Source organism: Streptomyces sp. CA-181903 (assembly GCF_050937075.1).
In the GTDB taxonomy this organism is placed as follows: Bacteria; Actinomycetota; Actinomycetes; order Streptomycetales; family Streptomycetaceae; genus Streptomyces.
In genome coordinates, this window is sequence record NZ_JBNJLY010000001.1 from 4,741,170 (window position 1) to 4,798,123 (window position 56,954).

A 56,954-nucleotide genomic window follows, 5' to 3' on the forward strand; every position below is an offset into this window, starting at 1 on the left:
CGGCCACTGCGGACGGCGCGTCGGGAACGGAGCGCGCCCCGTCCGCTGCCGGACGGCCGGTGGGCCGGGCTGTCGGGCGAGCGGGGCGGGGCGCGGATGGAGATGAGCGGGACGTGGACGGAGGGGGCGGGTGGGTCAGGCGTGCGTATAGGCCACCAGGGAGATGCCGACGTAGTGCGCGACGAAGGCCGCCAGCGTCAGTGAGTGGAACACCTCGTGGAAGCCGAACCAGCGAGGCGACGGATTCGGGCGCTTGATGCCGTAGATGACGCCGCCCGCGCTGTAGAGGAGGCCGCCGACGATCACCAGGACGAGCACGGCGACGCCGCCCTTGTGCAGGAAGTCGGGCAGGAAGAAGACGGCCGCCCAGCCCATCGCGATGTAGCAGGGGGTGTAGAGCCAGCGCGGCGCGCCGACCCAGAAGACCCGGAAGGCGATGCCGGCCGCGGCCGCGGCCCAGACCGCCCAGAGCAGCAACTGGCCGCGTCCGCCCGGGACCAGGAGCATGGTCAGCGGTGTGTAGGTGCCGGCGATGATCAGGAAGATGTTGGCGTGGTCGAGGCGGCGGAGCACGGCATTGACCCGTGGGCTCCAGTCGCCGCGGTGGTAGAGGGCGCTGATGCCGAACAGCAGACAGGCGCTGAGGACGTAGACGGCGCAGGCGATCCGGCCGCGGGTGCTGTCCGCGAGCGCGGTCAGGAAGACGCCGGCGATCAGGACGGCGGGGAACATCCCCGCGTGCAGCCAGCCGCGGAGGCGCGGCTTGACGACTGCCGGCAGGGGTTCAGGGCATGAGGTGAGAGGCGCGGCGGTCGCGGCACCGGCGGGAGTTGCGGGCGCGACGGGCGCCGCGTCGGGCGCGGGTGTCATGGCGCCATGCTACCTACGCAACCGTAGGTTACGGGGCGGTATCACGTGGCGATGGTCACGGGAGTGCCCCCTGGACAGAACCGAAACGGAGTCGGATGATCAAATGAGTGCGGGCGGCACCGGATGAGCGGTCACGAAGCGTCTGGGTCGCAGCCCCCAAGGGGCGAATGTGCAGAAACGGGCCAACTGCCGGGTCAGGCAAGCGGATGGTCCGTTCCACCCTCAAGATGCGACGCCGGGCACCTCGCGGGTCCCCGGCGGGACGGAGCGATCGTGGCGCGCGCAAATGCGGCTCCCACCACCCCCACCAACCACCAGGAACTGATCTCCTGGGTCGATCGGATCGCCGCCCTCACCCAGCCGGACCGGGTCGTCTGGTGCGACGGCTCCGAGGCCGAGTACGAGCGCCTGTGCGAGGAGCTCGTCGCCAAGGGCACCTTCCGGAAGCTCGACCCGGTCAAGCGCCCCAACTCGTACTACGCCGCCTCCGACCCCACGGACGTGGCCCGCGTCGAGGACCGTACGTTCATCTGCTCCGCCAAGGAGGAGGACGCCGGCCCGACCAACCACTGGAAGGACCCCGCCGAGATGCGGGAGATCTTCCAGGGCGAGCAGGGGGTCTTCCGCGGCTCCATGCGCGGCCGCACCATGTACGTCGTGCCCTTCTGCATGGGCCCGCTCGGCTCGCCGCTCTCCGCGATCGGCGTCGAGATCACCGACTCCGCGTACGTCGCCGTCTCCATGCGCACCATGACCCGCATGGGACAGCCGGTCCTCGACGAGCTGGGCGACGACGGCTTCTTCGTCAAGGCCGTCCACACGCTCGGAGCCCCGCTGGCCGAGGGCGAGGCCGACGTCCCCTGGCCGTGCAACTCCACCAAGTACATCTCGCACTTCCCCGAGGACCGCGAGATCTGGTCCTACGGCTCCGGCTACGGCGGCAACGCCCTGCTGGGCAAGAAGTGCTACGCCCTCCGCATCGCCTCCGTCATGGCCCGTGACGAGGGCTGGCTCGCCGAGCACATGCTCATCCTCAAGCTCACCCCGCCGCAGGGCGAGGCCAAGTACGTGGCCGCCGCCTTCCCGTCCGCCTGCGGCAAGACCAACCTCGCCATGCTGGAGCCCACCATCTCCGGCTGGACGGTGGAGACCATCGGCGACGACATCGCCTGGATGCGCTTCGGCGAGGACGGCCGGCTCTACGCGATCAACCCCGAGGCGGGCTTCTTCGGCGTGGCCCCCGGCACCGGCGAGCACACCAACGCCAACGCCATGAAGACCCTCTGGGGCAACGCGGTCTTCACCAACGTCGCCCTGACCGACGGCGGCGACGTGTGGTGGGAGGGCATGACCGAGGAGCCGCCCGCCCACCTCACCGACTGGAAGGGCAACGACTGGACGCCGGAGTCCGGCACCCCGGCCGCCCACCCCAACGCCCGCTTCACCGTCCCCGCCGCCCAGTGCCCGATCATCGCGCCCGAGTGGGAGGACCCCAAGGGCGTGCCGATCTCGGCCATCCTCTTCGGCGGCCGCCGGGCCTCGGCCGTGCCGCTGGTCACCGAGTCCTTCAGCTGGCAGCACGGCGTCTTCATCGGCGCCAACGTCGCCTCCGAGAAGACCGCCGCCGCCGAGGGCAAGGTCGGCGAGCTGCGCCGCGACCCCTTCGCCATGCTGCCGTTCTGCGGCTACAACATGGGCGACTACATGGGTCACTGGATCAAGATCGGCCAGGCCGCCGCCGAGCGGGGCGACGAGGCGAAGCTGCCGAAGATCTACTACGTCAACTGGTTCCGCAAGGACGCGGACGGCCGCTTCGTGTGGCCGGGCTTCGGCGAGAACGGCCGGGTGCTCAAGTGGATCGTCGAGCGCCTGGACGGAGCCGCGGAGGGCGTCGAGACGCCGATCGGCGTCCTGCCGACGCGCGAGGCGCTCGACACGAACGGCCTGGACATCGCCGACGCCGACCTCGACCTGCTGCTCTCGGTCGACAAGGAGGTCTGGCGCGAGGAGGCCGGACTGGTGCCGGAGCACCTCAACACCTTTGGCGAGCACACGCCGAAGGAGCTGTGGGACGAGTACCGGGCACTGGTGAAGCGCCTGGGCTGAGGTGACGGGGCGTGGACCGGAAGGTTGTCCGGTCCCGCCCTGCCGTGTTTTACGCGGCGGTTCTCCACGGCGGGTCGGCGCCCCGGTCGGGGCAGCGGCCCGCTCAGCCGCCGTCGGTGATCCCGAGCGCCGCCGCGTGTGCCCGCAGCCGTCCCTCGGCCAGGGCCGCCCCGGCGGCGTCGCCGCGCGAGCCGGCGACCACCAGGGCCTGACCGGCCAGCATGTGCGCCCGCTGGTGCAGGGCGTGCACGCGGGCAGGGCCGCCGTCGGCCACCGTGGGCACCGCCCGCAGCGGGGCGTGCCCGCCGCGCAGCCGCTCGATCCGGGCGGCCAGCCGCCGGGCGGCGTCGTCCAGCTCGGCGGACGGGGTCAGGGCCCGCAGTTCGTCGGTCACCGTGAGCAGTGCGGTCAGGTGCCCCGCGAGCCGGATGTCCAGTTCCTGGCTCCGGGAGCGGCGCGGGCCGTGACCGCCGCGCACGGGTTCGGCCATGGTGTGGACCGACTTGGTGCGGATCGGTTCGTACATGGATGGCCTCCTGTCCTGCTTGGAAGGCCATCCTAACTTAGATCCTGTCTAAAGTTATGTCGTGTACGAGACGGCTGCGCGAGACGGGGTCCGTGCGGGACGGGTTCTCGCAAGAGACGGGCCCGTGAAAGACGACGGTGGCGTCAGGGCTGGCTGTAACCGTCCAGGAAGGTGCCGATCCGGGTGACCGCGTCCGCCATGTCCTTGGCGTTCGGCAGCGTGACCAGGCGGAAGTGGTCCGGCTCCGGCCAGTTGAAGCCCGTGCCGTGGACCACCATGATCTTCTCGGCGCGCAGCAGATCCAGCACCATCTGCCGGTCGTCCTTGATCTTGTAGACCTTGGGATCGAGCCGCGGGAACGCGTACAGCGCACCCTTCGGCTTCACACACGTCACACCCGGGATCTGCGTCAACAGCTCATGCGCCACGTCGCGCTGCTCCAGCAGCCGGCCGCCCGGCAGGACCAGGTCGTTGATCGACTGCCGGCCGCCGAGGGCGGTGGCCACCGCGTGCTGGGCGGGCATGTTGGCGCACAGCCGCATGTTGGCCAGGATCGTCAGGCCCTCGATATAGCTGTCCGCGTGCGCCTTCGGGCCGCACACCGCCATCCAGCCGCTGCGGTAGCCGGCGACCCGGTACGCCTTGGACAGCCCGTTGAAGGTGAGGGTCAGCAGGTCGGGGGCGATGGCGGCGGTGGGGGTGTGGGTGACGCCGTCGTAGAGGATCTTGTCGTAGATCTCGTCGGAGCAGACGATCAGGTTGTGCCGGCGGGCGATCTCCGTGAGGCCGCGCAGCATCTCGTCGTCGTAGACGGCGCCCGTGGGGTTGTTGGGGTTGATGATGACGAGCGCCTTGGTGCGGTCGGTGACCTTGCGCTCGATGTCGGCCAGGTCGGGCATCCAGTCGGACTGCTCGTCGCAGCGGTAGTGCACCGCCGTACCGCCCGCCAGCGAGACCGACGCCGTCCACAGCGGGTAGTCCGGCGCCGGGACCAGCACCTCGTCGCCGTCGTCGAGCAGCGCCTGCATCGACATCTGGATCAGCTCCGAGACGCCGTTGCCCAGGTACACGTCCTCGACGGACAGCTCGATGCCCTTGGTCTCGTAATGCTGCACCACCGCGCGCCGCGCCGAGAGCAGACCCTTGGCGTCGCCGTAGCCGTGCGCGTCGCCGACGTTCCGCAGCATGTCCTCCAGGATCTCCGGAGGGCACTCGAAGCCGAAGATCGCCGGGTTGCCGGTGTTGAGCTTGAGGATGCGATGGCCCGCCGCCTCCAGCCGCATCGCCTCCTCCAGCACCGGACCACGGATCTCGTAGCAGACATTGGCGAGTTTCGTTGACTGGATCACCTGCATGACGGCCACCATACGGGGGCGCGCGACGCCGCGCTCCGGCTTTCCGCGTGAGTCGGGCGCGCGCGATCGGCGCTGTTCAGGGCGGTTCAGGGCGCCGGAGCGCGCCGGACGGCGCGGCCCGCCAGAACGTCCGTCCGGCGTCCGTCTTCCATCACAAAGCGTCCGGCAATCAGGACATAAGGAATGCCGGTTGGAAGCCGCCGAGGATCTTCGAAAGTGGCACCGGCGGCGACTGTGTCCGGATCGAAGAGCACCAGATCGGCCCGGCGGCCGACCCGGACGAGGCCCCGGTCGGACAGCCGGAGACGGGCCGCGGGACGGGACGTGAGATGCGCCACGCACTCCTCCAGGGAGAGGATCCCCAGCTCGCGGACATAGCGCCCGAGGTAGTGCGGAAAGGTGCCGTACGCCCGCGGGTGCGGCTTGGCGCCGTGCAGGATGCCGTCGCTCCCACCGGTGTGCGCCGGATGCCGCATGATCGCCCGGACGTTCTCCTCATGTCCGACGTGCAGCAGGACCGTCGTCCCGAGCCGGTCCTCGACCAGCAGCCGGCGGGCCGCCGCCCAGGGCTCCTCGCCGCGCTCACGGGCCAGCCCGGCGATCGTCCTGCCCGCGCACCCGGGAGCCCGCCGCGTGTCCGCGACGCCCGACACCTCGACCGCCGCCCAGTCGACCGGCAGACCATGGCACCCGTCGGAGCCGGCCACCTCCAGGGCGTACCGGATCCGGTCGGCCGTCTCGTCGTCGCGCAGCCGGGCCAGCACCGCCTCGGGGCCCCCTTCGGCCGCCCAACTCGGCAGCAGTGACGCGAGCGTGGTGCAGCCGGGGGTGTAGGGATAACTGTCGAGTGTGAGGTCCACGCCGCTTGCGCGAGCGGAGCCGGCGCGCGCGGCGTCGAGCAGGCGCAGCAACTCCGGTGCGCGCCCCTCGTTCCCCGCGAAGTTCAGGACGGTGTGCGCGAGATGCAGCGCGCAGCCCGAGTCCCGCGCCACCTCGATCATCTCCGCGTAGGCCCGCAGGGCGTGCGCGCCGTACGAACGGTGGTGCGGGCAGAAGTACCCGCCGTACCGCGCGACCACCCGGCACAGCGCGGTGAGTTCGGTGTCATCCGCGTACAGGCCCGGTGGATAGGTGAGCCCCGCCGACAGGCCCATGGCCCCCTGCTCCAGCCCCTCTGCCACCAGCCGCCGCATCCGTCCCAGCTCGGCGTCCGTGGCGGAACGGTTCTCCCAGCCGACCACCAGCATCCGGACCGTTCCGTGCGGCACGAGGTACGCGGCGTCGACCGCGATGCCCTCGCCGCCGAAGCCGTGGTCGAGCCGGTCCAGGTATTCGCCCGTCGTGCGCCAGGTGAAGTCGACGTCCTGCCCGTCACCGTTCCAGCCGGTGATCTGCGTCCGCACCCCGGCGAGCGTCCGGTCGTCCACGGGCGCGTACGACAGCCCGTCCTGCCCGAGCACCTCCAACGTCACACCCTGCGCGACCTTGGCCTCGTGCCCGGGGTCGCGCAGCAGGGCCAGGTCGCTGTGTGCGTGCATGTCGACGAAGCCGGGGGCGAGGACGAGGCCGTGCGCGTCGACGGTCCGGCGCCCGGACGGGCGGCTCCCCGCGCCCTCGCGGACGATCACGGCGATCCGGCCGCCGTCCACACCGACGTCGGCGCGGAAGGACGGGCCGCCGCCACCGTCCACGAGCCGGACGTCCCGGAAGACCGTGTCCATGGGCAACCGCCTTTCGACGACGCCGGGCCGGGCGGGGGCCGCGGTCAGCGACGGACACCCGGGCCCGCCGCCCACCACGCCCACCACGTCAAACGTCAGAAGAACGTCCGCACGTACTCCGTCACCGTCCCGCCCGCGTCCACCACCGGGATCATCGGCCACTTCTCGAACGCCGTGCACGGGTGCGAGATCCCCAGGCCGACCCAGTCGCCGACCTCCAGCGGGTCGTCCTCGGGCAGGGTGACGAAGGCGTGCTGGTCGGCGAGGCGGGTGACCGTCATACGGTCTGCGGGGCGCTCGGCGCCGTCGCGGCCGGAGCGGACGACCTGCGCCTCGGGGAGGCCGAGGTCGTACGGGGCGTCCCGCTTGCCCGCGTTGAGGTAGGCGTGGCCCGGTTCCGGGCGGGAGACGCACTGGGTCCAGAGCCGGAAGGCCGGCCGCAGGGCGCCCTCCGCGGGGTGGCGGGCGAAGGGGGTCTTGCGGCGGTACTGCCCGTCGTCATGGGTGATGTACGCGCCGGAGCGCAGCAGCTTGAGCACCGGCGCGGACAGCGTCGGAAGCTCTCCGAAGACCTCGGCGACCGCGTCGAACCACGAGCTGCCGCCCGCGCTGACCACGATCTCCTCGACACCCGCGAACCGTCCGGCCGCGTCGAACTCCACAACCAGCGAGGTCAGATCGCGCACCCAGGCGCGGACCCGTGCCTCGTCGGCGTCCGGGATCTCCGCCTCGTACCCGGCGACGCCCACCAGCCGCAACGTTTCCGCACCCGCCACCGCGTCCGCGACCAGCGCGGCGTCCGCCGCCGTCCGCACGCCCGTCCGCCCGCCCGCGGCGCCGAGTTCGACGACGACGTCCAGCGGCCGGCCCGCTCCGGCCCCGCGCAGGGCCGCGTCCATCAGCTCGACGCCGCGCACGGAGTCGACGTAGACGACGACGCGGAAGTCGGGGTCGGCGGCGAGTTCGCCGGCCAGCCAGCGCAGCGCGGCGGCGTCCACCACCTGGTTGGCGAGGAAGATCCGCCGCACGCCGAAGGCCCGGTAGACGCGGGCCTGGGCGGGCATGGCGGCGGTGATGCCCCACGCGCCGTGCGCGAGCTGCCGCGCGAACAGGCGGGGGGCCATCGACGTCTTGCCGTGCGGCGCGAAGGCGAGGCCGTGCTCCGCGGACCAGCGTTCCATCAGCGCGAGGTTGTGGTCCAGCGCCTCGGCCGACAGGGTCAGCACGGGCGTCGTGAAGCCGCCGGTGAACAAGGAGCGCCGCTGGGCCGTGAGGGCGCCGACGGTCAGCCCCTCGGCGTCCGGGGGCAGCCCCTTGAAACGGTGGTCCACCGGCTCGTGGGCGAGCCGGGCCAGGGCGTCGTCGGCGACGGCCATCGAGCCTCCTCGTTCTGCGCGTCCGGTGCGGCATCCGCCGTGCGCACCGCTCGCGGCTGTCTAACACCCGGCGGAACACCTGGTCAACGGCGGTCACCGGCGGCTCGTCGGCGATGGTGCGCACCGATCGGAGCACACCGGGCGGGCGGATCACCGTGGCCCGCCCGCCCGTGCCCCTTCTCCGACGGCTTCCTACCGCTTCGCACAGTACTGCTGCTCCTTGCCGATGGACCGGTACATGCAGTCCGCGTTCTCCAGCAACTGGAGCACCGCGTCCCGGTTGCGGGCCGTCTCCCGGTCGATCACCGAGGCCGGCGGGTAGAAGCCGCCGTCGCCCGCGTCGGTCGGGTACATCTCGAAGGTGTAGGCGAAGACCTTCTGCTCGCCCCACAGCCAGTCGTCGATCGTGCCGTCGGTGATGTAGAGGTCGCTCGACTGCTCGGCCGTGTAGCCGTTGCTGGCCGCCATCGCCTTGCCCACCTTGGCGAACGCGTCGTGGTCGTCCTGCGTCATGCCGGACGCGGTGTCGCTGTAGGTCCAGCCGAACGGCCACATCACCAGTTCGCTGTAGGTGTGGAAGTCGATCGCGGCCTTGATCCGCTGCTTCCCGTTGACGACCCGGCCGCGGACGAAGTCGGCGACGACCTTGACCTCGGGCGCCGACTCGGCGGCCCGGCCGCGGTAGGTCTCCGACCCGGTGCTGCCCGAGGAGCCGCCGCAGCAACCCCATTTGTAACCCCAGTTGCGGTTGAGGTCGGTGCCGACATTCGAGGAACCGGAGTTGGGCTGCCGGTTCTTGCGCCAGTTGCGGTAGGTGCCGGTGGCGATGTCGTATTCGCCACCGTCGGGGTTGACATCAGGGACGATCCAGATCACCCGCTCGTCGATCATCTTGGTGACCCGGGGGTCGGTGCCGTAGCCGTTCCCGAACTCCTTCAGCAGGTAGAGGGCCATCTCGACGGTCAGGTGCTCACGTGCGTGCTGGTGGTGGGTGAACAGGACCTCCGGCTTGGCGTCGTCGGGCTTCACGCCGGAGCTGACCCGGACGGCGACGATGTCGCGCCCTTCCTGGCTCTTGCCGATGATCCGCTTGCTCATGAACGACGGGTGGGCCGCGACGTCCGCGTCGACCTCGGCCATGGCCTCGCGGTAGTTGTGGTACTTGGCGTCGCGGGACGGGAAGTCGTACGGGACGGGCCGTCCGCCGGCCGAGCGGTCCGGCGGGCCGGGCAGCTCGGTCACGCGGTGGCCGAGGCCGCGGACGCGATCGGCCTGGGCCGCGTTCGCGGTGATGACCACGGTGTTCCCGTGGACGGCGTCGACGGACGCGCCGGTCGCGGCGACGGCGGTGCGCTGGGCGGCGGTGCGCGGGCCCGTCACCTCGTACGAGTGAGTCGTCTCGTACGAGTGGGTCGTCCCGGTCGCGGAGTGCGGCGCGGATCCGGCCGCCGAGGAGACGGCGGGCGCGGCCAGAGCGAGGGAGGCGAGGGAGAGGGCGGTGGCGAGGGCGGCTGCCCTGCCGCCGGATGAACGCGGTCGCATGACGGCCTCCTGAGGGGTCCGGTGTGTGCGACGGGTGGGGGGTTGGGCGAGGTCAGTGTCAAGAGAATGGCATGAGCAGGTCAAGGACTCCGGTGCGAGGGGTTCCGGCCAACTTCACCGTCACTCGGGACCGATTGATTGCGCGTGACCTCAAGGCCACCAACAATGCACATGCCAAATCGGAACGCACTTCCGTCCGGAGAGGACCACCCCCCATGAGACGACCTCTCGTCGGCGTACTCACCACGCTGCTGCTCGGCGGCGCGGCCGCGACCGGCATCGCCGCCGCCCCCGCGGGTGCCACGACCCAGACGGCCGACGCGTCGCGGGCATCCGCGCCGCAAGCCAAGGCGAAGGCCAAGCCCAAGGCCGTCGACTTCGCCGGCACCGTCGCCCTCAGCAACTGCTCGGGCTCGCTGATACGCCTCCCCAACTCGGCCGACAGCGACCCCGGCCTCGTGCTCACCAACGGGCACTGCCTGGAGACCGGCATGCCGGGCCCGGGCGACGTCATCGTCGACCAGCCGTCGTCCCGTACGTTCAGCCTGCTCAACTCCACCGCGGGCAGGGCCGCCACGCTCCGCGCGAGCAAGGTCGCCTACGCGACCATGACCGACACCGACGTCACCCTGTACCAGCTGACCACCAGCTACGCGCAGATCAAGAAGAGCTACGGGATCAACGCCCTCAGCCTCTCCGCCGACCACCCCGCCGCCGGCACGCCGATCAAGGTCGTCTCGGGCTACTGGAAGCGGATCTACTCCTGCAACGTGGACGGCTTCGTCCACGAGCTCCGCGAGGGCGACTGGACCTGGAAGGACTCGCTGCGCTACACGCCCTCCTGCAACACCATCGGAGGGACGTCCGGCTCGCCGGTCATCGACGTGAACACCGGCAAGGTGATCGCCGTCAACAACACCGGCAACGAGAACGGCGAGCGGTGCACGGAGAACAACCCGTGCGAGGTGGACGAGAACGGGAACGTCACCGTCCGGCGCGGCATCAACTACGCCGAACAGACGTACGGCATCACCAAGTGTGTGACGGCCGGCAACAGGATCGACCTGAGCCTGCCGGACTGCACGCTGCCCAAGCCGTGACGGCTGTGGTGTGAACGACGTGGTGTGAAGCGAGGGCCCGCCGGGGAAATCCGGTGGGCCCTCGTCGTACGGTTGCGCAGGATCGTTACTGCAGCCCGTGGACGTGCGTGCCGACCGCGTCGGACCAGGCGTTGCCGTTGCTCGCGTCCCAGTTCGTCGACCAGGTCATCGCCCCGCGGATGCCCGGGTAGGTCTTCGCGGGCTTGAAGGAGCCGCAGCCGGTGCCCTTGGCCAGGCAGTCGAGGGCGTTGTTCACCACGGACGGGTCCACGTAGCCGCTGCCGGCGCCGCGCGGGGAGGCGGGCAGGCCCAGGCCGACCTGCGAGGGCGCGAGACCGCCCTCCAACTGGATGCAGGCCAGCGCGGTGAGGAAGTCGGCCGACCCCTGCGAGTACACCTTTCCGTCGCAGCCCAGCATGGAGCCGCTGTTGTAGTACTGCGTGTTGACGACGGTCAGGATGTCCTTGACGTTCAGCGCCGTCTTGAAGTAACTCGCCGACGTCGACTGCATGTCGAGTGTCTGCGGCGCCATGGTGATCACGAGCTTGTCGCCGGCCTTCGCCGACAGGGCGCGCAGGGCCTGCGTCATGTACGTGGGGTCGAGGCCGTTCTCCAGGTCGATGTCGACGCCGTCGAAGCCGTACTTCTGCATCAGCCGGTAGACGCTGTCCGCGAAGTTGGCGGCGGACGCGGCGTCGCTGACGCGTACGCTGCCGCGCTCGCCGCCGACGGATATCACCACCGACTTGCCGGCCGCCCGCTTGGCCGCGATGTCGGCCTTGAAGTCGGCTTCGCTGTAGCGCAGGCCGGGGTCGAGGGTGAAGTCCACGGCACCGGGCGTGGCGGTGGCGTCGGCGAAGGCGACGGCGATGATGTCGTACTGCGCCTGCACGTCGCTGATCCGCTGGACCTTGGCGCCGTTGTCGAAGTTCTGCCAGTAGCCGGTCACCGCGTGCTTGGACACCGGGGGCCGGCCGCCGCCCGCGGCCGTCGTGACGCTGATCTCCGCGGAACGGGGCGACTCCCCGGCCGCGTTGACCGCCGTGACCTGGAAGCGGTACGTGGTGGAGGGCGCGAGTCCGGTGATGGTGGCCGAGGCACCGGTCGCCGACTGCGCCTTCGCGCCGTCGCGGTAGACCTGGTAGCCGGTGGCACCGGTGACCGGGGTCCAGGACAGGTCGACGGACGAGGAGGTGGTCCGGCCGGCCGTCAGCCCACCGGGGGCGGAGGGTACGGGGTCGCCGGGGTCGCCCGGATCGCTGCCGCCCGGGCCGGTGAGGGTGATGTCGTCGGCGAGGTAGGGGCTCTGGCCGTACCAGCCGTGGGTGTACACGGTGACGGAGGTGGTGTTGGGGCCGGTGGTGAAGGAGGTGGTGAGTTCCTTCCAGTCCGTGCCCGTGCCCGGTGTCCAGGTGGAGACGTCGGTGGTGCCGGTGCCGCTCGCGCCCAGGTATACGTACGAGCCCTGCACCCAGGCGCTCAGCGTGTAGGCGGAGCCGGGCTTGACGGCGACGGTCTGTGCGCAGCGGGCGTTGTCGAGTCCGCTCGGCGTGGCTTTGAGGGCGGCGGTGCCGGAGTGGGCGGGGGTGCCGGTGGTGCCGCTGTCGGCGGAACAGGTCCAGGGGGACAGGCCGTTCTCGAACCCCGCGTTCTTGACGAGGTTGGGATCGGCTTTCGGGGCGTTGGTGGATGGGGTGATGGCGGATGGGGTGTTGGCGGTCCGGGTGTCGGCCGTCGGCGCGGGGGTGGTGGTGTGGGGAGCGGCGTGCGCGGGGCCGGTGGCGGCCGTGCCCGCGGCGGCCAGGGCGAGGGCGGTGAGGAGACCGCCCAGGCGGTGACTCTTCCTGCTTCCCGTGGGGGCCGGGCCGGGACGTGCGTCATGACATGGGTGGTCGGAGCGATTCACTACTGCCTCCGGTGGGGGAGAGTTGAAACGGTGAGCGGGGGGTATCGCTGTGAAGGAGGGGGGTCACCGTCCGCGTGCGCTGAGGATGGTCCAGACCATTGCGTCCGTCAAGGGGAGGCGCGGAGGGCGCTGTTCGCGTTCCCTCGCGGTTCCCCGTACCGGTCTGTGCGCGGGAAGGCGGCCGGCCCGCCTCCACTCGGCAACGGGCCGGAGGAGACGGGAGGGAGCCGGGCCGGGCCGGTTCGGAGGAACTGTTCCGGGCCGCTCCGTTCGTGGATAAAGTGCGGGGCGCCGGCGTGTGCGGGGCAGCGGCGCCGAGCAGGGTCGATCCATGGCCGCCGGGGCTCCGGGGGCAGGAGTGGACGGGGATTCGGACGTGCCGATTGCGATAGCCGTCACCAGCCCCGACCTGGTGCTGCCCGCCCCCGACGGCCCGGCGCCGACCGCGGCCGTCCTCCAGCCGCCCGAGGCGCAGCCGCTGGAGACCGCGGTGGCCCAGGCGTCCGCCCTGCTCGACCGGTGCGGCCACCTGGTCGTCGTCCACTCCGACGCGCTGCCCGCCGCCTATGTCCGCCGGCTGCACACCGTCCGCGCGGTCCTGGAGAGCGAACGGATCGCCCTGCTGCCCGTCGCCCTGCCGCCGCTGGCGGTCGGCGTCCTGGCCCGCCAGTTACGCCAGTTGTCCGTCTCCGACCTGGGCCCCGGAGTCCTCGCCTCCGCCACCCGCCTGCTCGCCCACTACATCTACGCCGGCGCCCAACTGGCCAGCGTCGCCCGCTTCGACCGGGTACCGGTCGGCCTCGGCCCGCACCTCACCTCGCTGCTTCCCGGCGTCCGGTTCGGCGTCCTCGTCAACCCCGCTCCGCGCCTCGTCCGCCCCGGCGGTGACGACGTTCCGGGCCCCGCCTACCCGACCCGGCTGACCGTCGCCCGCGACGGCCCCCGCCGGGCCGAGGACTGGGTGACGGACGTCCTCGCCCCGGAGTGGCGCGTCGATGGGGTGCAGGAGGTGTCGCCACTGCCCGCGGAGTCCGTCCGCTGGTGGGGCACCCGGCGCGCCGTGGAGTTCGCCGCCGCCATCCCCGATCCGTCGATCCTCTACCAGCTGATCGCCTCCGTCCGGCGGGAGGAGTGCCGCTGGTGCGGGCTCGAACTCATCGGGGACCGCTGCGGGTTCTGTGCGGCCGGAGTGGGGGAGGCGGCGTGAGGGACCGGTTCCGGGGGCGTCCGGACCGCGCTCGAAGGGGTGCGGCATGCCGGAATGGCCCGAAGGGGTGCGCCATGCCGGAACGCCGCACGCGGGCCGGTCGATCGGCGTACCCTCGCAGCCCCGGCCGCCGACCGCCCGCCGGATTCACCGGGGGCGCGCGACGCGCCGCGGGCTCCGGCGCCTTACGGGACCGCCGGTGTGGAGCCGCGCGGGACCAACGGCGTGAAGGCGTTCGGGGTCACCGACGTGGAGCCGTATGGGACCGCCGGCGGGGAGCCGTCCGAAGCCGCCGACGCGTACGGGCCGAGCCGTGCCCCTGGAACGGTCGGCGGCAAGCGGCCCACCGTCCCGCCGGTCACCGCCTCGTCGCCGGAACCACCGAGCCGCCGCACCCCAACCGAGCCCCAGTGAGGTCCGCCGCACCATGAACTCACGCCAGCGACGCGGGATCATCCTGCTGCTCCTGTCGGTCCTCTGCGCCGTGGGAGCGGCGGCCGGGGTCTACGCGGTGGTGGACGACGCCGAGTCGAAGGTCGGCCCGGAGGTCACCGCCTACCGGCTGCGGTCCGACGTCGCGGCCTACCGGGCGCTGGACGAGGGGCAGTTCGAGAAGGTGTCGATGCCCAGACGCTGGCTGCCCGCCACGGCGGTCACGGATCTCGCCGAGGTGCGGGGCAAGATCGCCGTGACTCCGCTCCGCAGGGGATCGCTGCTGCAGAGCGACATGATCGTCAACCGGCCCGCCCTCGCGCCCGGTCAGCAGGAGATCGCCATCATGATCGACGCGGCGACCGGGGTGGCCGGGAAGATCACACCGGGGTCGAAGGTCAACATCTACGCCACCTTCGACGGCAGGGGCGGGGCGGCGGGCGTGGCTGCCGGCGGCGCCGGCAAGGACTCCACGAAGGACGCGAACCCCCAGCCGGTGTCGAAGGTCATCGTCAGCGGTGCCCAGGTCATCGAGGTCGGCAGGCTCACCCCGCTCGACGGCCGGAGCGGCGGCGCCCGGACCGGCGCGTCCGGGACCCGGCAGGCGGGCGACGCCGTGCCGATCACCTTCGCCCTGGGCACGAAGGACGCGCAACGCGTCGCGTACGCCGAGTCGTTCGCGACCCATGTGCGGCTGGCCCTGGTGGCGCCGGGCGACGACACCGGCGTCAGCGGTTCCGACCGCACGTACACCCTCGACGGCGACAAGTAGACGGGGGACGTTCCCGGTGACCATCCGCATCCTCCCGGCCGTCGCGGACCCGGAGACCGCCCGGGCCGTCGGCGGGCTCCTCGCCCAGCTCCCCGGCGTCGAACCGCTGCGTACCGTCGGCGACTCCACCGCGCTCCTCGACGCCCTCTCCGTACTGGGCGCCGCCTCGGTCTCCGGCCTCCCCGAGGTCGTCCTCGTCCACGAACGGCTGGGACCCGCCCCGGCGCTGGAAGTCGTCCGGGAGGTGGCCCTCCGCTTCCCCGCCACCGGCGTCGTCCTGCTCTCCGCCGACGCCGGTCCCGCGCTGTACGCGGCCGCCATGGACTGCGGCGCCCGCGGCCTCGCCATGCTCCCGCCCTCGTACGACGAACTCGGCACCCGCGTCCAGGCCGCCGCCCACTGGGCCACCGGCGTCCGCCGCCACCTGGACGCGGGACCGGGCGGCCCGGCGGGCGGCGCGCCCGGCGCGGCTGACGGGCGCCTCGTCGCCGTCGTCGGGGCGAAGGGAGGCGTGGGGACGACCGTCGTGGCCGTCCAACTCGCCCTCGCCGCACGGTCCGCCGGGCGCGAGGTGGCCCTCGTCGACATGGACCTCCAGTCCGGCGACGTCGCCTCCTACCTGGACGTCCGCTTCCGGCGGTCCGTCGCCGACCTCGCCGGCATCAGCGACATCTCGCCCCGCGTCCTCCAGGACGCCGTCTTCCCGCACCCCACCGGGCTCGGCCTGCTCCTCGCCCCCGCCGAGGGCGAACGCGGCGAGGAGATAGGCGACCCCGCCTCCCGCCAGATCACGGCGGCGCTGCGCCGCCGCTACCCGCTCGTCGTCGCCGACTGCGGTACGCAGATCACGGCGGCGGGCGCGGCCGTCATCGAGACGGCCGACCTCGCCCTGCTGGTCACCACGCCCGACGTGGTGTCCGTGCGGGCCGCCAAACGCATGGTCCGGCTGTGGGACCGGCTCCAGATCCGCAAGGCGGAGGACACCATGACCGTCGTCAACCGGCACACCCGCGGCGCCGAGGTGCAGCCGCCGCTCGTCGCCCGGACCACGGGGACGCGGGTGGCCCGTACCGTCGTCCCCGCCGCGTACAAGGAGCTGCGGGCGGCCGTCGACTCCGGCCGGATGCAGGACCTGGACGCCCGGTCCGGGGTCCGGCAGGCGCTGTGGACCCTCGCCGGCGAGCTCGGGCTGGCCGCTCCGCCGCCCGCCGCCCGGCCGGGCGGCGGCTCGCGCCGGCACCGGGCGCTCGGGACGGGGGGTCCGGTGCCGGAAGATTCCGGAGGGGCGAGTGGCGCCGGGGGGATGGGTGGTGCTGGGGGAATGGGTGGCGCCGGAGGGGCGAGTGGTCCGGGAGGGGCGGCCGGCTCCGAGGCGGGGACGGGCGGGGGACGGGCCCGGACCGGCTCACCCCCGTACCCGCGCCCTCGCCGTTCCGACGTTTCCGCAGGTGGGGCGGGGACCGGGGACAGGTCGCCGTCGAGTTCGCCGGGATCTTCCCCATGATCCTTGTCGCCCTGGCGGTGGTCTGGCAGTGCGTCCTGGTCGGCTACACGTACTCCCTCGCCGGGCACGCCGCGGACCGCGCGGCCCGCGCCGGGGCGGTGGGTCGCGACTGCGCGGAGGCCGCCCGCGCCGACCTGCCGGGGGAGTGGCGCACCGACTCGATCGACTGCGGCCGGGAGGGCGACGTCTACAAGGCGACGGTGAGGCTGAAGGTGCCCGTGCTCGTCCCGGACGCGGTCGACTGGCCGTGGGCGGTGGGCGGCACGGCGGGCGTGGCGCGGGAGGACTGAGGGGTGGCGGGGTCATCGGGGTCGGGGTGACGCGGCTCGTCGGAGATGGAGTGAAGCGGCCTCCGGCGGGTGGGACGGTGAGAGGGCGGGCACCTTTCCGCATCGGGGCGTCGGGTGAGCGTGCTCGCTCTTGGATCGGGGCGTCGGGGGAGCGTGCTCGCTCCCGGGTCGGGGCGTTGGAAGAACATGCTCGCTCCCGGGCCGGGGCGGCGCGCGATTGCCACCGGCCGTCGGGCGACCAGGGGTCCGCCGCCGTCGAGTTCATCGGTTTCCTGCCTGTCCTCCTCCTCGTGGGCCTGGCCGCGATCCAACTCGGCCTGGCGGCCTTCGCCGCCCAGCAGGCCGGGACCGGGGCCCGCGCCGCCGCCCGCACGGCGACACTCGACGACGCCCGCACCACCCCGGAAACCGCCGCCAGGACGGCCATGACCGACTGGGTCGCCCGGCGCGCCGACACCGTCCATGCGCCCCCCTGCACGCCCGGCACCGCCGAAGTGACCGCCACGGTGGACGTCTCCGTCCCCGGCCTCCTCCCCGGCACCGGCTTCCACGTCACCCGGCACGCCACCATGCGCTGCCCGGATGACGCGCGCGCCCCCACCGGCGGCCCGGCCGGGCCGCCCAGCGCTCTACCCGAACTCCCGGGCGTCCCGCCCGGACCGGCCGCAGTCTTCCGCAACCCTTCCGACGATTCACGTGAGCCTCACGAGTCCCACGAGCCCCGTGTACTCCCGTAGGAGAGCCGCCCATGAGTCTCCGGGCCCGCGTAGTGAGCCCCGAACCACCCGCCGGCGGACGGGAGTCGGACCACCTCGTCCCCGTCTACCGCGCCAAGCTCCTGGAGGAGATCGACCTCGCCGAGATGTCCGCGCTCGCCGCCGCCGAGCGGCGGTCGCGGCTGGAGCGCGTGCTGGGCCACATCATCAGCCGCGAAGGCCCGGTCCTCTCCACCGCCGAACGCGACCGGCTCATCCGCCGGGTCGTGGACGAGGCCCTGGGCTTGGGCATCCTCGAACCCCTTCTGGAGGACCCGACCGTCACCGAGATCATGGTCAACGGACCGGACCAGGTCTTCGTCGAGCGCGCCGGCCGCGTCGAGGCCGTCCCCGTGCGGTTCGCCTCCCACGAACAGCTGATGCAGACCATCGAACGCATCGTCTCCACCGTCAACCGACGCGTGGACGAGTCCAACCCCATGGTCGACGCCCGGCTCCCCAGCGGCGAACGCGTCAACGTCATCATCCCGCCCCTCGCCCTCAACGGCGCCACCCTCACCATCCGCCGCTTCCCGCGCGTCTACACGCTGCGGGAACTCGTCGGCATCGGCACGCTGGACGAACCGACGGTGATGCTCCTCGCGGGCCTGGTCCGGGCGAAGTTCAACATCGTCATCTCGGGTCCCACCGGTTCGGGAAAGACCACGCTGCTCAACGCCCTCTCCGGCCTCATCCCGGACGGCGAGCGCGTCATCACCGTTGAGGACGCCGCCGAACTGCAGCTCCAGCAGCCCCATGTGATCCGCCTCGAATCCCGCCCGCCCAACGTGGAGGGCAAGGGCCGGATCACCATCCGGGACCTCGTGCGCAACTCCCTGCGCATGCGCCCCGATCGCATCATCGTCGGCGAGGTCCGGGGCGGCGAGACCCTCGACATGCTCCAGGCCATGTCCACCGGCCACGACGGCTCCCTGGCCACCGTCCACGCCAACAGCGCCGAGGACGCGCTGATGCGGCTGCGCACGCTGGCCTCCATGTCGGAGGTCAAGATCCCGTACGAGGCGTTGCGCGACCAGATCGACAGCGCGGTGGACTGCGTCGTCCAGCTCACCCGCACGCCCGACGGGGCGCGCCGCGTCAGCGAGGTGGCGCTGCTGGACTCCTACGCGCCCCACAGGCGGCCCGACGCCCTCGCCGAGCGCCTCGTCACCGGGGCGCCGCCCGCCGCGGGCCACCGTCTCACCACCGTCGTCCGCTTCGACGCGCTGCCCATGGGCCCGGACCGCGTCGTACGCGGCACGTTCGCCCACCTCCCGCTGCCCGAGGGGGCCGTCGGCCGGCTGCGCCTGGCCAACGAGCCGGTCCCGCAGGCGTTCGGGGTCGCCGCGCCGCCCGGCACCGCCGCCGGGCCACGCACCACGGGCCGTCACGCCGGGCGGGCCGCGGCCGGCGAGGGTGTCGCTTACGGCGAGGGGGCCGTGTACGGCGAGGGGCTCCCGGCCGGCGAGGGGGCCGCGTACGGCGAAGGACCCGCCGACGGCGAAGGGCCCGCGTACGGCGAGGGGGTCGCGTACGGCGAGGGGCCCGCGTACGGCGAGGGGGTCGCGTACGGCGAGGGGCCCGCGTACGGCGAAGGGGTCACCTACGGCGAGGGAGCCGCGGAAGCCGAACAGATCCCCTAGTGAGGCGATCTCCGGGACACATCCGGGCCGACTCAGGGTTCGCGCGGTGCGGCTTCCCGGGAAGACCCACGAGGACACCGGCGGCAGCCGACGCGACACCACGACCACACGGGCCGGAGGCAACCGAAGGCCAAGGCCACGGAACGCCATGGAAGCCACAGAAGATCACGGAAGGCCATGAAAGGCGACCGCGCATGAACGACACCCTCGTACTCCTCACCCTGGGCGTCACCCTGCTGTGCGGCGTGTTCGCCGTCGCCGGCGTACGGACGTACCTGGCGGGCCGGGAGCGGCAGGCCGCCCTCGCCGAGCGCCTCGCCGACCCCGGGGAGCCTTCTCGTTCCACCGCCCGTTCCCGGCCCTTACGCCGCTTCGACCGCGCGGTGCGCGGGACCCGCCTCGGCAGACGGCTGGAACTGCGCATCGCCGCCACGGGACTCGGTATCGCGCCGGGTGACTTCCTGCTGTGGACCGCCGCCGCGGCCGTCGTCCTATGGGGCGTGGCAGCCGTCGCCCTGGCCCCGTTCTTCGGGCCGCTCGCCGCGGTGGTGGCCGTCTGGACGGCGTTCGCCTTCCTGGGACGGCAGCGCCGCAAACGCATCGAGAAGTTCATCAACCAGCTCCCCGAGCTGGCCCGCATCCTCGCCAACGCCACCCAGGCGGGCCTCGCCCTGCGCACGGCCCTCGGCATGGCGGCGGAGGAGATGGACGCCCCCGCGGGCGAGGAACTGGCGGCGGTGGCCGACCGGTTGGCGGTCGGCCACTCCGTCGAAGAGTCCCTCGCCGAGCTGTCCGACCGGCTGCCTTCCCGTGAGCTCGGCGTGCTCGTCACCACCCTGGTCCTCTCCCACCATGCCGGCGGTTCGGTCGTCCGCTCCCTGCGCAACCTCACCGAGACGCTGGAGGAGCGGAAGGAGACCCGACGTGAGGTCCGGACCCAGCTGTCCCAGGTGACCGCCACGGCGTACGTCGTCCCCCTGATGGGCGTCGGCACCCTCTTCCTCCTGGACCGCATCGCCCCCGGCTCCATCGACCGTATGACGGGCACCGCCCTCGGGCAGCTCACCGTCATAGGCGCCTTCGCGCTCTACGGCGTCGGCTTCTTCCTCATCCGCCGCATGTCCCGCATCGACATCTGAACCCGGCGCGTACCGCGAAGCCCACTCGCGCCCCCCGCCATCCACGCCATGCATCCCATCCACCACGACCCGAGGAGACGGACATGGGCCTGCTGATCGCGCTCCTGGCCGGCGCGTCCGTGGCCGGCGTCTGCTACGGCGTCGCCCTCTGGCGCAGCGAGGCCAGACTCCCCCGGACCTCGCCGTCGCCCTGGAGGTCGGAGCCACCCGCACCACCGCGGTCGGCTCGGCCGTCGACCGCCTCGGCATGCGGTGGGCACCGCTCGTGCTGCGCCTGATGGGCGCGCGCCGCGTGGCCCGGATCCGCACGCGCATCGACCGCGCGGGCAACCCCGGCGGCCTCACCGTCGACCGCTACGCGGCCCGCCGCGCGGTGTACGGGGCCCTCGGTTTCGGTGGCGCGCTCGTCATGCTGGCCGAGGGACGGCTGCTCATAGCCGCGCTGCTCGTCGCCTTCGGCCTGTTCTGGATCGAGGTCGGCATCTGGGCCGCCGTCCGGGAGCGGCGGACCGCGATCGAACGGACGCTCCCCGACTTCCTCGACGTCCTCGCGGTCGTCGTCAGCGCCGGGCTGAGCTTCCGGCAGGCTCTCGACCGGGTCGCCGAGCGGTACGAGGGCCCGTGGGCGGACGAACTCCGCATCGCACTGCGGCAGATGGACATGGGCGTCAGCCGCCGGGACGCCTTCGACGGGCTGCGCCGGCGGAACGACTCCGAACAGGTCGCCCAGTTCGTCTCGGCCCTCCAGCAGGGCGAGGAACTCGGCTCGCCCATCGTGGACACGCTGATGGCCATAGCCGCCGACATGCGCCGCACCGACGCCCAGAACGCCCGTCGCAGGGCCGCCCGCGCGGTCCCCAAGGCCACGGTCGTGATCACGACGTTCATGGTGCCCGGCACGCTGGCGCTGATGATCGCCGGATTCTTCCTCGGTTCGGGCGTCGACTTCGGAACGGTGTCGGGCCGATGAGGCAGGAACGGCGGTCGGCGGTCCGGGGGGACGAGTTCTGTGAATCCTCTTCGCTTCTGCAACCGGCTGTGGGACAGTCTTCGCCCGAAGGCACCTCGGCGGTGGTACGCGGAGCTGGACGGGGGTGGTGCGTGTGACGCAAGGGAACGCCCAACTCCCCTGCGAAAGAGGGAATGCGAGGCACGCGCACTGTCCCGCGTCCGGTGTTCGGGCGTACGTTTCCCCTGCGGCGACCGGCCGTTCCGGACGCCACCCGCAGCGCCCGGCCACGCGTGGAGGGGATGGGAATGGGGAAGCGCTTCTGGGAGGACGACCGGGGGCAGACCTCGGTCGAGTACCTGGGAATCATCGCCGTCGTGGTGGCGATCGTGCTCGTCCTCACGACGACGGATTTCGGCACGGTGATCGCAAAAGCGATCATGGATCAGATTCAAAAAATCGCCAAGTGACCGACGAGGTCCCACCGTTGCGCCGGCCGACCGGTCGACGCGACGCGGGCCAGGCGTTCCCCCTGTACATCGTGGCGGTCGCCGGGCTGCTGTTCGTCGCGCTCGCCGTCTTCGCCGTCGGCATGGCGGGAGCCGCCAGGAACGGCACCCGGTCCGCCGCCGACGCCGCGGCCCTCGCCGCCGCCCAGGACTACCGGCGGCAGTCCTACAGCGGCTTCCTCCGGGACCTCGCCGCCGGGGCCGGCGGCGACTGGCGGCGCTGGTTCGACGGCCGCGGCGACGCCCCCGCCACCGCCTGCCGCGAGGCGGAGCGCCTCGCCCTGGACAACGCCGCCGGCCTCACCGGACCCGGCTGCGCCCCCGCTCCCGGGCCCGACCCCACGACGCTCGCCTTCGACGTCACCGTCACCGCCCGCGACGGCATCGGCACATCCGTGGTCCCCGGCACCGAGGACGTCCACCCCACCGTCAGCTCCCGCGCCGTCGTCACCCCCCGCTGCCGTCCCGCGCCGGGCGGGGACACCGGCGGCCCGTACGCCCGGCTCGACTGCGACGACGGGCCGCTGACCGTCGACCCCGCCCACCCCGATCCCCGGCTCACGGCACGCACCCTCTTCGCCGTCCGCCTCGCCGCCACCGACCGATGACCCCACGAGCGGAGGAACGCCACCCATGAGCACAAGGCGCCGACGTCCACGGGTCGTGCTGCCGGTGTCGCTCGCCGTCGCCGCGGTGCTCGCCCTGTCCGGCTGCGGAGGCGACGACGACGGCGGGGGAGGCGAGCGGAACGCGTCAGGACGGCCGACCGCCGCGGACACCGGAAAACCCGAGCCCAAAGGCCAAGGGAAATCCTCGTCGTCCCAAGCGCTGGGCGAAATGCGGAACGGCGACGGAATCGTCGTCACCATCACCTCCGCGGCACGGGAGGACGGCGGATTCGTCACCGTCCAGGGAACCGTCACCAACCGCGGATCCAAGATGTTCAACGCTCTCGAATGGCGGTCCAAGGAGACCGACTTGAGATCCCAGTCCGCCGTCTCCGGCGCCACCCTCGTCGACGCCAAGGGGAAGAAGCGTTATCTCGTCCTCCGGGACACCGACGGCGAATGCCTCTGCAGCACCGGCCTCACGGGCATCAAACCCCAGGAATCCCGTCCCCTCTTCGCCCAGTTCCCCGCACCCCCCGCCGACGTCGCCCAGGTCGACTTCCAGATCCCCACCATGCCCACCGTCCGCATCGCGCTCTCGGGATGACCCGTGACCCGCCGCCCGCCGACACCACCCGCCCGCCGCCACGGTCCGCTCGCCGCGGCCGTCCTCACGGCGGCCGCCCTCCTCACCGCCACACCGGTCCCCGCCCACGCCGCCGGCCCCGGCGACCCGGCCCGCAGCGAACCACCCGTCAAGCTCGACCCGCACGCCTCCGGACTCAAACTGCGCAAGGGCGCGAAGCTCGCCCCCGGCCGCGTCCTCGACGTCAAATCCGTCATCGAGGCCGGCAACGGCAGCGAACGCCGCGTGGACACCAATGTGAACGTCACCTTCGCGCTCCAGGCCGAAGTCCTCTTCGAAAAGGACAGCTCCTCCCTCAACGGCGCCGCCGCCCAACGCATAAAGACCATCGCCGACGAGGCGCGCAACCAACACGCCACCACCCTGCGCGTCTTCGGATTCACCGACAACCTGGGCTCCGCCGACCATGGAATCGCCCTGTCCAAAGAACGCGCGAACGCCGTACAACGCCAACTCGCCAAGGAACTCGGCTCCTCCTCGATCTCCTACCAGATTCGCGGCTACGGCGAGGACTACCCGATCGCGGACAACACCACGGAGGACGGCCGTCGCAAGAACCGCAGGGTGGAAGTCAGTTTTCCCCGCCAGACTCGGTGAAGGTCGGTGAGCACTCGGCCCCACGCCTCCCCACGCCCCCGCACCGGGACCGTCGCGTCTGAGGCGCGGATCACTGCACCACCCTCCCCGGAACCACCGCGTCCGCCACTAGGTTGACCGATACCGCCCGACAGCGCCGACAGTCCCCGAGGAGGCCACATGACCCGCGCCCGCACCGCCGACCTCCTCGACACCCAGGCCCACGCCTGCGCCGAAATGAACTCCCCCCTCTACGCGACGCTCCTCACCCGCGCCGCCCAGGACATCCGCGAGGGCGGCCCCTGCGCCGACGCCGTGGCCCCCTGGAGGGCGCCCCGGGCCCCGCCGCCGTCGGACTCCGGCTGATGGGGGCCGTCCACGCGCTCGTCCTGCTCGGCGAAGCACCTGACCTGGCCGCCCACTACGCCACGGCGGGTGGCACCGCCGACGACCCGGACGCCGCGTGGGAACCGTTCCGGCGCGTCGTCGCCGACCACCCCGAGCACATCGCCGCCTGGATGCGCCGCCCGCCCCAGACGAACGAGGTCGGCCGCGCGAACATGCTGCTCAGCGGCCTGCTCACCACGATCGCCGCCCTCGGAACCCCCGAGCCACCCCCCGTCCGCCTGCTCGAACTCGGTGCCAGCGGCGGCCTCAACCTCCGCGCCGACCATTTCCGCGTCACCGCCGGCGACCCGGCGGCACCCCGCTTCTCCTGGGGGGACCCCGACTCGCCCGTCGTCCTCGACGGCGCCTGGCGGGACGGCACCCCGCCGCCCCGGATCGCCGACGCCGCGGCCCGCGTCCCCGCCCTGGACGTCGTCGAACGCCTGGGCTGCGACGTCGACCCGCTGAACCCCCTCGACCCCGCCGACGCCCTCGCCCTCCGCGCCTACGTCTGGCCCGACCAGCCGGCCCGCCCCGCCCGGCTCACCGGGGCCATCGACCTGGCCCGGCGCCTGCCCGCCCGGGTCCTGCGCCAGGGCGCGGCCGACTTCCTCGCCGACGCCGGCCTCCGCCCCGGCACCCTCACCGTCGTCTGGCACTCCGTGATGCGCCAGTACGTACCGCCCGCGGAATGGGCCCGTGCCGAGGCGGAGCTCGCCCGGCTGCGCACGGCCGCGACCGGACCGGAGACGGGCTGGTTCGCCCACATCGCGTTCGAACCACGGCGCGTCGGGAACACCCACCGGTTCGTCCTCACCGTCCGCCTCGGCGACGGACCGGAGGAGGTCCTGGCCGAGGCCCACCCCTGGGGCCTCGACGCCCGCGCCTGCGAAGTCACCACCCTCACCCGCTGAAACCGCCCCGCCGGTATCTCGCCAACCACCGCCGATGCGCGGCAGGATGGACCTTCCGAAGGCCCTGGTGGCGAATGAGGGGGGGCGGTACGTGACGGGCGGTACGAGGCGGTCGGCACGGAAGGGAACCGGCGCCCTGCGACTGGCCCTCGCCGTAGGAGCGCTCACCACGGCGGCGGCCCCCGCGGCCGCCACACCCGCCGCGGCGACAAGCGTCGGCCCCCCGGCCGCCTACCGGACGGCCCCCGACGCCCAGGAGATCCACGGAACACCGGCCGCCACAACCGCCCCACCCCTCGTACCGAGTGGCCGGACGGCGACGGACGCCATCGCCCCGGGCGAACGCAAGTTCTACGCAGTCCACTTGGACAGCGCCTCCGACGCCTACGTCTCCGCGGTCGCCGCACCTCGCCCCGGGAGCACACCGGGCCTCCGCGACGGCATCGACGTGGCACTGCGGCGCACCGACGGCACCCCTTGCGGGCCGTCCCGCCACCGCTCCTTCCTCGCCGAAGGCGGTGCCTACCCCCTCGCCGACCACGCCGAACGCCTCGCGGGAACGAGTGGGCCCTGCGCGGCGGCCGGCGCCTACCACTTCGTCGTGGCCCGGGGCGACGCGGACGGCGGCGACTCCGCTCCCGTCTCCCTCGAACTCACCGTCACCACACGCCACCCACCGGCTACACCCAACACCACTCAGCCACCCGGCACATGGAGCTCAGAACCACCCCCGGTACCGGCTGGACCGGCGCAGGCCGTCACCGGTGGCAGCGGATTCAGCGACGCGGCCGACGTCCGGACGGGCACCTGGAAGGACACCATCCGCCCGGGGGAGACCCGCTTCTACCGGACCCCGGTCACCACCGGTCGCCGGCTGTTCGCGAAAGCGACGTTCGGTGACGCACCGGGGCGTGTTCCCTATGTCGCCAACGGCGTCCGCCTGGGCCTGAACGACGCCGCCCGCGGCCATGTGACGAACCGGACGGACGGCTATCAGGGCCGCGCCGTCGCCGTCCCTCTCGCCGCACCGCCACCGGGACGGGACACGGGACCCGAGGGCTGGTACTACCTCCAGGTCAGCTTGAACACCAAGGCCGGCCAGGGGCGTTCGGAGGTCGTGCCCGTCACGCTCACGGTCACCACGGCCCCGGCCCGGAGCACGCCGACGGCCCGGCCCGGCCCCCGCACCCATGGCGCCCCGGACGGCACCCCCTTCCGTACCGCGGCGGCCTCTCCGGCACCGGACGGACGCCTGAAGGCCGTCGGCTACGCGGGCGTCGGCACCGGCACGGCCCTCCTGCTGGTCCTCGGCGGCTGGTACCTGGCGGCTCGCAGACCGGGGGAGTGAGCCGTGGGCCGCTCTCACCCGGGCGCGACGGGTGGAATCCGCACGCGTACCCCTTCGCGCAGCCCCCAGCGCGCCATGGTCCCGGCCGCCGACTCCAGCACATGGCGGGCCGCCGGCCGGGGGCGGCCGAGGCGGTGCGGAGGCATGGTGCGTACGGCGAGCACCCGCATGTCCCGGCTCAGATAAGCCACATCGATCGGGAACCGCATCCCGAAGGTGTGTACCGAGCCGGCCGGGGTGAGCAGCATGGCGCCCTCGATCCCGTCCCGCCCGAGCAGCCCGCGCGTCCGGGCCCGGTAGGAGGCGGCGACCTCCACCGGAACCGCCGGGACCCCGGACTCCGCGGGTTCGACGCTGAGGTGAGTGAAGCCGTCCGCCCATCCTGACATCGGCGTGCCCCTTCGCCGGGAGACCACTCGGCCAATCAGCCTTCCGTGTGGCCAAGTTATCCACATGCGGCGTTCCGTCCACAGCTTTCGCGGGGATTGCCCCGTCCCCTCGCCGGTCTCCGTAATCTCGCCGCATGAACTGGTTGTTGATCGCGCTGGTGGCATCGGCCGCCTTGTACGGAACCCTGGCCGGCACGCTGGTGCCGGGCGCCCGCTACCGACTGTCGGTGGAACCGGACGAGCCATGGCGTACAGCGGCGCCTTGCGGCCACGCGCTCGGCGGTGGAATCGGGTGGGGGCGGTGCACGGCGTGCGGGAGGACGAGATACGGCCCGGGGGCGGTGTGGCCGGCCGGAGTGACGGCCCTGGTGTGCGCGGCCACGGCCGCGGCGGTCGGCCCGCGGCCCGAACTCGGCGTGTGGCTGCTGGCGATACCGGTGGGCGTGGTGCTCACGGGCGTGGATTGGGCCGTGCACCGGTTACCGGACGTCCTGACACTGCCCCTTGCGGCCGGCACAGCCGCGCTGCTCGGGGTGGTCGCCCTGCTGCCGGCGTCCGCCGGCACCTGGACCGGCTCCCTGCTCGGGGGTCTGACGCTCGGCGGCGCCTACCTCCTGCTGTTCCTGGCACACCCGGTCGGGATGGGGTTCGGTGACGTCAAGCTGGCGGCGGGTCTGGGCTGCGCCTTGGGCTGGTACGGCTGGGGCGTGCTGATACTCGGTGGCCTCGCGGGACTGCTGCTCGGTTCGCTGTACGGCATCGCGCTGCTGCTCACCCGCGGCGCGGGACGCGGCACGACCATGCCCCTGGGCCCCTTCCTGCTCGCCGGAGCCTGGCTGGCCCTCCTGGCGGGCGGATGGTCGGCGCGACCTTGAGCGGGGGCAGGGGAGGGGAGGGAGGGGGAGGGGGGACCCCCCGGGAAGGGCCGTGTTCCGACGACCGGCGTCAGCCCCCGACGCCCTGACAGTCACCCCGCCCCCCATTCGGCCCACCCCCGTCAAGTCGGCGACGAGTTTGTGCAACATTTCGATGACGGTGACGGACCGCACATTCGGCGGGTGATCACTTGGCTGGTTCTACACCGTAGCCCCAGTGCTGACATGGAGGAACGGGGATCGCGCGGCAACGGCTGCCACGCATTTCAAGATCAACTACTGTGCCGAAAGTCAGCGCGCCACGCTATGTCACCCCCGCCGATGCGCGATGCACCCCCTCCGACCGGTTATGGTGGAAACCCCCCTCGGGCCGGTCCGTATCCCCCCCACGGACCGGCCCGTTTTTCATGGGGCGATGTCACTCTCCGTATGGATTCGTGCGACTCCGAGCAGTTGTGATCCGGATCCGGTGGAATTCCGCCGCCGCAAGGGCGCCGGAATCACCCACGATTCATGCACAAATCATTCGCGAAGCGTCTACGCGATACCCACGGGACACCTGCCGGCCCGCTACGGCCGAGACGCGGGACCGATGCGCAGCCGGGCCGGGCGTCGACTGATCGCGGGCTGCGCGCGGATCGGACGCGAACCGGGACGCGTGGCGCGTAGGCCACCGCGCGCCCGGCCCCGCCCGGTCCCACCCCAACCCCGCGTCACCCCACCCCGGCCCGCTCACCCGCGGCGCCCGGCTCTCGGCGCGGATCGCTACGAGCCGCCCCGGTTCGCCCAGATGTTGACCCCTTCCGCGCTCACCGCGAAGGAGTCGATCTCAGCCAGTTCTTCCCCGGTCAATTCCGGTCCCTCCAGCGCCGCCACATTCGCCTCCAGCTGTCCCACGCTGGAGGCGCCGATCAGCGCGGAGGTCATCCGCTCGTCCCGCAGCACCCAGCGCAGCGCCAGCTGCGCCAGGGACTGTCCCCGGCGCCGCGCGATCCCGTCCAGGCCGCGCAGCCGGCGCAGCATGTCCTCGGTGAGCAGCCCCGCGTCCAGCGACGTCCCCTTGGCGGCCCGCGATCCGGCCGGGACCTCTCCGCCCAGGTACTTGTCCGTGAGCAGCCCCTGGGCCAGCGGCGCGAACGAGATGCAGCCCATGCCCTCGTCCTCCAGGGCGTCGAGCAGCCCGTCGTCCTCCGTCCAGCGGTTGATCATGGAGTAGGAGGGCTGGTGGATCAGCGCGGGCACGCCCATCTCGCGCAGCAGGCGCGCGGCTTCCCTGGTCTGCTCCGCCGTGTACGACGAGACGCCGGCGTAGAGCGCCTTCCCCTGCCGGACGGCGGACGCGAGGGCGCCCATCGTCTCCTCCAGCGGGGTGTGCGGGTCGAAGCGGTGCGAGTAGAAGATATCGACGTAATCGACACCCATTCGGACCAGTGACGCGTCGAGGGACGAGAGCAGGTATTTCCGCGAACCCCATTCGCCGTACGGGCCGGGGTGCATCAGATAGCCGGCCTTGGTGGAGATGAGCAGTTCGTCGCGGTAGGGCCGGAAGTCCTGGGCGAAGAGCTTGCCGAAGTTCAGCTCGGCGGAACCGGGCGGCGGCCCGTAGTTGTTGGCCAGATCGAAGTGGGTGATGCCCAGGTCGAAGGCGCGCCGGAGAATGGCGCGCTGCGAGGTCAGGGTGCGGTCGTCCCCGAAGTTGTGCCACAGTCCGAGGGAGATGGCGGGCAGTTTGAGCCCGCTGCGGCCGCTTCGCCGGTACTCCATGGAGTCGTAGCGAGTTTCAGCCGCGCGGTAGTGCGAATCGGTCATGTCGCCACTGACTATCACGGCCCGGTGACCGGCCGAGTTGGGTCCTCGCGACACGCTGGCAGTAATGTGGCGCCCTCGGGTGCCCGCAGTGGCGGGGAACCGCAGTGGCATGGAGGGGCTGGAAACGTGAAGTTGCGCGACCTGGTGTACAGGCTCTACGCACACCGGGTGGAAGGCCGCCTCGATCACGCCCAGGTGCCCAAGCACATCGGCGTCATCCTGGACGGCAACCGCCGCTGGGCCCGGGCCGACGGGCGGACCCCGGAGCAGGGCCACCAGGCCGGCGCGGACAAGATCCGGGAGCTCCTGGGCTGGTGCGCCGAGACGGACGTCGAGGTCGTCACCCTCTGGATGCTGTCGACGGACAACCTGGACCGCCCGGCGAAGGAGCTGAAGCCGCTCCTCGGCATCATCGAGAACACGGTCCGCGGGCTGGCGGCGGACGGCCGCTGGCGCGTCCACCACGTGGGCCAGCTCGACCTGCTCCCGGCCGAAACGCAGACCGTCCTGAAAGAGGCCGAGCAGGCCACGCTCGACGTCAGGGGAATACTCGTCAACGTGGCCGTCGGTTACGGCGGCCGGCAGGAAATCGCGGACGCCGTCCGTTCCCTGATCCTGGAAGCCGCCGAGAACGGCACGTCCTTCGAGGAACTGGCCGAGTCCGTCGACATCGACCACATCACCAAGCACCTCTACACGCGCGGCCAGCCCGATCCGGACCTCATCATCCGGACCAGCGGCGAGCAGCGGCTGTCCGGCTTCATGCTCTGGCAGAGCGCGCATTCCGAGTACTACTTCTGCGAGGTTTTCTGGCCGGCCTTCCGCAAGGTCGACTTCCTCCGCGCACTGCGTGATTATGCGGCGCGCCACCGGCGTTACGGATACTGAACGGACGTGCCGGGCGCGGGCCCCCGCGAGTCAGCCGTACGGGTCGTCACGACCCTTGCCCCGCATGTGCGCTGGGCGATTGACCGATGTCACAGCGTTGCCGCCCGGGCCGCCGTAGCGGTCCGGTGATCGGTCGTTCACCTGCTCGTCGCATATGCCGTTGCATGGTCAAGCGCTTCGGCGGGAATATCCCCCACAGGCCGACGGTCGCCCCTATGACCGTCGCTCTGCCAGCGGGCGGCATGGGGCCGCCCGCCCGGGAGGCCCTTTGCGACGGACGAAGCCCGCGACGGCTGAGCGGTGCAGGCGGATCCTGCCGCCCCTGCGGGCCGCGCGGAGGACGTGGAGGGCCGTCGACCGGCCCTCGAAGGGCGTTGACCCGGCCCCTTCCCCGCGACCCAGGTCGCGTCCAGACCTCTCCCCGAGGGGGTTCGTGCACCCGTGGTGACCAGCAAGAAGCGCCGTGAGAACGACCGGCGCACCTATGTCCTCGACACCAGCGTCCTGCTGGCGGATCCAGGCGCCATGTGCCGCTTCGAGGAGCACGAGGTGGTGCTGCCCGTCGTGGTGGTCACGGAGTTGGAGGCCAAGAGGCACCATCCGGAGCTCGGTTACTTCGCGCGGAAGGCGCTGCGCCGACTGGACGAGTACCGGGTGCAGTTCGGCCGGCTCGACGCGCCGATCCCCATCGGGGACCTCGGCGGCAGCCTGCGGGTCGAGCTGAACCACTCCGATCCGGCCATACTCCCGGTCGGCTTCCGCCTGGGGGACAACGACTCGCGCATCCTCGCGGTCGCCCGCAACCTCCAGGCGGAGGGGTACGACGTCACGGTGGTCTCCAAGGACCTGCCGCTGCGCATCAAGGCGTCGTCGGTGGGCCTGCTGGCCGAGGAGTACCGGGCGGAGCTGGCCATCACCGACTCGGGCTGGACGGGGATGGCCGAGCTGTCCGTCACCGCCGAACAGGTGGACGAACTGTTCGCCGCCGAACGGACATACGTCCCGGAAGCGGTCGAACTGCCCGTCCACACCGGCCTGGTGCTCCAGTCGGAGCGGGGCAAGGCGCTGGGCCGGGTGACGGCCGACGGCGCGGTGCGCCTGGTCCGCGGCGACCGGGAGGCGTTCGGCATCCACGGACGCAGCGCCGAGCAGCGCGTCGCGCTGGACCTGCTGCTCGACCCCGAGGTGGGGATCGTCTCGCTGGGCGGCCGGGCCGGTACGGGCAAGTCGGCGCTGGCGCTCTGCGCCGGCCTGGAGGCGGTGCTGGAGCGACGGCAGCACCGGAAGGTGATGGTGTTCCGTCCGTTGTACGCGGTCGGGGGTCAGGAGTTGGGCTATCTGCCCGGCAGCGAGTCGGAGAAGATGAGCCCTTGGGCCCAGGCGGTCTTCGACACGCTCTCGGCGGTGACCACGGCCGAGGTGATCGAGGAGGTCGTGGGGCGCGGGATGCTGGAGGTGCTGCCGCTGACGCACATCCGCGGCCGGTCGCTGCACGACGCGTTCGTCGTCGTGGACGAGGCCCAGTCGCTGGAGCGCAACGTACTGCTCACCGTGCTTTCCCGCATCGGCGCCAACTCCCGTGTCGTCCTCACCCATGACGTGGCGCAGCGCGACAACCTGCGGGTCGGGCGGTACGACGGGGTGGCGGCGGTGGTGGAGAAGCTGAAGGGGCACCCGTTGTTCTCGCATGTGACCCTGACGCGTTCGGAGCGGTCGCCGATCGCGGCGCTGGTCACGGAGATGCTGGAGGACGGGCGTATCTGACGGGGAGCCGGACGCGGCCTGCCCGGCAACGTCCGGTGACCACACCCGGTAACAACATTCGGTAACAACGCCCAGTGACAACGCGCGGCAAAGCTTGGGAGCTTAGCCGCGCGTTGTGCTGTCGCGCCGCCGTTCCCGGAATTCCGGTGCGCCGAACATGATGTGACGTTTCCCACGCAACGCGGAATTGCCTCCGAGCATGCGCGTCGGGCAGAGTCTGGTTCCTGTCAGGCCCCGCATACGGCACTTGCTCCTCGGGCTCCCCAGGGAGTGCGTGGTTCACCACCAATTGAACAGTGTCGCCGTGTGCCGCCCGGGCATCCCGCGGACCCCCTGTACCAGGAGGTTCATCGGCGGTCCCCCGGGCCAGTGCCTCCAGTGACCGGCCGGTCCCGCGATGCCGCGGTTCCGTACCAGCAGAGGCCAGCGTCAGGGGCGCGATCGCGTCCGCGAGGGTCATGTGCGCGGGCGATGCTGGAAGGAATGCGTGTGAGCCGGATCTCGGTCCGGGGATTCGCCGTGGCCTCCGCCACCGCGGTCACCACCGTCGGCGCCGTCGTGGGCGTCGCCCAGGGCGACGAGCAGGGTAAGACGACGACCGGCGGAGTGCAGGCCGCCGCGGCCGACACCACGCTCCTCGCGGAACTTCCCGACGGGCAGAACGCCGTCCAGACCGCCTCGCTGACGGAGCAGGCGGACACCCAGGTCGGCGTGGCCCAGACGATCGCCAAGAAGGAAGCCGAGGAGGCCGCCCGCAAGCAGGCCGCCGAGGAGGCCAGCGCCAAGAAGGAAGCCGCCGAGGCCGCCGCCAAGAAGGAGGCGGAGGAGAAGGCCAAGGAGAAGGCGGAGAAGGAGCGGGAGAAGGAGAAGGACGACGTCGCGAGCCGTTCGGCCACCCGCGACTCCGTCGACATCCCGGTCAAGGGCTCCTACAGCACCGCCGAGATCCAGGCGATAGCCCGGCAGATCGTCCCCGCCGACCAGTTCCAGTGCTTCAGCAACATCGTGAACAACGAGAGCAGCTGGGACTACACGGCCACCAACGCCTCCACCGGTGCCTACGGCCTCCCCCAGGCGCTCCCCGGCGAGAAGATGTCCTCCGCGGGCGCCGACTGGCGGACCAACCCGGCCACCCAGATCAAGTGGGGCCTCAGCTACATGAACGAGCGGTACCACAGCCCGTGTGGTGCGTGGTCCTTCTGGCAGGCCAACAACTGGTACTAGGCCCTCCGGCCGGTATCAGGCTCTCCGGCGCGCGCCGCGCTACGCTTCCACGAGCCCCCGACCTCAACCGGTCGGGGGCTTTGTGGGTCTTCCGGAGGGAACGCGGGCCTCACGGGCGGAAACCTTTCGTCTCCGACCTGTGGGGCCCAGGTAACGTTCATGCCGGATGGCCGCGGGGGATGTGGGGGTAGAGGAAGAGAAATGTCCAGATTGCCACAATGGCTCGGCAGTATCGGCTCGGGCCTGACGCGGCTCTCCCACCGGCTGGAAGAGCGCAAGGCGCGCACCGACCCGGACGGCGTGCCCGCCTGGGCCCAGCCGCCGGCCGGCGACCCCGCCCCCGAGCGACCGGTCCGCGGACCGACGGACGGGAGACCACCCGCGCCCGGACCCGGCGGACCCGCCGCGTCCGAACCCGCCGAGCCCTCCCAATCCGGGGCCACCGAAGTCGGGGGAACCGCCGAATCCGCTGAACCGTCCGCCGCCGCATCCGAAACCGACCCCACCACGGCACCGGCCCCCGCCGAGCGCACCCCGCCCCCTCCGCCGCGGCCGTCCTCGCCGAACCGCCGCGCCCCGACCCCGTCGCCGCCGTGCCGTGGGGCGTGCGCGTCGCCGCCGAGGCCGGCTGGCGACTGCTGGTGCTCGCGGGCACGGTGTGGGTGCTGATGCGCGTGATCAGCGCGGTGCAGCTGGTGGTGCTGGCATTCGTCGCCGGTCTGCTGATCACGGCGCTGCTCCAGCCGACCGTCGCCACGCTCGTCCGGCGGGGTCTGCCCAGGGGGCTCGCGGCGGCCCTGACCTTCATCTCGGGCTTCGTGATCATGGGGCTGGTCGGCTGGTTCGTGGTCTGGCAGGTGATGGACAACGCCGACGACCTGTCCGGGAAGCTGGAAACGGGCCTCCACGACCTGAAGGAATGGCTGCGGACCAGCCCGTTCCATGTCACACAGGACCAGATAGACAACATCACCGACAACCTCACCAAGGCGCTCCGGTCCAACACGGACGAGATCACCTCGGCGGGCATACAGGGCGTTCAGGTCATCATCGAGACCCTGACCGGCATCATCCTGGCGATGTTCACCACCCTCTTCCTGCTCTACGACGGGCCGAGGATCTGGCGCTGGGTGCTCAGGCTCGTTCCGAGCGCGGCCCGCGAGGGTGTCGCCGGGGCGGGGCCGCGTGCGTGGGCGACCCTCACCGCGTATGTGCGGGGCACGGTGATAGTGGCCATGATCGACGCGATCTGCATCGGCATCGGCCTCTACTTCCTCAAGGTGCCGATGGCCGTGCCGCTGGCCGTCTTCATCTTCCTCTTCGCCTTCATCCCGCTCGTCGGCGCCGTCGTCTCCGGCGCGCTGGCGGTCGTGGTGGCGCTGGTCACCCAGGGCGTCTTCACGGCGACGATGGTGCTGGTGGTCGTGCTGGCCGTGCAGCAGATAGAGGGCCACGTCCTCCAGCCGTTCATCCTCGGCCGGGCGGTCCGCGTCCATCCGCTGGCGGTGGTGCTCTCCGTGGCGGCCGGCTCGATGATCGCCGGGATCGGCGGCGCGGTGGTGGCGGTGCCGCTGGTGGCGGTGACCAATACGGTCGTCGGATACCTGAAGGCGTACTCCCGAGGCGAGGTCCCGGGCGAACGCCTGGAGTGAACCGGCCCCGGGCGCGAGGGCGGCCGTGGCCACGGCCCGGACACGGCGACGGCGGCCGTGGCCCCACGGCTCGGACGCAAAGACGGAGGCCGTGACAACGGCCCGGACATGACGACGGCGGCCCGCCGACCGGGGAGGTCGGCGGGCCGCCGTGCGTACTACGGGGTGTGCTCAGCCGTTGAGAACGGCCTCGGCGTCGAGCGTGGCGCCGACGGCCTGGAGCACGGAGGCGATCTTGAACGCCTCCTGGATGGTCTCGCGGGCCACACCGGCCTTGCGCAGCACCTGCTCGTGCGAGTCGAGGCACATGCCGCAGCCGTTGATGGCGGAGACGGCCAGGGACCACAGCTCGAAGTCGACCTTCTCCACGCCCGGGTTGCCGATGACGTTCATCCGCAGACCCGCGCGCAGGTTGCCGTACTCCGGGTCCGACAGCAGGTGCCGGGTGCGGTAGTAGACGTTGTTCATCGCCATGATGGCGGCGGCGGCCTTGGCGGCGGTGTACGCCTCCGGGGACAGGTTCGCCTTCGCCTCGGGCTCCAGCTCGCGCAGGACGATCGGCGAGCGGGTCGCGATCGCGCAGGCGAGGACGGTGCCCCACAGCTGCTGCTGCGGAAGGTCGGAGTTGCCGATGACCGAGCCGAGGTTCAGCTTCAGGTCCTTGGCGTAGTCCGGTATGGCGGACTTCAGTTCATCGAGAGCCATGAGGAATCAGCTCACTCGCCCGAGAGGAGCGCGACCGGGTCGAGGGTCTCGTCGCCCTTGCTCCAGTTGCAGGGGCACAGCTCGTCGGTCTGCAGCGCGTCGAGGACCCGCAGGACCTCCTTGGGGTTACGGCCGACGGAGCCGGCGGTCACCATGACGAACTGGATCTCGTTGTTCTGGTCGACGATGAAGACGGCGCGCTGGGCGTAGCCGTCCTCGCCCTCGACGCCGCACGCGCGCATCAGCTCGTGCTTGGCGTCGGCCAGCATCGGGAAGGGCAGGTCACGCAGGTCGGCGTGGTCCTTGCGCCAGGCGTGGTGGACGAACTCCGAGTCACCGGAGACGCCGAGGATCTGGGCGTCGCGGTCGGCGAACTCGTCGTTCAGCTTGCCGAACGCGGCGATCTCGGTCGGGCAGACGAAGGTGAAGTCCTTCGGCCAGAAGAAGACGACCTTCCACTTGCCCTCGTAGGTCTTGTGGTCGATCTGCGCGAAAGCCTTGTCCGCGTCGAGGTCCACACAGGCGGTCAGGTCGAACTCGGGGAACTTGTCACCGACAGTGAGCACGCGCTCTCCTTGCAGCGAAGAAAGTCCCTGGTTGCGGACTTTCTGCGGGGTTGGACGTGATCCACCCTGCCACAGGAGGCATTGATAGCGGAAATAGTTAGACTGATTGGTGTTGATCGGAGGTGGTTATCGATGGAGTCGTCCATAGCGCGGAACCGGGCCGCCCGGGGCGCCGAGTCCCAGGAGCCGGCCACCCGCCCGGGTGGGGCGAAGGCGTCGTCCGGCCGACCCCGCCAGCCCAGCCTGGCCCAGCTCAGGGCGTTCGCGGCGGTCGCCGAGCACCTGCACTTCCGGGACGCCGCCACGGCCATCTCGATGAGCCAGCCCGCCCTGTCCGGCGCCGTCTCGGCCCTGGAGGAGTCGCTCGGAATTCAGCTCTTCGAGCGTACGACGCGGAGAGTGCTGCTCAGCCCGGCGGGTGAACGGCTGGCCGCGCGGGCCCGGACGGTGCTGGACGCCGTCGGCGACTTCATGGAGGAGGCCGAGGCCGCGCGGGCGCCCTTCACCGGCGTGCTGCGGCTGGGTGTCATCCCCACCGTGGCGCCGTATCTGCTGCCCACCGTGCTCCGGCTGGTCCGGGAGGTCTATCCCGACCTGGACCTCCAGGTGCACGAGGAGCAGACCTCGTCCCTCCTCGACGGCCTCACCCAGGGCCGGCTGGACCTGCTGCTGCTCGCGGTCCCGCTCGGCGCCCCCGGGATCACCGAAATGCCGCTGTTCGACGAGGACTTCGTCCTGGTCACACCCTGCGACCACGAACTGGCCGGGCGCTCCGACCTCCCGCGCAGCGCGCTGCGTGAGCTGGACCTGCTGCTCCTGGACGAGGGCCACTGCCTGCGCGACCAGGTTTTCGACGTCTGCCGCGAGGCCGGCCGCGCTCCCGGCGCACCCGTGGCCACCAGCGCGTCCGGCCTGTCGACACTGGTCCAGCTGGTCGGCGGCGGGCTCGGCGTCACGCTGCTGCCCCGGACGGCCGTCCGCGTCGAGGCCGCCCGCAGCGACCGCCTCGCCACCAGCTGCTTCGCCGCGCCCCCGCCCTCCCGCCGGATCGCCCTGGCCATGCGCTCGGGCGCGGCGCGGCAGAGCGAGTTCGAGGAGTTCGCGGACGCGCTGCGGGACGCGCTGAGCTCGTTGCCGGTGCGCATCGTGGGTTGAGCGGTCCCCCGGACCCGGCCCTCAGCCGACGGCCCCCGAGGGCTTCAACTGCAGCAGCGTGTCCACGGACAGCTCCACCTCCGCCCCCACGGACTCCGGGAGCGTGAAGGTGCTGCCCGGAGCGTGGACGGTGTGCCGGTACTCGCCATCCTTCGGCTCGGTGAGGACGTGGACACGCTGGTGGCGGCGATCGACGATGACATAGACCGGCACGCCCACCTCGGCGTAGAGGGCGGCCTTGTCCCGCAGATCCGTCCTGTGGTTGGACGAGGTGACCTCCAGGACCAAGCGGAAGACTGCGGGGTCGTAGCAGTTGTACCGCAGCCGATGCTCGGCGTAGTCGGCGTCGACCAGGGCGAGGTCGGGAATTACATAGTCGTCCTCCCCGTAGGCAGCCACATGCCCACGGCCTGGATCAGCCTGCTCTCGCCGCGGTGCAGCGCGGCCATGGCCAGCATGACGTCGGTCAGGACCTCGCCATGCTGCCCGTCCGCGGGTGGTGCCACGTGGATCTCTCCCCCGAAGATCTCGACACGGTAACCGGGGAAACGCTCGGAGATCTCCCCGGCCGCGTCCAGAAGCGAATGCGGCTTTCGGACGTGGTGGCCGTAAGGCTCTACTGGTGCTGCGGACATGAGGTGCCTCCTGACGTCCGGTGTCGAGACCATCATCGTAGGCCGGTACAGCCCTTCCGATCCCTTGCACAGGTGTTCACCCGCAGGGGGGACAGCACCCCCGAACCCCACCTGACCTGTGGCACAAGCCCCCGCTACTCCGTCCGCAGCCCCTCCGGCCGCGTCATCCGGAGCAGCGCCGGCAGCGTGGCGAGGGTGACGATGGCGATGAGGCCCATGCCCGCGCCGGTCACCGGCAGGAACGCCCACCAGTCCGCGACCCGCGCGTCCGTCAGCCGCAGGACGGCCCAGCCCAGACCCAGGCCGCCGGCCACGGCGACGGTCATGCCCAGCAGCACCGGGATCGCCGTCTGCCACAGCACCGACCAGGCCAGGGTGCGGCGGGGCGTGCCGACGGCGACGAGGGCGGCCAGCATGCGCCGCCGTTCGCGAAGCTGCTCCAGCGTGGTGACGAGCATGCTCGCGCCGATCAGGGCCAGCATGCCCGCGGCGCCCAGCAGCAGGCCACGGTGGACCAGCGGGTAGTTGTCGTCCTTGACCACGCCGCCCCGCCGCTCGATGCGCAGGGTGGGGTCGATGCCGGCCGCGGTGTTGCGGACCCGCTCGATGGCGTCGGGGTCGCCCGGCTCGGTCCGGACGGCCAGCCGGGTCCTGGCGTCGGGGAGGGCGAAGGCGTCGACGGCCGAGGGGGTGGCCAGGACGCCGTCGGGGTGTTCGCCCGTCGGGCCGGGCCGGGTGCGGACCACGCGCGCGGAGTCGGGGACCGTCCACCGGTACGGACGCGTCGAGCCCTCCGAGTACGGGTCGGCGACGACCTTGGTGCCGGGCCCGAACGCCTCGGCGTGGCCGTCCTCCCCGGAACGGCCGAGGAAGACGTCGCCGTCCCGGCAGGGGCCGATGTCGGCGAGCTCGGCGAGGGTGGCGCAGTCGCCGATGACGACGCTGGTGACCAGGCCGGACGCGCCGTCCTTCTCGATGTAGCGCTCCACGAAGCCGGAGGCGGCCCGCACGCCCTCGGTGCGCCGCAGCCGGTCGACCCAGTCGTGCACCTGCCGTGGGGAGCCGACCACGTGCGAGCCGGTGAGTTGCGAGTGGGTCGCGAGGGCCTCGGGGGACGTGTCGAATTCACCGCGCACACCCGTGAAGACCGTCTGCACGGCGATGGCCCCGGCCACCGCGACGGTGATGCCGCTGATCGCCCTGGCCGCCGGGCCGCTGTTCAACTGGAGCCGGCGCACGGCCAGCTGCCAGGATGGCGGCCCGCCGCGCAGCCGGGCGACGAACGCCTCGACGGCCCACGGCAGCAGCGCCGTGACGCCCAACAGCAACAGCGCGGCGCCGGTGGCCACCTGCCAGGCGTCCATCGGCACGCCCGGCAGCTCCCCGGCCGCCCGGCCGAACGCCGGGGTCAGCAGGGCGGCGCCCAGCGCCGGGACCAGCAGCCGCCACCACAGCCGGCGCCGCCGGGGCGCCGTGCCGCGTACGACTCCCAGCGGTTCGACGGCGATGCCGCGCAGGGTGAACAGGGTGACCGCGACCGCGCACGCCGGCACGGAGACGGCGATCAGTGCCAGCGCCCAGGGCGCCGGCATGACGTCGGACGGGAAGATCCCGGTGTCGCGGACGGTGAGGTCGCGGGCGTACTCGCGCAGCGACAGGAAGAGGGCCGCGCCGGCGCCCAGTCCGAGCACCGCGCCGGTCAGCGCCTCGCCCGCCGCGATCCGCCGGACCATCCGCAGGTCGGCGCCGATCAGCCGGAGCGTGGCCAGCCTGCGGTCGCGGCCCGCGCCGCCGAACCGTACTGAGGTGCCGATGAAGACGGCGACCGGTGTCAGCAGCACCACACAGGCGAGGACGGTGAGGACGATGAGGACCGGGTCCATCGGCACGTCCGGCTCGTCGTAACCGAACCGTTCGACGCGCTTGGCGCCGGTCGCCGGGCCGATGCGGTCGCTGCCCGCGTAATAGAGGAGTTCGTCGGGGCCGACGAGCCCCGCGTCGCCGATGGTCCCGACCGTCCGGTAGGCGGCGAACCGGTCGCGGAGCAGCGCCCCCCGGTCGGACGCCAGCAGCGCGGCGAGCGCGGGGGAGACGACCATCTCGCCGGGCTCCGGGAGCCGGTCCACGCCCGGCGGGCGGGGTGCGTCGGGGCCGTCCGCGCTCAGCAGCCCGCCGGTGACGGGCTTGTCGCGGAAGTCGGTGTGGACCTCCTGGTAGAGCAGGGTGTCCGGGCCGCGCCGGGCGTCCCGCTCGGCCGGGTCGCGGAACTCGCCGGTGACGCCGACGGAGCGGGCCGTCTCCCGGGCGTGCCGGTCCGCGAGCGTCGGGGGAACGGACGCGACGAGCAGCAGCACGGCCACCCCGAGCCCGACGCCCACCGCCGTGAGCGCGGTCCGCAGCAGCCCTTCCCGGCCGCCGGCGACGGCGTACCGGGCGCCGAAGCACAGGTCGCGGAGCCAACGGGCGGGGCCCTGGGGGCCGGTGGGACGGGAGGCACGGGGCGGGGTGCGGTCGTCGCCGAGGGGCGCGGGGCGTACGTCGCGCGGGTGCTCGTCGTCATACGCCTCCGGGCCCACCGCGCGGACGTCCCCGCCCGTCACAGCACCCCCGTCATGTCCCGCGCCCTGCCGTCGCGGACGATGACCTCGCGGTCGGAGTACGCGGCGACCCGCGACTCGTGGGTGACGAGGACGACGGCCGCGCGCGTCTCCCGGGCGGCGGCGGTGAGGAGCTCCATCACCCGCTCGCCGTTGAGGGAGTCGAGGGCGCCGGTCGGCTCGTCCGCGAAGATCACACGGGGCGTGGTGACGAGCGCGCGGGCGACGGCGACGCGCTGGCCCTGGCCGCCGGACACCTCGCCGGGGCGCTGGTCGCGGGTGTCGGCGACGTCCAGCCGCTCCAGCCAGTGCAGGGCCCTGGCCTCGGCCTCCTTGCGGCGCAGGCCGGCCAGTCGGAGCGGCAGGGCCGCGTTCTCCACGCAGGTCAGCTCCGGTACCAGGCGGCCGAACTGGAAGACGAAGCCGAATTCCCCGCGCCGCAGGGCGCTCCGCTCGGCGTCCGGCAGGTCCGTCAGACACCGGCCGTCGTAGGTGACGACGCCCTCGTCCGGCCGCAGGATGCCGGCCAGGCAGTGCAGCAGCGTGGACTTGCCGGAGCCGGAGGGTCCCATGACGGCGACGACCTCGCCCGGGTGGACGGAGAAGTCGGCGCCGTCGAGGGCGCGCGTCGGCCCGTAGGACTTGCGCAGGCCGACGGCGCTCAGCAGGGAGCCGGCGGGTATCAAGCGCCCACCGCCTCGGCGAGCCGGCCGAGCCGGGTGGCAGTGACTTCCAGCCACCGCAGGTCGGCTTCGAGGTGGAACAGGGCGTGGTCGCAGATCAGCTGGTCGGCCAGGTCTCCGGAGCGCTTGCGCTCGGTGAGCCCGCGCATCATCCGCAGGTGCTCCGCCCGCTGGGCGTCGAGCAGCCCGGTCGCGTCCCGCCCGGTCAGCAGGGCGAGGACGATTTTGGTGTAGAGGGTCGACTGGAGGTACGGCTCGGGCTTCTCGGGCCGGGCGAGCCAGCGGCCGACGTCGGCGGCGCCGGCCTCCGTGATCGCGTAGCACTTGCGGTCCGGGCCACCGCCCTGCTCGATCCCGTCGACCTCGACGAGCCCGTTCTTCAGCAGCCGGGACATCGTCGCGTACACCTGGCCGTAGTGCAGCGGCCGGTCGTGGCCGAAGTGGGCGTCGAAGGCCCGCTTCAGGTCGTATCCGTGCCGGGGGCCGGACTCCAGCAGGCCGAGCAGCGTGTGTCCGATCGACATGCCGCGACTGTACTACAGGTCTATACCTTGGGTGTATAGACGCGGCGTGCGGCCGGTGCGGCGGGTACGGCCCCCGGAGGCGGGCACAGCCTCCGTCGAACCGGACGCCTAGCCACCGGATTCGGTTCCCCGCTCTCCCCGGTTTTCCTCCCGGGGTTCCTCCGGTCCCTCCTCCGACGCGGCCGGGCGCCCGGGCCGGCGGATCGCGGCGACGTTCCGGGGCAGCCGGCCGGCCTCGGCCAGGGCCTTGCGCAGCAGGAACTCGATCTGCGCGTTGGCGCTGCGCAGTTCCTCGGCGGCCCAGCGCGAGAGCGCGTCGTGGACCAGGGGGTCGAGCCGCAGCAGCACCTGCTTGCGCTGCCGCGGCCGTCCTCGCGGTGGCAGGTCGTCCGTCACTGGTACAGGGTGCCGGTGTTGAGGACGGGCTGTGCGGCCCGGTCCCCGCACAGCACCACCATCAGGTTGCTGACCATCGCCGCCTTCCGCTCCTCGTCCAGCTCCACGATGCCCTGCTCGTTGATGCGGGCCAGGGCCTGCTCGACCATGCCGACCGCGCCCTCGACGATCATCTGCCGGGCGGCCACGACCGCGCCGGCCTGCTGCCGCTGGAGCATCGCGGAGGCGATCTCCGGGGCGTAGGCGAGGTGCGTGAACCGCGACTCGACGATCCGGACGCCCGCCGCCGCGACCCGGGCGTGCAGCTCGACGGCCAGCTTCTCGGTGATCTCCTCGGCGTTGCCGCGCAGTGACAGCGCCGCCTCGTCGTGGGCGTCGTAGGGGTACTCGATGGCGATGTGCCGGACGGCCGCCTCGGTCTGGACGGCCACGAACTCCTGGAAGTCCTCGACCGCGAACCGCGCCTGCGCGGTGTCATCGACCTGCCACACCACGACCGCCGCCAGCTCGATCGGGTTGCCGTAGGCGTCGTTGACCTTCATGACGGCCGTCTCGTGGTTGCGCACCCGGGTGGAGATCTTCTCCCGGCTGGTGAACGGGTTGACCCAGCGCAGGCCCTCGGTGCGGATCGTGCCGCGGTAGCGGCCGAAGAGCTGGACGACGCGGGTCTCGCCGGGGGCGATGGTGTTCAGCCCGCACATGGCGATGATCGCGCCGAGTCCGACGACCACCCCCGTGGCGACGAGTCCGCCGGCCGCGCCCTTGTTGCCGTCCGCCCCGAACCCGGCGCCCAGGACGATCAGTCCCACCCCGGCCAGTAGCCCCAGTAGCCCCAGCAGGAGGGCGAGTCCGCCCCCGATGTCCTTGGCCGGGAACTCGCGGACGGGCGGCGCGGGCGTCCCGGCCGGGAGTGCGGCGGTGGCGTCGAGCGGTGCTTCGGGCATGACTGTCCCCCTGGAAGGTGTCTAGCAATCTGATATCAGTTTATCGCCCTGTACGGTTTCCCGCATCGCGCCGCACCCGGGTTCCGTCCCCCGGGGTGCTATATGTCACGTGCGCCAAACCCTTGATCGATGGGCCTTTGGTCACACTTGCGGTGTTAGCTTCGTGAGCTGGTTGGGGGCGGACAGAGTGGAGCTACGGGAGAGATGGGTCGAGCCGAAGCACGACGGGCGCAGAAGGGCAGTGCCCGCAGCGCCAAGGGCAAAAAGCCCAAAAAGACCGGTATACGCCGCTTTTTCACCTGGAAGAAGCTGCTCGCCTACTTCTTCGGGCTGATAGCCCTGGGTGTGGGCGCCTTCGTGGCGCTGTACCTCTACGTGGACGTGCCGACCGACGGCAAGCACGCCGCGATGGCGCAGGCCACGGTCTACAAGATGCCCGACGGCAGGGTCATCAAGCGGGACGGCGAGTTCAACCGCGAGATGGTCGACTTCTCGAAGATTCCGAAGAACGTCCAGAACGCCGTCATCGCGGCGGAGAACAAGGACTTCTGGGACGACTCGGGTGTGGACCTGATGGGCACCACGCGCGGCATCCTCAAAACGGTCATGGGCGAGGGCAAGCAGGGTGGTTCGACGATCACCCAGCAGTACGTCAAGAACTACTATCTCGACCAGCGACAGACCGTCAGCCGCAAGGTCACCGAGCTCATCATCTCGCTCAAGCTCAAGAACAAGAAGTCCAAGGAGCAGATCCTTGAGGGCTATCTGAACACGAGCTACTTCGGCCGCAACTCCTATGGCATCCAGGCCGCTTCGCACGCGTACTTCAACAAGGACCTCGACAAGCTCACCGTCGAGGAGTCCGCTTACCTCGCCGCCCTGCTCCAGGCGCCGAGCCAGTACGACGTCGTCACGGGGACCGAGACGGGCAAGAAGCTCGCCAAACAGCGCTGGAACTACGTCCTCGACAAGATGGTCGAGAAGAACTGGCTGGCGAAGGACAAGCGCCAGACGATGCAGTTCCCCGACGTGAAGAAGCCCAAGCCGGTCGTCGGACTCAAGGGCCAGGACGGGTATTTCTACAAGCTGGCCCAGGACCAGGCTTCGGACATCCTCAAGAAGAAGAACATGGACATCGGTGCCGGTGGTTACACCATCACGCTGAGCATCGACCAGAAGAAGCAGAAGCAGCTGGAGAACGCGGTCAAGACCGAGCTCTGGGACAAGCTGAGCCCCAAGACCCGCAAGGTGGACAACAACGTCCAGCCGGGCGCCGTCTCGGTGGACCCCAAGACCGGTCACATCGTGGCGATGTACGGCGGCAAGGAATTCGTCGGACACCAGATCTCCAACGCCACCCGTGAGGACTACCAGCCGGGCTCCACGTTCAAGCCGCTGATCTACGCCTCCGCCCTGGAGAACGGATCGACGACCCAGGACGGCAAGCCGATCAACGCCAACACCATCTACAACGGCGACAACGAGCGCATGGTGGTCGGCCCCAACGGCCCGACGGGCTACCACCCGGAGAACGAGGACCAGCAGTCCTACGGACCGCAGACCGTCGAAGAGTCGATGATGAAGTCCGTCAACTCGGTCTTCGCGCAGATGGCCGTGGACGTCGGCCTGGAGAAGGTCAAGAAGACCGCGACGGACCTCGGCATGAACGGCGACGCCAGGGACTTCGGCGCCCACGCCTCCATGGCCCTCGGCGCCATGAGCCAGAGCCCGCTCCACATGGCCGCGGCCTACGCCTCGCTGGACAGCCACGGCAAGAAGGTCACGCCGACCATCATCAAGTCGATCAGCCGGAACGGGCAGGACATCGACCTGGACAGCGCGGTCGGCGGCGACGCGATCTCCCGGGGCGCCGCGGACGGTGTCACGGCGATCCTGAAGAGCGTGGTGCAGAAGGACGGTACGGGCAAGGTCGTCCGGAGCGACCGCTACCAGATCGCCGGCAAGACCGGTACCTCCGACGAGGACCGTTCGGCCTGGTTCGCGGCCTACACCCCGGACCTGGTTACCACGGTCGGCGTCTTCGGCGAGGAGCCCAACGGCAAGCACGCCAAGCTGTACGGAGTCGGCGGCGAGGACCGCGTCAACGGTGGTGGCTTCCCCGCGAAGATCTGGGACGCCTACATGTCCGAGGCCCTCGGCGACAACCCGACCGCCGAGTTCGACCTCGACACCAAGAACGGCGCCGCCACCGCGGAAGCCCCGCCGCCGGCCACCACCGGCCCCCCCGCGACGACGGCCCCGACGACCCCGCCGCCCGCCACGCGCGCGCCGTCCACCCCGCCGCCGACCAAGGCGACGCCGAACAAGCCGACGACGCCGTCGGACAAGGAGACGAAGCACACGCAGTTGCCGAAGCCGCCCACGAAGCCGCCGCACACCGACCGGCCCACCCCGCCGGACACCGGTGGCCCGGGTGGCCCGGGTGGACCGGGTGGTCAGGGAGGCCCGGGCGGCGACGACGGCGGGCTGAACCTGCCGTAGCCGCGCTCCGGATCCGACCTGGTACGGCAAGGGCCGTTCCCCTCACCCGACGGTGAGGGGAACGGCCCTTCGTCGTGCCCCGGGAACCGGAGAAGCCTCAGCCCCCGTTCACCCGCGCCGCGATGCGGTCCCCGGTCGCCTTGTCGATGTTGCGCCAGTACTGGAGCGCACGGCTCAGCACCGGCGCACTCACCCCGTTCAGCAGGTGGCCCGAGACCGTGGCGACGAGGCGGTCGCGGGCCGCGTCGTCGTAGACCTGGCGGACGAGGGTGCCGGCCTGGCCCCAGTCGTCGTCCTCGCGGTGCGGCCGGTACGCCTCGCGGACCATGTCGCCCGAGGCGTGCCAGCCGGCGGTCTCGCCGAACCGGGTGGTGTCGGCGGCCGGCCCGCCGTACGAGTTGGGGGCGTACGGGCGGGCCGTGCGCGACGGCTCGTAGCGCATCGGGCCGTCCTTCGCGTAAGAGTTCACGCTGGAGCGCGGGCGGTTGGGCGGCAGCTGGGTGTAGTTGGGGCCGACGCGGTAGCGGTGGGCGTCGGGGTAGGAGAAGAGGCGGCCGAGGAGCATCTTGTCGGGGGACGGGCCGATGCCGGGGACCAGGTTGGACGGCTCGAAGGCGGCCTGCTCGATGTGGACGAAGAAGTCGTCGGGGTTGCGGTCCAGGGTGAGGCGCCCCACCTCGATCAGCGGGTAGTCGCCGTGCGGCCACACCTTGGTGAGGTCGAAGGGGTTGAAGCGGTAGTCCGGGGCGTCGTCGAAGGGCATCACCTGGACGTGCAGGGTCCACGAAGGGGTGTCCCCGGCGTCGATCGCGTGCCAGAGGTCGCGGCGGTGCCGGTCCGGGTCCTCGCCGGCCAGGTGGTCGGCCTCCTCCTGGGTGAGGCACTCGATGCCCTGGTCGCACTTGAAGTGGTACTTGACCCAGTGCTTCTCACCGCCGCCGTTGACCCACAGGTAGGTGTGCGAGCCGTAGCCGTTCATGTGCCGCCAGGTGCGCGGGACGCCGCGGTCGCCCATCAGCCAGGCGACCATGTGGGCCGACTCGGGGGAGAGCGTCCAGAAGTCCCACTGCATGTCGTTGTCGCGCAGCCCGTTGTCGGGGCGGCGCTTCTGCGAGCGGATGAAGTCCTGGAACTTCTGCGGGTCGCGGACGAAGAAGACGGGCGTGTTGTTCCCGACCAGATCGTAGTTGCCCTGTTCCGTATAGAACTTGACCGCGAAGCCGCGTGGGTCGCGCCAGGTGTCCGGCGATCCCTGCTCACCCGCCACCGTCGAGAACCGCACCAGCGTCTCGGCGGTCGCCCCCGGCTGGAAGACGGCCGCCTTGGTGAACTGGCTGACGTCGTTGGTCACCCGGAACGTGCCGTAGGCGCCGCCGCCCTTGGCGTGGACCACTCGCTCGGGGACCCGCTCGCGGTTGAACTGGGCCATCTTCTCGATCAGATAGTGATCCTGGAGAAGGATGGGGCCGGTGTCACCGATGGTGAGCGAGTGCTCGTCGCTCTCCACGGGGATGCCGACGTTGTTCGTGGTGTAAGGAGTGTTCGTTTCCGGAGTACCGTGCGCCGATTCGGTCATGGAAGACGCCTCCCGCAACGGACGAGGTGAGGGCGGCGCCCTCGCCGCCCTCCGCACCGGGCAAGTCAACTCCGCCCGCGGCGGGTTCGGCAACACGGTCCCCGCACACCGTCCGACCTTGGCCGGTTCGCTGCGGTCAGTGCCCCTGAGCGGACGGCCCCGGCAGCCCCAGCTCGAACCACACCACCTTCCCCGTGCTCAGCCGGGTCGCGCCCCACCGCCGGGCCAGCTTGTTCACCAGGTACAGCCCGCGTCCGCCCTCGTCCGACGGCCGGGCCTGCCGCAGCCGCGGCAGTTGCGGCACGTCGTCGCCGACCTCGCAGCGGAGCACGTCCGTCCGCAGCAGGCGCAGCGTGATCGGCCGCTCCGCGTACCGGACGGCGTTGGTGATCACCTCGCTGACCAGCAGCTCCACCGCGTCCGTCAACTCCGTCAGACCCCAGCGGTCCAGCGCCCGGCGGGCCAGCCGGCGCGCCTGGCGGGCGGTCTGCGGGCGCGGATCGAGGAACCAGTACGCGACGTCGCTGGGGGCTATGCCCTCGAAGCGGGCGGCGAGCAGGGCGATGTCGTCGTCCCGGTCGCCCGGGCCGAGCATGCCCAGCACCTCGTCGCACAGGGGCTCCAGCGGCGGCGGATTGGGGCCGGTGAGGCGGGCGGTGTCGATGAGGCGCTCACGAAGCTGCTCTATGCCCGTCCACACGTCACGGATCCGCGATTCGACGAGCCCGTCCGTGTAGAGCAGCAGCGTCGCCCCGGCGGGCGCGTCCAGCTCGACGGCCTCGAAGTCCACCCCGCCCACGCCGATCGGCGCGCCCGGCGGCACCCGCAGCACCTCGGCGCGGCCGCCGCGGTGCAGCATGATGGGCGGCGGGTGGCCCGCGTTGGCGATCACGATGCGGTGCGAGACGGGGTCGTAGACCGCGTAGAGGCAGGTCGCCATCCGGTCCGAACCCAGCCGCTGGGCCTGCTCGTCGAGGTGGTGCAGCACCTCCTGCGGCGGCAGGTCGAGGCCCGCCAGGGTCTGCGCGGTGGTCCGCAGCTGGCCCATGATCGCGGCGGACGTCATGGAGTGGCCCATCACGTCGCCGACGACCAGCGCGATGCGGTTGCCGGGCAGCGGGATCGCGTCGTACCAGTCGCCGCCCACCCGGGCGGTCTCCGCGGCCGGGAGGTAGCGGCTGGCGAGCCGGACGCCGGTGGGCTGCGGGAGGGAGTCGGGGAGCATGGTGCGCTGGAGCTCGTCCGCGATGTACACCTCGCGGCCGTAGAGCACGGCCTTGTCCACGCCGAGCGCGGTGTGGGTGGCGAGCTGCGCGGCCACCAGCAGGTCGTCGCCCTCGAACGCCGCCCGGTCGGGGCGGCGGATGAAGACGGCGGCGCCGATCACCCGGCGGCGGCCGCGCAGCGGCGCCAGGATCGTCCGCCGCCGCTGCGGTACGTGCCGGTCCTCGCCCAGCAGTTCGGGCAGGGCCGCCCGCGCGGCCGAGGAGTCCCCGAAGACCGGCCGGACACCCCGCAGCACCTCCGCGAGCGGCCCGCCTATCCGCACCTCGCAGCGCTCGGCCGCCTCGTCGGCGAGCTCCAGCCCCAGGCCGGGGGAGCCGGGGCGGGCCCCGCCCTCCGGCGCCCCGGGCGCCTCCGGCGGCCAGACGCTGTCCGTGCCCATGCCGCGCGCGTACTCGGGGAGCCGGTCGGTGCGGCGCAGCCGCAGCACGACGGGGCCGACGGGCCGTTCGTCGCCCACCGGCAGCGGGTCGCGGAGGTAGACGAGGATGGCGTCGGCGAAGGTCGGCACGGTGGCCCGGCAGAGGCCCAGCACGATCTCGTCCAGGTCGATGCCGCGGGCGATCCGGCGGGTGGCGGCGCCGACGAAGCGCAGCCGCTCCCCGCTGCCGCCGGGGTGCTGCCCGGCCGCGGGTCCCGTGCCGCCGGGCGGCCCCGCCGCCTCGGAGGCGCTCACGACGGGCCGTACGGGCCGCGCCCCGCGCGGCAGCGGCAGGCCGTCGTCGGGCCGGTCGCCGGGGGCGTCACCGGCGGTGCCGCCGGGGCGGGGGCGTGGCGCTTCGGCCGAGGCGGGCGCCGGCGCGGGGGCCGGCGGGGGCGTCGGCACGGGGCTATGCCGGACTGCGGCATTCCGCTGTCCTCCGTGGGAGTCGGTCTGCTCCGTCACGCGTGGGGTTCCATCCGTCGGGGCGTCGAGCCCGGTCGCACAGGGCGCACCATGGTCAGGCGGCGCGTCGCAGATTGAGGAAGAGCTGGATCTCGGGCGGGACGTCCGTGCTCAGCGGGGCGTAGGCCAGCGAGTTCTCCCCGACGATCTCGAACCCCGCCTCGCGGACGACCTCCCGCAACTCGTCGCGCAGGTAACCCGATACCCGAATCGTGTTACCGAGGAACGGTATCGCATAGTCGTCCACGTCCGCCTCCACCATCGAGAGAGCCATCAGCCCCCCTGGCCTCAACAGCCCGTGCAGCATCCGCAGCGCGTGGGGTATCTCCGGGCGCGGCAGCATCAGCAGGGCGAAGAAGGCCGCCACGCCGTCGAACGTGCCCAGCCGCCCGTCCCGCAGGTCGGCCAGGTCGGCCTGGTGGAACTCCGCCCCGGGGACGTGGGCGCGGGCCAGGTCGAGCATCCCGGCGGACAGGTCGACGCCCACCACCTCGTGCCCGGCCTCCACCAGCTGCCGGGCCGTCGGGAGGCCGGTGCCGCAGCCGACGTCGAGGATCCGGGAGCCGGCCGGCAGCGACTCCGCGAGCCAGGCGCCGGACGCCAGCTGGCCCTCCTTGTGCGGGAACGCCTCGTCGTACCGGTCGCCGATGGCGTCGAACGCCTCGGCCTGCCCGCTGCGGTCCAGGCCCGCGGGGGCGTAGCCGTCGTAGGCCCGCCGGATGTGGTCACCGCTCACCGCTCCGCCCTTCCGCCTGCTGCCTGTGTAACGCCTGACTGTCTGTCACTTCCACTGTCGCGCTTGGTGCGTTGCCGGTCGGCGACGCGCACGGGGGCGCGGAGGACGATCCTACGGTTGCCCCGCGGGGCGACGGCAAGCGCTTCACGCCCGCAGGGGCGCCGGAGTGCGCCCCCAGTCGTCCGGGAGCTCCGGCACCGGCCACGCGGGGTCGGGCCGCCAGTGCTCCCAGCCGGAGGCGAACGGGGCGCCCCACGCCTCGATCCGCTCGACCGCCGCGTGCCCGGCGGCCCGCACCTCCTCGGCCCGGGCGGCTGACATCAGGCCCACCCGCTGCGCCTGGGCGAACTCGTCCTCGTCCTTCCACTCCCAACTGCGGTCCGGGTAGACGGCGATGTCCAGGAAGTGGTCCTCGGAGTCGACCCCGCCGGCCCAGCGCGCGAGCGGTTCCTCAAGATTCACGTACCAGTTCCTGAACCTCCAGTCGAGGTCCCAGAAGAGCCAGACCGACCAGGGCTCGCCGGGCCGGGCCAGCTTCAGCACACCCGTCCCGGACCAGGCGTCGACACTGGTGGTACGCGGCTTGGTGTAGCGGGTCGCCAGGGGCTCCAGGTACGGGGGTCTGCCGTCGGCGAGCACGGGACGGACGCACGCCGTCCCCGGCGCCACCCAGACGGCGAGCAGGTCCGCGGTGTCCCGGACGACCGTCACCGGCCGGCAGATGTGCACACGGTCCTCGGCGTTGGCACGGTACCGCCAGAGGATCCGGTCGCCGGGCGCCCAGAACTTGCCCGCGGAGCCTGCCGTGGTCCTGGTGTCCGCTGTCTCCGCTGCCATGCGCAGATCTTAGGGCGCGGGGCCGGGCCCGTGCCGTGATGTGTACCGCACGGGCGACGGCCGCCCCCGTGCCGTGACGCGCACCGCACGGGCGACGGCCGTCCCGGCCGGAAAGCGGCCGCTACGGCCGCGTCATCCGCAGCACGTCCAGGGCCTCGTCGAGCTGTTCAATGGTCAACAGGCCGCGCTCCACGTACCCCTCGTCGAGGACCACTTGACGGATCGTCTTCCGCTCCGCCAGCGACTTCTTGGCGACCTTGGCCGCCTCCTCGTACCCGATGTACCGGTTCAGCGGGGTGACCACCGAGGGGGACGACTCGGCGTACTCCCGCGCCCGCTCCACGTTCGCCGTGATCCCGTCGACCGTCCGGTCGGCCAGCAGCCGCGCCGCGTTGCCGAGCAGCCGCACCGACTCCAGCAGGTTCTTGGCCATCACCGGCAGCATCACGTTCAGCTCGAAGTTGCCCGCCGCGCCCGCCGTCGCCACCGTCGCGTCGTTGCCGATCACCTGGGCGGCGACCATCAGAACGGCCTCCGGGATCACCGGGTTGACCTTGCCCGGCATGATCGAGGAGCCCGGCTGGAGGTCGGGAAGGCTGATCTCGGCCAGACCCGTGCGCGGTCCCGAGGACATCCAGCGCAGGTCGTTGGCGATCTTCGTGAGGCCGACGGCGATCGTCCGCAGCTGGCCGCTGGTCTCCACCAGCCCGTCGCGCGCGCCCTGCGCCTCGAAGTGGTCGCGGGCCTCGGTGAGCGGCAGCCCGGTGGTACGGGCGACCTCGGCGATGACGGCGGCGGAGAAGCCCGCCGGGGTGTTGATGCCGGTGCCCACCGCCGTTCCGCCGAGCGGGAGTTCGGCCAGCCGCGGCAGCGAGGCGCGCAGCCGCTCGACGCCGTACCGGACCTGCGCCGCGTACCCGCCGAACTCCTGGCCGAGCGTCACCGGAGTGGCGTCCATCAGGTGCGTCCGGCCCGACTTGACGACCTCGGCGAACTCCTCGGCCTTGCGCTCCAGAGCCGCCGCCAGGTGCTCCAGCGCCGGGATCAGCTCGCGGGTGACGGCGGCCGTGGCGGCGATGTGGATCGAGGACGGGAAGACGTCGTTGGACGACTGGCTGGCGTTGACGTGGTCGTTGGGGTGCACGTCCCGGCCCAGGCGCTCGCTCGCGAGGGTGGCGACGACCTCGTTGGTGTTCATGTTGGAGGAGGTGCCGGACCCGGTCTGGAAGACGTCGACCGGGAAGTGCTCGTCCCAGCGCCCCTCGGCGACCTCGGCCGCGGCGGCGGCGATCGCCTCCGCCACCTCCTCGTCGACCACTCCCAGCTCGGCGTTGACCTTGGCGGCGGCCGCCTTGATCCGGGCCAGCGCCTCGATGTGCGCCCGCTCCAGCCGCTGCCCGCTGACCGGGAAGTTCTCCACGGCCCGCTGGGTCTGCGCGCGCCACTTGGCGTGTGCGGGGACGCGTACCTCACCCATCGAGTCGTGCTCGATCCGGTACTGATCGCTCTCGGTCATCGTCACTTACCTCCTGTGGAATACAGCGTTTGGCCGGTTCACCGTGTTCCCGAACGCCACTACCAGCCAGTAAATACCGCGAGTAACAACAGAAATCGGGGAGGCTCCATGACACGCAGACCCACCCTGCGCTGTTCTCTCGCGGCTGTCGCCGCCTTCGCGGCCGCGTTCGGCGGCATGACCGGAACCATGGCCACCGGCAGCACCGCCCACGCCGCCACCGCCGTCACCGCCACCACTCCGCTCTCACCCGAGCTGGAGAAGATCCGGGCCGCCGAGGCCGTCAAGCTCTACGGCGACGCCGCCGAACGCCCGCTCGCCGAACGCAAGACCTCCCTGCTGTCCCTGGGCGACAGCGAGATATCCGGCGAGGGCGTCGGCACCTACGAACCCGGCACCAGCGGTCCGGACAACTGGTGCCACCGCTCGCCCGAGGCCGCCATCCACCGCACCACGATCCCCGCCGACGTCACCTACAACGTCGCCTGCTCCGGCGCCACCACCGCCAACATCCGCATCGGCGGCACCAAGCAGTACGCGGACGAGCTGGTCCAGAGCGACAACCTCGCCGTCAAGGCGCGCAACACCCGCGTCAAGATGGTCCTGCTCGTCGCCGGCGCCAACGACGACCTCCAGTTCGGCCCGGTCATGACCGACTGCGTCACCCGCTACCTCACCCTCCAGGGCACCTGCGAGCCGAAGTACGACCCCGGCTGGCAGGCCCGCGTCGACGGCCTGGTCCCCAAGGTCGAACAGACCGTCCGCGACCTGCGCACGGTCATGCGCGACGCGGGCTACGCCGACGGCGACTACAAACTCGTCGTCATGGGCTACCCGAGCCCCATCGGCCCCGACTTCGAGGACAACCCCGACTACCCCGGCAAGCTCCCGGGCGGCTGCGTCGGCTACACCTCGGACGCCGCCTGGGGCCGCAACACCGCCGTCCCCGCCTTCGAACGCGGCATGCGCCGGGCCGCCCGCGAGAGCGGCGCCTACTTCCTCGACAACTCGCGCCTCTTCCACGGCCACGAGGTGTGCATGGACGACGCCTGGGCCCGCGGGTTGTACGTCGACCTCTCCAACCCGGTCCCGCCGGACTCCAACTCCGTCCGCCAGTCCTTCCACCCCAACACCCGCGGCCACGCCGCCTTCGCCGCCTGCCTGAGCGCGTTCTACGCCACCGACCGCCGCGAGGCCGGCTGCGCCGACCCGGCGAGCACCGGGAAGCCCGAGCTCTACGCCGGCGCCTGGGACGACGCGTACCGACCGCTGCGCAACGACGCGACGGGCACGTGTGTGGACGCCTACGGCGCCTCGTCCCGTAACGGGACCACCGTCGGGGGCTGGGACTGCACCGGGAACCGCAACCAGCAGTGGTGGTACGAGGCGGGGCGCGGGGCGTTGCGGACCGCCCTCTCCCACGACCGGTGCGTCGACGTCCCCGGCGGCAAGTACGTGGCGGGCGCCGCCGTCACCCTCTGGAACTGCCACGGCGGCGACAACCAGCGCTTCACGCGTTCCGGCGGAACGTTCCGCCCGGCGGCGGCACCGGACCTGTGCCTGACGCTCGCGTCGGCGAAGGACCCGGTGCGGCTCCAGCGGTGCGACGGGTCGCGGAGCCAGAGCTTCGCCTGACGGCGGGGGTGAGCCCCGGTCCCGCCCTTTCACCGTTTCGTGCGGGGGCGAGCCCCCGCACCCCCGGACGGGCTGACCATTCAGCCCGTTGGGGGTACCCCCTCTGGGGAGTTTGAGCACGAGCGGCGAAGCCGCGAAAAGGGGGTCTGGGGCGCAGCCCCAGGAATCGGCGAAGGGGCGGGACCGGGGCAACCCCACCTACAGCCCAGGCCCCCGCACCGGGATCGACGTGAACGTCGGAGACGCCGGCGCCGGATCCTGGAAGAAGTCGTTCCCCTTGTCGTCGACGACGATGAACGCCGGGAAGTCCTCCACCTCGATCCTCCAGACCGCCTCCATGCCGAGCTCCTCGTACTCGACGACCTCGACCTTCTTGATGCAGTCCTGCGCGAGCCGGGCCGCGGGCCCACCGATCGACCCGAGGTAGAAGCCGCCATGAGCGGCACACGCGTCGGTGACCTGCTTCGACCGGTTCCCCTTGGCGAGCATCACCTTGGAGCCACCCGCCGCCTGGAACTGCTCGACGTACGAGTCCATGCGGCCCGCGGTGGTCGGCCCGAAGGAACCCGAGGCGTAGCCCTCGGGGGTCTTGGCCGGGCCCGCGTAGTAGACCGGGTGATCGCGCAGGTACTGCGGCATCTCCTCGCCCGCGTCCAGCCGCTCCTTGATCTTCGCGTGCGCGATGTCCCGCGCCACGACCAGCGGCCCGTTCAGCGACAGCCGGGTCTTGACCGGGTACTTCGTCAGCTCGGCGAGGATCTCGTCCATGGGCCGGTTGAGGTCGACGCGCACCACGTCGCCCTCCTCGGCGAGCTGCTCGTCGGTGGTCTCCGGCAGGAACCGCGCCGGGTCCGTCTCCAGCTGCTCCAGGAAGACGCCCTCGGCGGTGATCTTCGCGACGGCCTGCCGGTCGGCCGAGCAGGACACGGCGATGGCCACCGGGCAGGACGCGCCGTGCCGCGGCAGCCGTACGACGCGCACGTCGTGGCAGAAGTACTTGCCGCCGAACTGCGCGCCGATGCCGATCTTCTGCGTCAGCTCGAAGACCTTCTCCTCCAGCTCCTTGTCCCGGAAGCCGTGACCGAGCGGGGAGCCCTCCTCCGGCAGCTCGTCGAGGTAGTGCGCGGAGGCGTACTTGGCGGTCTTCAGCGCGTACTCGGCGCTCGTGCCGCCCACCACGATCGCCAGGTGGTACGGCGGACAGGCGGCCGTGCCCAGCGAACGGATCTTCTCCTCCAGGAACTTCATCATGCTCGCCTCGTTGAGCACGGCCTTCGTCTCCTGGTAGAGGAAGGACTTGTTGGCCGAGCCGCCGCCCTTGGCCATGAAGAGGAACTTGTAGGCGCCGCCGTCCGTCGCGTACAGCTCGATCTGCGCCGGGAGATTGGAGCCGGTGTTCTTCTCCTCCCACATGGTGAGCGGCGCCATCTGCGAGTACCGCAGGTTGAGCTCGGTGTAGGCGTCGAAGATGCCGAGGGAGAGCGCCTCCTCGTCACCGCCCTCGGTGAGGACGTTCTGGCCGCGCTTGCCCATGACGATCGCCGTGCCGGTGTCCTGGCACATCGGGAGCACGCCCGCGGCGGCGATGTTGGCGTTCTTCAGCAGGTCCAGGGCGACGAACTTGTCGTTGGACGACGCCTCGGGGTCGTCGACGATCTTCCGCAGCTGGGCGAGGTGCGCGGGGCGCAGGTAGTGCTGGATGTCGTGGATCGCCTCTTCCGCGAGCCGGCGCAGCGCCGTGGGCTCCACCTTGAGGAACGTGCGTCCGTCCGCCTCGAACGTCGACACGCCCTCGGAGGTGATCAGTCGGTACGGCGTCTCGTCCTCGCCCAGGGGCAGCAGATCCGTGTAGGCGAACCCTGGGGGACTGACCGGTCAGACATCGCGGCGATTCCTCACTCACTCTGCGGGTTGGGAGTGCCGGACGGGTCCGGGGGGACCGTCGGCGTCTCTCAGGGTAGGCCGCCGGGCGGGCGGCGGGCCGGTGAGGTTGCCCTCACAACGACGGCTCCCGGCTTCGCGACGACGGCTTCCGGCTTCGCGACGACGGCTTCCGGCTTCGCGATCCACAGCCCCTGTCGCGATCTATCGCGAGTCGCTAGGCTGGTGTCCGTGGACGAGTCATCGCTGGAGAAGCGTCGAGTGCCCCTGACCAAGACCCCCGCCGCGGCACCGGTCGCGCCCGCCGGGCCCGCCGGGCCGGCGCTGCGCGCGTCCGACGCGGACCGCGACCGGATGGCGGACATCCTGCGTGAGGCGCTGGCCGAGGGCCGGCTCACCCCGGACGAGCACGCCGACCGCGTCGACGCCGTGTACCGGGCCCGTACGGTCGGCGAACTGGAGCCGCTGGTCCGGGACCTGCCGGCCGGCGCCGCCCGGCCCGTCCCCGCCCACCGCCCGTTCCCGGCGGACCCGTACGCGCCGGCCGCCCCCGCCGAGAACCTCATAGCCGTCTTCGGCGGCGCCAGCCGCCGGGGGCGCTGGCGCGCGGCCGCCAGGCTGAACGCGTTCGCGCTGTTCGGCGGCGTGGAGATCGACCTCACCGAGGCGCTCTTCGAGCAGCGGACGGTGGTCATCAGCAGCTGGGTCCTCTTCGGCGGCGTCGACATCAAGGTCCCGAGAACGTCTCGCTGCGCTGCACCGGCACGGGCGTCTTCGGCGGCTTCGACGTCGACGGCCACGAGTCGCCCGACGAGGGCGCCCCCGTGGTCGAGGTGACCGGCTGGGCGCTGTTCGGCGGGGTCGCGGCCAAGGCCCGTCAGGGCAAGCGGGTCAAGGACCTCCGCGCGGCCGGCTGACCACTCCGCGCCCGGCGGCGGTGTCACGGGCGCGGGACGGTGGTGACGGACGGGATTCCGGTCATGGCAACGGTGTGAATAAGCACGCGCACAGCGGGTAAAGCTTGGTGCATCGTCTCTCGTACGGCTGCGGGTGCGACTGTCGGACAAAGGCCGTGCAGGGTGAGACGGGCAAGGGTGACTCAACCGGCCGAGCA

45 protein-coding genes and 4 pseudogenes are annotated in these 56,954 nt (G+C 71.9%); 26 read left to right on the top strand and 23 right to left on the bottom strand.

All coding sequences use genetic code 11. The features are described from left to right. Positions 1 to 135: 135 nt before the first annotated feature. Positions 136 to 870, bottom strand: coding sequence for a PAQR family membrane homeostasis protein TrhA (gene trhA / locus ACQEVS_RS21305; RefSeq protein WP_433022662.1), 735 nt, complete (start codon positions 868 to 870; stop codon positions 136 to 138). Between the two features lie 273 nt (positions 871 to 1,143). Here trhA and ACQEVS_RS21310 point away from each other — a divergent pair, with 273 nt between their 5' ends. After that, a complete protein-coding gene (locus tag ACQEVS_RS21310) occupies positions 1,144 to 2,976 on the top strand; it encodes a phosphoenolpyruvate carboxykinase (GTP) (RefSeq protein ID WP_433022664.1) in 1,833 nt (610 codons plus the stop codon). 103 nt (positions 2,977 to 3,079) lie between these two features. Here ACQEVS_RS21310 and ACQEVS_RS21315 read toward each other — a convergent pair whose 3' ends face one another. From ACQEVS_RS21315 to ACQEVS_RS21335, 5 genes are all read right to left on the bottom strand, one after another. After that, positions 3,080 to 3,502 carry a hypothetical protein gene (locus ACQEVS_RS21315; RefSeq protein WP_433022666.1) on the bottom strand — a complete coding sequence of 141 codons (423 nt, stop codon included), beginning with the start codon at positions 3,500 to 3,502 and terminating at the stop codon, positions 3,080 to 3,082. Positions 3,503 to 3,645: 143 nt separating this feature from the next. Next, complete coding sequence (locus tag ACQEVS_RS21320; RefSeq protein ID WP_433022668.1) at positions 3,646 to 4,857, bottom strand: pyridoxal phosphate-dependent aminotransferase; 1,212 nt, start codon at positions 4,855 to 4,857, stop codon at positions 3,646 to 3,648. Between the two features lie 86 nt (positions 4,858 to 4,943). Further along, a complete protein-coding gene (locus ACQEVS_RS21325) occupies positions 4,944 to 6,578 on the bottom strand; it encodes an N-acyl-D-amino-acid deacylase family protein (protein ID WP_433022670.1) in 1,635 nt (544 codons plus the stop codon). Positions 6,579 to 6,673: 95 nt separating this feature from the next. Further along, positions 6,674 to 7,954, bottom strand: coding sequence for an amino acid deaminase (locus tag ACQEVS_RS21330; RefSeq protein WP_433022672.1), 1,281 nt, complete (start codon positions 7,952 to 7,954; stop codon positions 6,674 to 6,676). Between the two features lie 192 nt (positions 7,955 to 8,146). After that, entirely contained in the window at positions 8,147 to 9,496 is a 1,350-nt protein-coding gene (locus tag ACQEVS_RS21335) for a M14 family metallopeptidase (RefSeq protein ID WP_433022674.1), read from the bottom strand. Between the two features lie 215 nt (positions 9,497 to 9,711). Between ACQEVS_RS21335 and ACQEVS_RS21340 the strand changes: the two genes are divergently transcribed. Next, complete coding sequence (locus tag ACQEVS_RS21340) at positions 9,712 to 10,596, top strand: trypsin-like serine peptidase (protein ID WP_433022676.1); 885 nt, start codon at positions 9,712 to 9,714, stop codon at positions 10,594 to 10,596. Positions 10,597 to 10,681: 85 nt separating this feature from the next. On the opposite strand, the gene ACQEVS_RS21345 is transcribed toward ACQEVS_RS21340, so the two are convergent. Continuing rightward, on the bottom strand, positions 10,682 to 12,502 hold the full coding sequence (locus ACQEVS_RS21345) for a chitinase (RefSeq protein ID WP_433022678.1): 1,821 nt from the start codon (positions 12,500 to 12,502) through the stop codon (positions 10,682 to 10,684). A 331-nt stretch (positions 12,503 to 12,833) separates the two neighbouring features. Here ACQEVS_RS21345 and ACQEVS_RS21350 point away from each other — a divergent pair, with 331 nt between their 5' ends. From ACQEVS_RS21350 to ACQEVS_RS21420, 15 genes and pseudogenes are all read left to right on the top strand, one after another. Then, a complete protein-coding gene (locus ACQEVS_RS21350; protein WP_433022680.1) occupies positions 12,834 to 13,709 on the top strand; it encodes a hypothetical protein in 876 nt (291 codons plus the stop codon). Positions 13,710 to 14,136: 427 nt separating this feature from the next. Beyond that, positions 14,137 to 14,913, top strand: coding sequence for a Flp pilus assembly protein CpaB (gene cpaB / locus ACQEVS_RS21355; protein ID WP_433022682.1), 777 nt, complete (start codon positions 14,137 to 14,139; stop codon positions 14,911 to 14,913). A 16-nt stretch (positions 14,914 to 14,929) separates the two neighbouring features. Then, a complete protein-coding gene (locus ACQEVS_RS21360; protein WP_433022684.1) occupies positions 14,930 to 16,417 on the top strand; it encodes an AAA family ATPase in 1,488 nt (495 codons plus the stop codon). Next, complete coding sequence (locus ACQEVS_RS21365) at positions 16,414 to 16,707, top strand: pilus assembly protein (protein WP_433022686.1); 294 nt, start codon at positions 16,414 to 16,416, stop codon at positions 16,705 to 16,707. The genes ACQEVS_RS21360 and ACQEVS_RS21365 overlap by 4 nt, the downstream gene beginning before the upstream one ends. 176 nt (positions 16,708 to 16,883) lie before the next feature. Then, complete coding sequence (locus ACQEVS_RS21370; protein WP_433022688.1) at positions 16,884 to 17,444, top strand: TadE family protein; 561 nt, start codon at positions 16,884 to 16,886, stop codon at positions 17,442 to 17,444. 11 nt (positions 17,445 to 17,455) lie between these two features. Next, positions 17,456 to 19,105, top strand: a complete 1,650-nt coding sequence (locus tag ACQEVS_RS21375) for an ATPase, T2SS/T4P/T4SS family (protein ID WP_433022690.1) — start codon at positions 17,456 to 17,458, stop codon at positions 19,103 to 19,105. Between the two features lie 194 nt (positions 19,106 to 19,299). Beyond that, a complete protein-coding gene (locus ACQEVS_RS21380; RefSeq protein ID WP_433022692.1) occupies positions 19,300 to 20,244 on the top strand; it encodes a type II secretion system F family protein in 945 nt (314 codons plus the stop codon). 83 nt (positions 20,245 to 20,327) lie between these two features. After that, a pseudogene (locus ACQEVS_RS21385) lies at positions 20,328 to 21,214 on the top strand (DUF5936 domain-containing protein). A gap of 287 nt (positions 21,215 to 21,501) precedes the next feature. After that, positions 21,502 to 21,663, top strand: a complete 162-nt coding sequence (locus tag ACQEVS_RS21390; protein WP_004947925.1) for a Flp family type IVb pilin — start codon at positions 21,502 to 21,504, stop codon at positions 21,661 to 21,663. Then, positions 21,660 to 22,310 carry a pilus assembly protein TadG-related protein gene (locus ACQEVS_RS21395; protein ID WP_433022695.1) on the top strand — a complete coding sequence of 217 codons (651 nt, stop codon included), beginning with the start codon at positions 21,660 to 21,662 and terminating at the stop codon, positions 22,308 to 22,310. The genes ACQEVS_RS21390 and ACQEVS_RS21395 overlap by 4 nt, the downstream gene beginning before the upstream one ends. A 25-nt stretch (positions 22,311 to 22,335) precedes the next feature. Then, entirely contained in the window at positions 22,336 to 22,917 is a 582-nt protein-coding gene (locus tag ACQEVS_RS21400) for a hypothetical protein (RefSeq protein ID WP_433022697.1), read from the top strand. Between the two features lie 3 nt (positions 22,918 to 22,920). Next, positions 22,921 to 23,553 (top strand): OmpA family protein, encoded by a 633-nt coding sequence (locus tag ACQEVS_RS21405; RefSeq protein WP_433022699.1) that lies wholly within the window; start codon positions 22,921 to 22,923, stop codon positions 23,551 to 23,553. 159 nt (positions 23,554 to 23,712) lie between these two features. Then, positions 23,713 to 23,898 carry a hypothetical protein gene (locus tag ACQEVS_RS21410; protein WP_433022701.1) on the top strand — a complete coding sequence of 62 codons (186 nt, stop codon included), beginning with the start codon at positions 23,713 to 23,715 and terminating at the stop codon, positions 23,896 to 23,898. Continuing rightward, a complete protein-coding gene (locus ACQEVS_RS21415) occupies positions 23,898 to 24,833 on the top strand; it encodes a DUF2332 domain-containing protein (RefSeq protein WP_433022703.1) in 936 nt (311 codons plus the stop codon). The genes ACQEVS_RS21410 and ACQEVS_RS21415 overlap by 1 nt, the downstream gene beginning before the upstream one ends. Before the next feature lie 46 nt (positions 24,834 to 24,879). Beyond that, a complete protein-coding gene (locus ACQEVS_RS21420; RefSeq protein WP_433022705.1) occupies positions 24,880 to 26,181 on the top strand; it encodes a hypothetical protein in 1,302 nt (433 codons plus the stop codon). A gap of 14 nt (positions 26,182 to 26,195) precedes the next feature. Here ACQEVS_RS21420 and ACQEVS_RS21425 read toward each other — a convergent pair whose 3' ends face one another. Further along, positions 26,196 to 26,570: a DUF192 domain-containing protein gene (locus ACQEVS_RS21425; RefSeq protein ID WP_433022707.1), complete on the bottom strand. Its 375-nt coding sequence runs from the start codon at positions 26,568 to 26,570 to the stop codon at positions 26,196 to 26,198. A gap of 134 nt (positions 26,571 to 26,704) precedes the next feature. On the opposite strand from ACQEVS_RS21425, the gene ACQEVS_RS21430 reads away from it, so the two are divergent. Then, on the top strand, positions 26,705 to 27,445 hold the full coding sequence (locus ACQEVS_RS21430; protein WP_433022709.1) for a prepilin peptidase: 741 nt from the start codon (positions 26,705 to 26,707) through the stop codon (positions 27,443 to 27,445). Positions 27,446 to 28,210: 765 nt separating this feature from the next. Here the strand turns inward: ACQEVS_RS21430 and mgrA are convergent. Next, complete coding sequence (gene mgrA / locus ACQEVS_RS21435; RefSeq protein ID WP_433022711.1) at positions 28,211 to 29,254, bottom strand: L-glyceraldehyde 3-phosphate reductase; 1,044 nt, start codon at positions 29,252 to 29,254, stop codon at positions 28,211 to 28,213. 126 nt (positions 29,255 to 29,380) lie between these two features. Between mgrA and ACQEVS_RS21440 the strand changes: the two genes are divergently transcribed. The 4 genes and pseudogenes from ACQEVS_RS21440 to ACQEVS_RS21455 all read left to right on the top strand — a co-directional run bounded on the left by ACQEVS_RS21440 (position 29,381) and on the right by ACQEVS_RS21455 (position 34,782). Further along, the gene (locus tag ACQEVS_RS21440; RefSeq protein WP_433022713.1) at positions 29,381 to 30,142 is read left to right on the top strand and encodes an isoprenyl transferase; all 762 of its coding nucleotides are present in this window, start codon (positions 29,381 to 29,383) and stop codon (positions 30,140 to 30,142) included. 441 nt (positions 30,143 to 30,583) lie between these two features. Then, positions 30,584 to 31,906 (top strand): PhoH family protein, encoded by a 1,323-nt coding sequence (locus ACQEVS_RS21445; RefSeq protein WP_433022715.1) that lies wholly within the window; start codon positions 30,584 to 30,586, stop codon positions 31,904 to 31,906. Between the two features lie 489 nt (positions 31,907 to 32,395). Next, on the top strand, positions 32,396 to 33,130 hold the full coding sequence (locus tag ACQEVS_RS21450) for a transglycosylase SLT domain-containing protein (protein WP_433022717.1): 735 nt from the start codon (positions 32,396 to 32,398) through the stop codon (positions 33,128 to 33,130). A gap of 201 nt (positions 33,131 to 33,331) precedes the next feature. Next, positions 33,332 to 34,782: pseudogene (locus tag ACQEVS_RS21455) on the top strand (AI-2E family transporter). A 171-nt stretch (positions 34,783 to 34,953) separates the two neighbouring features. On the opposite strand, the gene ACQEVS_RS21460 reads toward ACQEVS_RS21455, so the two are convergent. After that, entirely contained in the window at positions 34,954 to 35,487 is a 534-nt protein-coding gene (locus tag ACQEVS_RS21460; protein ID WP_004941958.1) for an alkyl hydroperoxide reductase, read from the bottom strand. A gap of 11 nt (positions 35,488 to 35,498) precedes the next feature. Next, the gene (locus ACQEVS_RS21465; protein ID WP_185941816.1) at positions 35,499 to 36,053 is read right to left on the bottom strand and encodes a peroxiredoxin; all 555 of its coding nucleotides are present in this window, start codon (positions 36,051 to 36,053) and stop codon (positions 35,499 to 35,501) included. 132 nt (positions 36,054 to 36,185) lie between these two features. Between ACQEVS_RS21465 and ACQEVS_RS21470 the strand changes: the two genes are divergently transcribed. Next, positions 36,186 to 37,208: a LysR substrate-binding domain-containing protein gene (locus tag ACQEVS_RS21470; RefSeq protein ID WP_433022720.1), complete on the top strand. Its 1,023-nt coding sequence runs from the start codon at positions 36,186 to 36,188 to the stop codon at positions 37,206 to 37,208. 21 nt (positions 37,209 to 37,229) lie between these two features. Here ACQEVS_RS21470 and ACQEVS_RS21475 read toward each other — a convergent pair. The 6 genes and pseudogenes from ACQEVS_RS21475 to ACQEVS_RS21500 form a co-directional block, all read right to left on the bottom strand. Further along, a pseudogene (locus ACQEVS_RS21475) lies at positions 37,230 to 37,843 on the bottom strand (Uma2 family endonuclease). A 134-nt stretch (positions 37,844 to 37,977) separates the two neighbouring features. Beyond that, positions 37,978 to 40,443, bottom strand: a complete 2,466-nt coding sequence (locus ACQEVS_RS21480) for an FtsX-like permease family protein (protein WP_433022722.1) — start codon at positions 40,441 to 40,443, stop codon at positions 37,978 to 37,980. Further along, on the bottom strand, positions 40,440 to 41,126 hold the full coding sequence (locus ACQEVS_RS21485) for an ABC transporter ATP-binding protein (RefSeq protein ID WP_433022724.1): 687 nt from the start codon (positions 41,124 to 41,126) through the stop codon (positions 40,440 to 40,442). The genes ACQEVS_RS21480 and ACQEVS_RS21485 overlap by 4 nt, the downstream gene beginning before the upstream one ends. Further along, entirely contained in the window at positions 41,123 to 41,647 is a 525-nt protein-coding gene (locus ACQEVS_RS21490; RefSeq protein ID WP_433022726.1) for a PadR family transcriptional regulator, read from the bottom strand. Before ACQEVS_RS21490 ends, ACQEVS_RS21485 begins: the two co-directional genes overlap by 4 nt. Before the next feature lie 108 nt (positions 41,648 to 41,755). Beyond that, the gene (locus ACQEVS_RS21495; protein ID WP_433022728.1) at positions 41,756 to 42,043 is read right to left on the bottom strand and encodes a hypothetical protein; all 288 of its coding nucleotides are present in this window, start codon (positions 42,041 to 42,043) and stop codon (positions 41,756 to 41,758) included. Then, complete coding sequence (locus tag ACQEVS_RS21500; RefSeq protein WP_433022730.1) at positions 42,040 to 42,987, bottom strand: SPFH domain-containing protein; 948 nt, start codon at positions 42,985 to 42,987, stop codon at positions 42,040 to 42,042. The genes ACQEVS_RS21495 and ACQEVS_RS21500 overlap by 4 nt, the downstream gene beginning before the upstream one ends. A 204-nt stretch (positions 42,988 to 43,191) precedes the next feature. Here ACQEVS_RS21500 and ACQEVS_RS21505 point away from each other — a divergent pair, with 204 nt between their 5' ends. Beyond that, entirely contained in the window at positions 43,192 to 45,489 is a 2,298-nt protein-coding gene (locus tag ACQEVS_RS21505; protein WP_433022732.1) for a transglycosylase domain-containing protein, read from the top strand. A gap of 97 nt (positions 45,490 to 45,586) precedes the next feature. Here the strand turns inward: ACQEVS_RS21505 and ACQEVS_RS21510 are convergent, their stop codons facing one another. From ACQEVS_RS21510 to ACQEVS_RS21530, 5 genes are all read right to left on the bottom strand, one after another. After that, positions 45,587 to 47,065 (bottom strand): catalase, encoded by a 1,479-nt coding sequence (locus ACQEVS_RS21510; RefSeq protein WP_433022734.1) that lies wholly within the window; start codon positions 47,063 to 47,065, stop codon positions 45,587 to 45,589. Between the two features lie 136 nt (positions 47,066 to 47,201). Then, a complete protein-coding gene (locus ACQEVS_RS21515; RefSeq protein WP_433022736.1) occupies positions 47,202 to 49,175 on the bottom strand; it encodes a SpoIIE family protein phosphatase in 1,974 nt (657 codons plus the stop codon). A gap of 115 nt (positions 49,176 to 49,290) precedes the next feature. Further along, positions 49,291 to 49,971 (bottom strand): class I SAM-dependent methyltransferase, encoded by a 681-nt coding sequence (locus ACQEVS_RS21520; RefSeq protein ID WP_433022738.1) that lies wholly within the window; start codon positions 49,969 to 49,971, stop codon positions 49,291 to 49,293. 144 nt (positions 49,972 to 50,115) lie between these two features. Beyond that, positions 50,116 to 50,808 (bottom strand): cytidylyl-2-hydroxypropylphosphonate hydrolase, encoded by a 693-nt coding sequence (gene fomD, locus ACQEVS_RS21525; RefSeq protein ID WP_433022740.1) that lies wholly within the window; start codon positions 50,806 to 50,808, stop codon positions 50,116 to 50,118. A 121-nt stretch (positions 50,809 to 50,929) separates the two neighbouring features. Next, positions 50,930 to 52,324: a class II fumarate hydratase gene (locus ACQEVS_RS21530; protein ID WP_433022742.1), complete on the bottom strand. Its 1,395-nt coding sequence runs from the start codon at positions 52,322 to 52,324 to the stop codon at positions 50,930 to 50,932. Between the two features lie 108 nt (positions 52,325 to 52,432). On the opposite strand from ACQEVS_RS21530, the gene ACQEVS_RS21535 reads away from it, so the two are divergent. After that, positions 52,433 to 53,959, top strand: a complete 1,527-nt coding sequence (locus ACQEVS_RS21535) for a ricin-type beta-trefoil lectin domain protein (RefSeq protein ID WP_433022744.1) — start codon at positions 52,433 to 52,435, stop codon at positions 53,957 to 53,959. A gap of 198 nt (positions 53,960 to 54,157) precedes the next feature. On the opposite strand, the gene ACQEVS_RS21540 is transcribed toward ACQEVS_RS21535, so the two are convergent. Next, on the bottom strand, positions 54,158 to 55,792 hold the full coding sequence (locus tag ACQEVS_RS21540; protein ID WP_433027784.1) for a fumarate hydratase: 1,635 nt from the start codon (positions 55,790 to 55,792) through the stop codon (positions 54,158 to 54,160). A gap of 309 nt (positions 55,793 to 56,101) precedes the next feature. Between ACQEVS_RS21540 and ACQEVS_RS21545 the strand changes: the two are divergent. Continuing rightward, positions 56,102 to 56,757, top strand: a pseudogene (locus ACQEVS_RS21545) (DUF1707 SHOCT-like domain-containing protein). Positions 56,758 to 56,954 lie beyond the last annotated feature (197 nt).

What these genes read in the sequence shown, in the direction of transcription:
- ACQEVS_RS21410 (WP_433022701.1), top strand. Translation starts at nt 23,713, where the DNA reads ATGACCCGCGCCCGCACCGCCGACCTCCTCGACACCCAGGCCCACGCC.
- fomD (WP_433022740.1), bottom strand. Translation starts at nt 50,808, where the DNA reads ATGGCAGCGGAGACAGCGGACACCAGGACCACGGCAGGCTCCGCGGGC.
- cpaB (WP_433022682.1), top strand. Translation starts at nt 14,137, where the DNA reads ATGAACTCACGCCAGCGACGCGGGATCATCCTGCTGCTCCTGTCGGTC.
- ACQEVS_RS21340 (WP_433022676.1), top strand. Translation starts at nt 9,712, where the DNA reads ATGAGACGACCTCTCGTCGGCGTACTCACCACGCTGCTGCTCGGCGGC.
- ACQEVS_RS21500 (WP_433022730.1), bottom strand. Translation starts at nt 42,987, where the DNA reads ATGCCCGAAGCACCGCTCGACGCCACCGCCGCACTCCCGGCCGGGACG.
- ACQEVS_RS21365 (WP_433022686.1), top strand. Translation starts at nt 16,414, where the DNA reads ATGATCCTTGTCGCCCTGGCGGTGGTCTGGCAGTGCGTCCTGGTCGGC.
- ACQEVS_RS21490 (WP_433022726.1), bottom strand. Translation starts at nt 41,647, where the DNA reads ATGTCGATCGGACACACGCTGCTCGGCCTGCTGGAGTCCGGCCCCCGG.
- ACQEVS_RS21375 (WP_433022690.1), top strand. Translation starts at nt 17,456, where the DNA reads ATGAGTCTCCGGGCCCGCGTAGTGAGCCCCGAACCACCCGCCGGCGGA.
- ACQEVS_RS21505 (WP_433022732.1), top strand. Translation starts at nt 43,192, where the DNA reads ATGGGTCGAGCCGAAGCACGACGGGCGCAGAAGGGCAGTGCCCGCAGC.
- ACQEVS_RS21325 (WP_433022670.1), bottom strand. Translation starts at nt 6,578, where the DNA reads ATGGACACGGTCTTCCGGGACGTCCGGCTCGTGGACGGTGGCGGCGGC.
- trhA (WP_433022662.1), bottom strand. Translation starts at nt 870, where the DNA reads ATGACACCCGCGCCCGACGCGGCGCCCGTCGCGCCCGCAACTCCCGCC.
- ACQEVS_RS21425 (WP_433022707.1), bottom strand. Translation starts at nt 26,570, where the DNA reads ATGTCAGGATGGGCGGACGGCTTCACTCACCTCAGCGTCGAACCCGCG.
- ACQEVS_RS21460 (WP_004941958.1), bottom strand. Translation starts at nt 35,487, where the DNA reads ATGGCTCTCGATGAACTGAAGTCCGCCATACCGGACTACGCCAAGGAC.
- ACQEVS_RS21420 (WP_433022705.1), top strand. Translation starts at nt 24,880, where the DNA reads ATGGACCTTCCGAAGGCCCTGGTGGCGAATGAGGGGGGGCGGTACGTG.
- ACQEVS_RS21350 (WP_433022680.1), top strand. Translation starts at nt 12,834, where the DNA reads ATGGCCGCCGGGGCTCCGGGGGCAGGAGTGGACGGGGATTCGGACGTG.
- mgrA (WP_433022711.1), bottom strand. Translation starts at nt 29,254, where the DNA reads ATGACCGATTCGCACTACCGCGCGGCTGAAACTCGCTACGACTCCATG.
- ACQEVS_RS21400 (WP_433022697.1), top strand. Translation starts at nt 22,336, where the DNA reads ATGAGCACAAGGCGCCGACGTCCACGGGTCGTGCTGCCGGTGTCGCTC.
- ACQEVS_RS21315 (WP_433022666.1), bottom strand. Translation starts at nt 3,502, where the DNA reads ATGTACGAACCGATCCGCACCAAGTCGGTCCACACCATGGCCGAACCC.
- ACQEVS_RS21330 (WP_433022672.1), bottom strand. Translation starts at nt 7,954, where the DNA reads ATGGCCGTCGCCGACGACGCCCTGGCCCGGCTCGCCCACGAGCCGGTG.
- ACQEVS_RS21415 (WP_433022703.1), top strand. Translation starts at nt 23,898, where the DNA reads ATGGGGGCCGTCCACGCGCTCGTCCTGCTCGGCGAAGCACCTGACCTG.
- ACQEVS_RS21510 (WP_433022734.1), bottom strand. Translation starts at nt 47,065, where the DNA reads ATGACCGAATCGGCGCACGGTACTCCGGAAACGAACACTCCTTACACC.
- ACQEVS_RS21530 (WP_433022742.1), bottom strand. Translation starts at nt 52,324, where the DNA reads ATGACCGAGAGCGATCAGTACCGGATCGAGCACGACTCGATGGGTGAG.
- ACQEVS_RS21390 (WP_004947925.1), top strand. Translation starts at nt 21,502, where the DNA reads ATGGGGAAGCGCTTCTGGGAGGACGACCGGGGGCAGACCTCGGTCGAG.
- ACQEVS_RS21535 (WP_433022744.1), top strand. Translation starts at nt 52,433, where the DNA reads ATGACACGCAGACCCACCCTGCGCTGTTCTCTCGCGGCTGTCGCCGCC.
- ACQEVS_RS21320 (WP_433022668.1), bottom strand. Translation starts at nt 4,857, where the DNA reads ATGCAGGTGATCCAGTCAACGAAACTCGCCAATGTCTGCTACGAGATC.
- ACQEVS_RS21430 (WP_433022709.1), top strand. Translation starts at nt 26,705, where the DNA reads ATGAACTGGTTGTTGATCGCGCTGGTGGCATCGGCCGCCTTGTACGGA.
- ACQEVS_RS21380 (WP_433022692.1), top strand. Translation starts at nt 19,300, where the DNA reads ATGAACGACACCCTCGTACTCCTCACCCTGGGCGTCACCCTGCTGTGC.
- ACQEVS_RS21470 (WP_433022720.1), top strand. Translation starts at nt 36,186, where the DNA reads ATGGAGTCGTCCATAGCGCGGAACCGGGCCGCCCGGGGCGCCGAGTCC.
- ACQEVS_RS21335 (WP_433022674.1), bottom strand. Translation starts at nt 9,496, where the DNA reads ATGCGACCGCGTTCATCCGGCGGCAGGGCAGCCGCCCTCGCCACCGCC.